Origin of the sequence: Ochrovirga pacifica (assembly GCF_000220525.1) — a bacterium.
GTDB lineage: Bacteria > Bacteroidota > Bacteroidia > Flavobacteriales > Flavobacteriaceae > Ochrovirga > Ochrovirga pacifica.
On record NZ_AFPK01000068.1, the window covers coordinates 1 to 57,671 of the forward strand.

The 57,671-nt window shown below is 32.4% G+C and carries 46 protein-coding genes and 7 tRNA genes (1 of these 53 running past the window's edge); 14 read left to right on the forward strand and 39 right to left on the reverse strand.

The genetic code is table 11. The annotated features are described in order from the left end of the window. The first annotated feature begins 341 nt into the window (after positions 1 to 341). Positions 342 to 1,073 carry a helix-turn-helix domain-containing protein gene (locus FS85_RS0112725; RefSeq protein WP_010136733.1) on the forward strand — a complete coding sequence of 244 codons (732 nt, stop codon included), beginning with the start codon at positions 342 to 344 and terminating at the stop codon, positions 1,071 to 1,073. Between the two features lie 7 nt (positions 1,074 to 1,080). Here FS85_RS0112725 and FS85_RS0112730 read toward each other — a convergent pair whose 3' ends face one another. The 4 genes from FS85_RS0112730 to pflB all read right to left on the reverse strand — a co-directional run bounded on the left by FS85_RS0112730 (position 1,081) and on the right by pflB (position 6,592). Next, complete coding sequence (locus tag FS85_RS0112730; RefSeq protein WP_010136734.1) at positions 1,081 to 2,085, reverse strand: P-loop NTPase family protein; 1,005 nt, start codon at positions 2,083 to 2,085, stop codon at positions 1,081 to 1,083. A gap of 118 nt (positions 2,086 to 2,203) precedes the next feature. Continuing rightward, entirely contained in the window at positions 2,204 to 3,460 is a 1,257-nt protein-coding gene (locus FS85_RS0112735; RefSeq protein WP_010136735.1) for an L-lactate MFS transporter, read from the reverse strand. 12 nt (positions 3,461 to 3,472) lie between these two features. Continuing rightward, on the reverse strand, positions 3,473 to 4,222 hold the full coding sequence (pflA, locus tag FS85_RS0112740) for a pyruvate formate-lyase-activating protein (RefSeq protein ID WP_010136736.1): 750 nt from the start codon (positions 4,220 to 4,222) through the stop codon (positions 3,473 to 3,475). Positions 4,223 to 4,363: 141 nt separating this feature from the next. Next, on the reverse strand, positions 4,364 to 6,592 hold the full coding sequence (gene pflB / locus FS85_RS0112745; RefSeq protein ID WP_010136738.1) for a formate C-acetyltransferase: 2,229 nt from the start codon (positions 6,590 to 6,592) through the stop codon (positions 4,364 to 4,366). Positions 6,593 to 6,767: 175 nt separating this feature from the next. On the opposite strand from pflB, the gene FS85_RS0112750 reads away from it, so the two are divergent. Continuing rightward, complete coding sequence (locus FS85_RS0112750; protein ID WP_010136739.1) at positions 6,768 to 7,283, forward strand: flavodoxin; 516 nt, start codon at positions 6,768 to 6,770, stop codon at positions 7,281 to 7,283. A gap of 67 nt (positions 7,284 to 7,350) precedes the next feature. Here FS85_RS0112750 and nspC read toward each other — a convergent pair whose 3' ends face one another. The 8 genes from nspC to FS85_RS0112790 all read right to left on the reverse strand — a co-directional run bounded on the left by nspC (position 7,351) and on the right by FS85_RS0112790 (position 15,846). Continuing rightward, positions 7,351 to 8,487, reverse strand: coding sequence for a carboxynorspermidine decarboxylase (gene nspC / locus FS85_RS0112755; RefSeq protein WP_010136740.1), 1,137 nt, complete (start codon positions 8,485 to 8,487; stop codon positions 7,351 to 7,353). A 75-nt stretch (positions 8,488 to 8,562) separates the two neighbouring features. Further along, on the reverse strand, positions 8,563 to 9,759 hold the full coding sequence (locus FS85_RS0112760) for a saccharopine dehydrogenase family protein (RefSeq protein ID WP_010136741.1): 1,197 nt from the start codon (positions 9,757 to 9,759) through the stop codon (positions 8,563 to 8,565). A gap of 111 nt (positions 9,760 to 9,870) precedes the next feature. After that, positions 9,871 to 10,755, reverse strand: coding sequence for a carbon-nitrogen hydrolase (locus FS85_RS0112765; RefSeq protein WP_010136742.1), 885 nt, complete (start codon positions 10,753 to 10,755; stop codon positions 9,871 to 9,873). A gap of 102 nt (positions 10,756 to 10,857) precedes the next feature. Continuing rightward, complete coding sequence (locus tag FS85_RS16625; RefSeq protein WP_010136743.1) at positions 10,858 to 11,889, reverse strand: agmatine deiminase family protein; 1,032 nt, start codon at positions 11,887 to 11,889, stop codon at positions 10,858 to 10,860. Between the two features lie 48 nt (positions 11,890 to 11,937). Further along, positions 11,938 to 12,660 (reverse strand): NYN domain-containing protein, encoded by a 723-nt coding sequence (locus FS85_RS16630; protein ID WP_010136744.1) that lies wholly within the window; start codon positions 12,658 to 12,660, stop codon positions 11,938 to 11,940. Positions 12,661 to 12,665: 5 nt separating this feature from the next. Continuing rightward, a complete protein-coding gene (locus FS85_RS0112780; protein ID WP_010136745.1) occupies positions 12,666 to 14,204 on the reverse strand; it encodes a hypothetical protein in 1,539 nt (512 codons plus the stop codon). A 119-nt stretch (positions 14,205 to 14,323) separates the two neighbouring features. Continuing rightward, positions 14,324 to 15,271: a thioredoxin-disulfide reductase gene (gene trxB / locus FS85_RS0112785; protein WP_010136746.1), complete on the reverse strand. Its 948-nt coding sequence runs from the start codon at positions 15,269 to 15,271 to the stop codon at positions 14,324 to 14,326. A gap of 377 nt (positions 15,272 to 15,648) precedes the next feature. Further along, on the reverse strand, positions 15,649 to 15,846 hold the full coding sequence (locus FS85_RS0112790; RefSeq protein ID WP_010136747.1) for a hypothetical protein: 198 nt from the start codon (positions 15,844 to 15,846) through the stop codon (positions 15,649 to 15,651). Positions 15,847 to 15,858: 12 nt separating this feature from the next. Here FS85_RS0112790 and FS85_RS16950 point away from each other — a divergent pair, with 12 nt between their 5' ends. The 4 genes from FS85_RS16950 (at position 15,859) to FS85_RS0112810 (ending at position 17,494) form a co-directional block, all read left to right on the forward strand. Then, the gene (locus tag FS85_RS16950) at positions 15,859 to 15,987 is read left to right on the forward strand and encodes a hypothetical protein (protein ID WP_262496234.1); all 129 of its coding nucleotides are present in this window, start codon (positions 15,859 to 15,861) and stop codon (positions 15,985 to 15,987) included. 82 nt (positions 15,988 to 16,069) lie between these two features. Continuing rightward, positions 16,070 to 16,825, forward strand: a complete 756-nt coding sequence (locus FS85_RS0112800; RefSeq protein ID WP_010136748.1) for a hypothetical protein — start codon at positions 16,070 to 16,072, stop codon at positions 16,823 to 16,825. Positions 16,826 to 16,827: 2 nt separating this feature from the next. After that, positions 16,828 to 17,274 carry a DUF5675 family protein gene (locus FS85_RS0112805; RefSeq protein WP_010136749.1) on the forward strand — a complete coding sequence of 149 codons (447 nt, stop codon included), beginning with the start codon at positions 16,828 to 16,830 and terminating at the stop codon, positions 17,272 to 17,274. Continuing rightward, positions 17,252 to 17,494, forward strand: a complete 243-nt coding sequence (locus FS85_RS0112810; protein WP_010136750.1) for a hypothetical protein — start codon at positions 17,252 to 17,254, stop codon at positions 17,492 to 17,494. Before FS85_RS0112805 ends, FS85_RS0112810 begins: the two co-directional genes overlap by 23 nt. 380 nt (positions 17,495 to 17,874) lie before the next feature. Here the strand turns inward: FS85_RS0112810 and FS85_RS0112820 are convergent, their stop codons facing one another. The 24 genes from FS85_RS0112820 to gcvT form a co-directional block, all read right to left on the reverse strand. Then, positions 17,875 to 18,759 (reverse strand): DUF5677 domain-containing protein, encoded by an 885-nt coding sequence (locus FS85_RS0112820; RefSeq protein WP_010136753.1) that lies wholly within the window; start codon positions 18,757 to 18,759, stop codon positions 17,875 to 17,877. A 542-nt stretch (positions 18,760 to 19,301) separates the two neighbouring features. Next, complete coding sequence (drt3b, locus tag FS85_RS16225) at positions 19,302 to 21,608, reverse strand: antiviral reverse transcriptase Drt3b (RefSeq protein ID WP_010136755.1); 2,307 nt, start codon at positions 21,606 to 21,608, stop codon at positions 19,302 to 19,304. Further along, positions 21,596 to 23,080 carry an antiviral reverse transcriptase Drt3a gene (gene drt3a / locus FS85_RS0112835; RefSeq protein WP_010136756.1) on the reverse strand — a complete coding sequence of 495 codons (1,485 nt, stop codon included), beginning with the start codon at positions 23,078 to 23,080 and terminating at the stop codon, positions 21,596 to 21,598. Before drt3a ends, drt3b begins: the two co-directional genes overlap by 13 nt. 244 nt (positions 23,081 to 23,324) lie before the next feature. After that, positions 23,325 to 24,275: a Wadjet anti-phage system protein JetD domain-containing protein gene (locus FS85_RS0112845; RefSeq protein WP_010136757.1), complete on the reverse strand. Its 951-nt coding sequence runs from the start codon at positions 24,273 to 24,275 to the stop codon at positions 23,325 to 23,327. Between the two features lie 9 nt (positions 24,276 to 24,284). After that, complete coding sequence (locus tag FS85_RS16230; protein ID WP_010136758.1) at positions 24,285 to 27,524, reverse strand: coiled-coil domain-containing protein; 3,240 nt, start codon at positions 27,522 to 27,524, stop codon at positions 24,285 to 24,287. Next, the gene (locus tag FS85_RS0112855) at positions 27,521 to 28,171 is read right to left on the reverse strand and encodes a condensin complex protein MksE (protein ID WP_010136759.1); all 651 of its coding nucleotides are present in this window, start codon (positions 28,169 to 28,171) and stop codon (positions 27,521 to 27,523) included. Before FS85_RS0112855 ends, FS85_RS16230 begins: the two co-directional genes overlap by 4 nt. Then, positions 28,141 to 29,487, reverse strand: coding sequence for a hypothetical protein (locus FS85_RS0112860; RefSeq protein WP_010136760.1), 1,347 nt, complete (start codon positions 29,485 to 29,487; stop codon positions 28,141 to 28,143). Before FS85_RS0112860 ends, FS85_RS0112855 begins: the two co-directional genes overlap by 31 nt. Before the next feature lie 146 nt (positions 29,488 to 29,633). Further along, a complete protein-coding gene (locus tag FS85_RS0112865; RefSeq protein WP_010136762.1) occupies positions 29,634 to 30,296 on the reverse strand; it encodes a P-loop NTPase family protein in 663 nt (220 codons plus the stop codon). After that, positions 30,293 to 30,829, reverse strand: a complete 537-nt coding sequence (locus FS85_RS0112870; protein WP_010136763.1) for a lysophospholipid acyltransferase family protein — start codon at positions 30,827 to 30,829, stop codon at positions 30,293 to 30,295. The genes FS85_RS0112865 and FS85_RS0112870 overlap by 4 nt, the downstream gene beginning before the upstream one ends. Positions 30,830 to 30,871: 42 nt before the next feature. Beyond that, a complete protein-coding gene (locus tag FS85_RS0112875) occupies positions 30,872 to 31,150 on the reverse strand; it encodes a helix-turn-helix domain-containing protein (protein WP_010136764.1) in 279 nt (92 codons plus the stop codon). A gap of 195 nt (positions 31,151 to 31,345) precedes the next feature. Beyond that, positions 31,346 to 32,188, reverse strand: a complete 843-nt coding sequence (locus tag FS85_RS0112880; RefSeq protein WP_010136765.1) for an RteC domain-containing protein — start codon at positions 32,186 to 32,188, stop codon at positions 31,346 to 31,348. A gap of 146 nt (positions 32,189 to 32,334) precedes the next feature. Further along, positions 32,335 to 33,909 carry an outer membrane beta-barrel family protein gene (locus tag FS85_RS15980; RefSeq protein ID WP_160162401.1) on the reverse strand — a complete coding sequence of 525 codons (1,575 nt, stop codon included), beginning with the start codon at positions 33,907 to 33,909 and terminating at the stop codon, positions 32,335 to 32,337. A gap of 122 nt (positions 33,910 to 34,031) precedes the next feature. Then, complete coding sequence (locus FS85_RS16550; protein ID WP_050809657.1) at positions 34,032 to 34,748, reverse strand: TonB-dependent receptor; 717 nt, start codon at positions 34,746 to 34,748, stop codon at positions 34,032 to 34,034. A gap of 71 nt (positions 34,749 to 34,819) precedes the next feature. Further along, the gene (locus FS85_RS0112890) at positions 34,820 to 36,103 is read right to left on the reverse strand and encodes a sensor histidine kinase (RefSeq protein WP_010136766.1); all 1,284 of its coding nucleotides are present in this window, start codon (positions 36,101 to 36,103) and stop codon (positions 34,820 to 34,822) included. Next, positions 36,100 to 36,786 carry a response regulator transcription factor gene (locus FS85_RS0112895; protein ID WP_010136767.1) on the reverse strand — a complete coding sequence of 229 codons (687 nt, stop codon included), beginning with the start codon at positions 36,784 to 36,786 and terminating at the stop codon, positions 36,100 to 36,102. Before FS85_RS0112895 ends, FS85_RS0112890 begins: the two co-directional genes overlap by 4 nt. A gap of 105 nt (positions 36,787 to 36,891) precedes the next feature. Beyond that, entirely contained in the window at positions 36,892 to 38,142 is a 1,251-nt protein-coding gene (locus FS85_RS15735) for a site-specific integrase (protein WP_010136768.1), read from the reverse strand. A gap of 231 nt (positions 38,143 to 38,373) precedes the next feature. Then, positions 38,374 to 38,448 (reverse strand) — tRNA-Pro (locus tag FS85_RS0112905). A gap of 50 nt (positions 38,449 to 38,498) precedes the next feature. Then, positions 38,499 to 38,571: transfer RNA gene (locus FS85_RS0112910), tRNA-Gly, on the reverse strand. A 41-nt stretch (positions 38,572 to 38,612) separates the two neighbouring features. After that, a tRNA-Gly gene (locus FS85_RS0112915) sits at positions 38,613 to 38,685 on the reverse strand. A gap of 38 nt (positions 38,686 to 38,723) precedes the next feature. Continuing rightward, positions 38,724 to 38,796, reverse strand: a tRNA-Gly gene (locus FS85_RS0112920). 27 nt (positions 38,797 to 38,823) lie between these two features. Beyond that, positions 38,824 to 38,896, reverse strand: a tRNA-Gly gene (locus tag FS85_RS0112925). 21 nt (positions 38,897 to 38,917) lie between these two features. Beyond that, positions 38,918 to 38,991, reverse strand: a tRNA-Met gene (locus FS85_RS0112930). Between the two features lie 116 nt (positions 38,992 to 39,107). Further along, entirely contained in the window at positions 39,108 to 40,541 is a 1,434-nt protein-coding gene (rmuC, locus tag FS85_RS0112935; protein WP_010136769.1) for a DNA recombination protein RmuC, read from the reverse strand. After that, complete coding sequence (gene gcvT, locus FS85_RS0112940) at positions 40,541 to 41,623, reverse strand: glycine cleavage system aminomethyltransferase GcvT (RefSeq protein ID WP_010136770.1); 1,083 nt, start codon at positions 41,621 to 41,623, stop codon at positions 40,541 to 40,543. Before gcvT ends, rmuC begins: the two co-directional genes overlap by 1 nt. Before the next feature lie 330 nt (positions 41,624 to 41,953). Between gcvT and FS85_RS0112945 the strand changes: the two genes are divergently transcribed. The 5 genes from FS85_RS0112945 to FS85_RS0112965 are packed head-to-tail and all read left to right on the forward strand — an operon-like array spanning position 41,954 to position 50,205. Then, entirely contained in the window at positions 41,954 to 43,189 is a 1,236-nt protein-coding gene (locus FS85_RS0112945; protein WP_010136771.1) for a HEAT repeat domain-containing protein, read from the forward strand. Positions 43,190 to 43,196: 7 nt separating this feature from the next. Continuing rightward, positions 43,197 to 44,609, forward strand: a complete 1,413-nt coding sequence (locus FS85_RS0112950) for a glycosyltransferase family 2 protein (protein WP_010136772.1) — start codon at positions 43,197 to 43,199, stop codon at positions 44,607 to 44,609. 13 nt (positions 44,610 to 44,622) lie between these two features. Next, positions 44,623 to 47,556 carry a tetratricopeptide repeat protein gene (locus FS85_RS0112955; RefSeq protein ID WP_010136773.1) on the forward strand — a complete coding sequence of 978 codons (2,934 nt, stop codon included), beginning with the start codon at positions 44,623 to 44,625 and terminating at the stop codon, positions 47,554 to 47,556. Positions 47,557 to 47,566: 10 nt separating this feature from the next. Next, on the forward strand, positions 47,567 to 49,663 hold the full coding sequence (locus tag FS85_RS0112960) for a DUF4838 domain-containing protein (RefSeq protein ID WP_010136774.1): 2,097 nt from the start codon (positions 47,567 to 47,569) through the stop codon (positions 49,661 to 49,663). Beyond that, entirely contained in the window at positions 49,660 to 50,205 is a 546-nt protein-coding gene (locus tag FS85_RS0112965) for a DUF1573 domain-containing protein (RefSeq protein ID WP_010136776.1), read from the forward strand. The genes FS85_RS0112960 and FS85_RS0112965 overlap by 4 nt, the downstream gene beginning before the upstream one ends. Positions 50,206 to 50,281: 76 nt before the next feature. Here FS85_RS0112965 and thrC read toward each other — a convergent pair whose 3' ends face one another. The 3 genes from thrC to thrA form a co-directional block, all read right to left on the reverse strand. Further along, positions 50,282 to 51,580 carry a threonine synthase gene (gene thrC / locus FS85_RS0112970; RefSeq protein WP_010136777.1) on the reverse strand — a complete coding sequence of 433 codons (1,299 nt, stop codon included), beginning with the start codon at positions 51,578 to 51,580 and terminating at the stop codon, positions 50,282 to 50,284. Between the two features lie 88 nt (positions 51,581 to 51,668). After that, complete coding sequence (locus FS85_RS0112975) at positions 51,669 to 52,592, reverse strand: homoserine kinase (protein WP_029489475.1); 924 nt, start codon at positions 52,590 to 52,592, stop codon at positions 51,669 to 51,671. A gap of 88 nt (positions 52,593 to 52,680) precedes the next feature. Beyond that, positions 52,681 to 55,128, reverse strand: coding sequence for a bifunctional aspartate kinase/homoserine dehydrogenase I (gene thrA / locus FS85_RS0112980; RefSeq protein ID WP_010136779.1), 2,448 nt, complete (start codon positions 55,126 to 55,128; stop codon positions 52,681 to 52,683). 313 nt (positions 55,129 to 55,441) lie between these two features. Here thrA and FS85_RS0112985 point away from each other — a divergent pair, with 313 nt between their 5' ends. The 3 genes from FS85_RS0112985 to FS85_RS0112995 all read left to right on the forward strand — a co-directional run. Continuing rightward, positions 55,442 to 56,950 carry an acyl-CoA dehydrogenase family protein gene (locus tag FS85_RS0112985; RefSeq protein ID WP_010136780.1) on the forward strand — a complete coding sequence of 503 codons (1,509 nt, stop codon included), beginning with the start codon at positions 55,442 to 55,444 and terminating at the stop codon, positions 56,948 to 56,950. 137 nt (positions 56,951 to 57,087) lie between these two features. Continuing rightward, a tRNA-Asp gene (locus FS85_RS0112990) sits at positions 57,088 to 57,161 on the forward strand. A gap of 221 nt (positions 57,162 to 57,382) precedes the next feature. Next, positions 57,383 to 57,671 carry the beginning of a site-specific integrase gene (locus FS85_RS0112995; protein ID WP_010136781.1) on the forward strand. Its footprint extends 971 nt past the window's final position, so only the first 289 of its 1,260 coding nucleotides appear in the window; the start codon lies at positions 57,383 to 57,385; its stop codon lies beyond the right edge, outside the window.

The window sequence follows — 57,671 nt, forward strand, 5'->3', positions numbered from 1 at the left end:
AGGGATTTTTTATTTGATAACATCCCGATTCTATAAACAGAATCGGGATGTTTTTGTTTGGATACCTGTTTTTATACTCTTAAAATGAAAGGCTTAAACAGAGGAACAGTTTAAAATTAGACATAAAAAAAAAGCGTTAAAACTAACACTTTTTTTAGATAGGGTCGGTTAAATCATAGCAAATCTTCCCAATTTATTTTCTTTTTTTCGAAGCATAAAATTTAGAAATTTTATACCTTTATTGTGGTAAGTAAAAGTTATTTTACCTTTTACAAATTTAAATTAGTAATAAAGAATATACAACTGTGTCTTTACGCAGTTTTTAAATAATACTCAAATTAATGGATTTAGAAAGTTTAGGTTCACACACAAAGAGTTTGGTAACCAATATACCAGTTGACCAAGAACACCCAACATATAAGCATTATAAAGAGACTTTGCCATCATTCCCTAACCAAGCAGTATACATATATTCTTTTAAAGAGAATAGAATGGTATATGCACAGGGATGGGAAGAAATTTTAGGGTATAGTGATGATGAGATTACGATGTTAACGATTGTAACAATTACAACTCCTAGATTTTTAAAATTTTCTGCTGAGTTGAATGACAAAGCAATGATGTTTTTGGCTAATCAAACAGAGAACCTAGAAGAGTATAGTTTTACATTAGAGTTAGAAAAGGTACATAAGAATGGTACAATAGTACCTTTGTTTTCTAGAGTGGGTATTCATAAAGCGGACAATGGACAAATAGAGGAGATTATAGGTTACTCTGAGGTAATAAAAACTTTAAAGTTAGGTGATGTAATGCAATACGCCGCTTACGGACCTAAGGTAAATGAATTTGAAGCTGCTTTAAACCAGGAGTTATTTCAGCATTATGCAATTTCAAGAAAAGAACGTGAAGCGTTAATTTTAGCTGCAAAAGGTTATGCTTTTAAAGAAATAGCGGAAGAGTTAGGAGTATCTCAATCTGCTATAGAAAAGAGAATTATACCTTTATACAGAAGGTTTAATGTAAAGAGTTTACCTCATTTGATTGGTTTTGCTTATCAAAATAATATATTGTAAATCTCTATTACCAAGAGAGATTTACAATACTGATTTTATCCTTGGGAACTCCAATAGCCTTAGGTAATTGTGACCATTCTTCTTTTTCGTCCTCTTTATTAACACCCAAAACCCAAATCACATTTTTATTCTTTAAAATTTCTCTATTTTTAGATTCAGATTCATTGGTTAATGCATCTACCAATTCTAAGAATTGTTCGTGTGTAATGGCATTAAAATTATCAGGATTAATATCATCAATAATAAGATATTTACAATTATCCCAAGTCCAAAGTAATTCATTGTTTATTTGTTCAGGATTGTGAAATAAAGTAAAGAGTTTGGTTGCTGTAATGTAGGTACAAGTTTGTTTTTTTAGAGCAAGTTCGTTTGCAATGGCAACTCCTAAGTTTGATTTACCTTCGTTTACACTTCCATAGATTAATAAGTGATTTCCTGTAGATTTAGGAGTATTATTAATATAACTTTCAACAATATCTTTTTCTTCTTCGTCTAAAAACTCACCTTTCCACTGAGATAATCGATATTGAAAAGGAAAGTAAGCATACTGTTGATAAATTCTAGTTGTGTACCAATAAACAAAAGGGTAAAATAAGGCTATTAATAGTAAAATTGATACCCATTTTATATTTTGATTAAGCGGATTGATAACAACACAAGAAACCATTGCTCCTAAGGCAAAATAAAGAACATCAGTAATAGTATCAAAAATAAGATGATCCCATTTGGGTTTAAAAACACGATCCTTTTTTGAAAAAAATAAAGGAAGTACCAAGTTGAAGAACTCGAAATAAGCCCACACAGAGGCAACTATAATACTGTAGTAAACAGGGGGATGTTCATTTCTATATAAAACACTTAAAACAATACTTGGAAAAAAACCTAAAGTAAAATGGCCTAGTTGATTAGCGAGCCATGCGTAGGTTAAACTGACTCCTCTTTGTGAGTCTTTTCCAAATAAATCTTTTACAAATAATTGTTTTACAAATACTTTAGGGTTGATTTTTTCCACAATTCTTTAAAATAACAGTTTTAGCATGGGCAAGTTACTTATTTTTTCAAAGCAATCAAACAAAGAAATCTATATAAAATTGTTAATATCTTGTAGTCTGATTGCTTTTAGAACACTACTAAGAAGCAGCAATGGCTACTTTTTTTGTTTTGATAGTATTTGAAATTTGTATTTTCATTAAAATTGAAAACACAAGAGCAATTATGAATAAATTTGAAAAAATAACTAGTGTGGTATCTAAAGAACCTGTTTTGGTTTTAACCACATCGTAAATGGTTGGTCCTATAACTCCAGCCAATCCCCATGCAGCCAATACCATTCCGTGAATTGCTCCTAATTGCTTAGTTCCAAACAAATCGCCTAAAAAAGCAGGCAAGGTAGAAAAACCACCTCCGTACATGGTAATTACGGTAAATAGTACAATTAAGAATGCAGTTTCTACCTGAATTTTAGGTAAAAAGTAAAAGGCAAGTATTTGAAAAGAAAAGAAGATGATAAAGGTATTTGCTCTCCCTAAATAATCGGACAATGTAGACCAAGTAATTCTTCCCAAGCCGTTAAATACACCAATGAAACCAACAACAGCAGCAGCTTGCATAGGAGTGTAGTTTAGTTTTTCTTGCATCATTGGACTAGCAGCAGAAATAATTGCAATTCCACAAGAGATGTTGATAAACATCATAATCCACATGTAATAAAACCTAGAAGTTTTTAGAGCTTCGTTGGCACTACTGTTAGACAAATCTTGTTTGATGTGTTTTTGTGCTCCTGCTTTAAAACCATTAGGAACATATCCTTCCGGAGGTCTTTCTATGTATCTGGCAGATGAAAGAATTAGTATCATATAAATAATTCCTAATATATAAAAGGCATTGGCAACCCCAACAGATTCAAATAATTTAGCCATTACAGGTCCAAAAATTAGAGCAGCAAAACCAAAACCCATAATGGCCATTCCTGTTGCCAAACCACGTTTGTCTGGAAACCATTTTACCAAGGTACTTACAGGGGTAATATACCCTAATCCAAGCCCAATACCACCTATAACACCATAACAGATATAAAATAAGGTTAACGATTCTAACTGTACTGCAAAGCCAGCACCTAAAACACCAATACCATAAAATAATCCTGCAGTTGTACCACTAATTTTAGGTCCTACTTTTTCTACCCATCTTCCTAAAAAGGCAGCAGACAATCCTAACAATAAAATGGCAATTTTAAATGCCCATTTAATCACACTACCTTCTACACCAAACACATCTTTTACAGGATTTGTCATAACTGAATATGCGTATACAGAACCAATGGAAATATGAATTCCTACTGCTGAAGCTGCAATGAGCCATCGATTTTTTATTTTTTGTGATTTCATCTATGTTCGTTTTTAATTAATTTTTACTTTCTGAAAATAGTTGCTTAAAATATGAGCTGCTTGTTGTAGTTCTTCTTCTGTATTTTCTCTTGCATTTTTCAATTCGTATTCCCACCCTAAAGCCTCCCATTTATGAATTCCTAATTTGTGGTAAGGCTGAAGTTCTATTTGCTCTATATGCTTATAATTTTTAAAATAATTACCCAAGGCATGTAAAAGTTCGGGTGTATTTGTAATTTCTGGAATTAGTACATAGCGTAACCACATTTTTTTGCCTGATGTTTCTCTGTATTTTGCAAACTGAAACGTGGTTTCTTTATTCTTTACTCCTGTTATTTTTTGATAGCCTTCTTCGGTCATATGCTTAATATCTAGCATGACCAAGTCTGCATAATTGTCTAAAAGTTCTTTGACAGGATGATTTAAAATTCTACCATTGGTATCTATATTGGTATGAATACCTTCTTCTTTTAAACGTTTGAAAAATGTAATCAGGTTTTTGGCTTGTAACATAGGTTCTCCACCAGATACAGTAACACCTCCATTTTTTCCAAAATAAGATTTCATCCGAATGGCACGTTGTACCAAATCTTCAATTTCATATTCAGAACCACCTTGAGTGTCTATGGTATCAGGGTTGTGGCAATACAAACATTTTAGTTTACAGCCTTGTAAAAAGACAACCATTCTTATACCTGGTCCGTCATGAGTTCCGAAAGATTCTATAGAATGTACGTTTAGTGTGTGGTTTGTAGTTTTCATAGCAAAGGGGATGAAATGTTAAAAAAAGGGATTCAAAAAATACCGATTGTACTTTTTATTTTTAAAAAGTGGCTCTAATACAGAGTCAGTTTTATTTTTTGAATCCCTAATAACAACTAATACTACTACTTATGGTTTAGTTTACATAGACTTATGGAAAGAACGTGTAATTACTTCTAACTGTTGTTCTTTGGTTAGCCTGATAAAATTAACAGCATATCCAGAAACACGAAGGGTTAGCTGTGGGTGGTTTTCAGGATGTTCCATTGCATCTAATAAAGTTTCTTTATCTAATACGTTTACATTTAAGTGTTGTGCTCCGTTGTTAAAATATCCGGTTAACGTAGCAACTAAATTGTCTACTCTGTCTTTTTCATTAGCTCCCAATGATTTAGGGATGATAGAGAATGTGTTAGAAATTCCATCTTGAGAATCGTTATAATCAATTTTAGCAACAGAGTTTAAAGAAGCTAATGCACCATTGGTATCACGTCCGTGCATAGGATTTGCTCCGGGTGCAAACGGAACTCCTTTTTTACGACCATCAGGTGTAGCTCCTGTTTTTTTACCGTACACTACGTTAGAGGTAATGGTTAATACAGACATAGTGGGTTCTGCATTTTTGTAAACAGGCAACTTTTTTAGTTCATTATTAAAATCTCTTACAGCATTTTTTGCAAATACATCTACACGATCATCATCATTTCCATATTTTGGAAAATCTCCTTCAATTTCAAAATCTACTGTTAAACCTTCATCATTTCTAATTGGTTTTACTTTGGCATATTTAATAGCAGATAAAGAATCTGCTACAATAGATAAACCAGCAATACCATAAGCAATGTTTACATGTGGATTGGTGTCTATCAAAGCCATTTGAGCTTTTTCATAATAGTATTTATCGTGCATATAGTGAATAATATTCATAGCATCGTTGTAAACACCAGCAACATGTCTCATGGCAATTTTAAAGTTATACATCACTTTTTCAAAATCTAGGTATTCATCAGGATCACAAGGTTCAATACCTTCTACCATTAGTGTTCCTGTATTTTCACATTTACCACCATTAATGGCCAGTAATAATGTTTTTGCTAGGTTGGTTCTTGCTCCAAAGAATTGGATTTGTTTTCCTATTTCTTGGTAAGATACACAACAAGCAATTCCATAATCGTCAGACCCTCTAGAGATACGCATCAAATCATCATTTTCAAATTGAATTGACGATGTGTCGATTGCTACTTTAGCACAGAATTTTTTAAAATTTTCTGGAAGTAAAGGAGACCATAGCACGGTAATGTTTGGTTCAGGAGAAGGGCCTAAGTTGTACAGTGTGTGTAAAAAACGGAAAGCTGTTTTGGTTACTTTGCTACGACCATCATTTAACATTCCACCAATAGCTTCTGTAACCCAAGTAGGATCCCCTGCAAAAATTTCATCATAGGCAGCCATACGTAAATGACGAACCATTCTTAATTTCATTACAAACTGATCTATATATTCTTGTGCTTCTTCTTCAGTAATCAATCCATCATTTAAGTCTTTTTCAATAAAAATGTCTAAAAATGTAGATACATTTCCTAAAGACATAGCTGCACCATCTTGTTCTTTTACAGCTGCTAAATAAGCCATGTATGTCCATTGTACAGCTTCTCTTGCATTTTGTGCAGGACGAGTTAAGTCTAAACTGTAATGGTTTCCCATTAAAACCATATCTTTTAAAGCTTTTATTTGTTCTGCTACTTCTTCTCTTAAACGGATGGTAGCATCGCACATAGGCCCTGTAATATTTTCTAAATCTGCTTTTTTGTCGGCAATCAATTTATCTATTCCAAATAAAGCAACTCTTCTATAATCTCCAATAACTCTACCACGAGCATAATTATCAGGTAAACCAGTTAAAAATCCAAGGGATCTGTATTTTTTTATTTCTGCATTGTAAGCATCAAAAACACCATCGTTATGGGTTTTAACATATTTAGTAAATAAATTTTGTATGTCTCTACTGGGCTCTAATCCGTGTTCTTGTAGTGCTTTTACTACTACTTTATAACCCCCAAAAGGTTTCATTGCTCTTTTAAGCAACTCATCGGTTTGTAGCCCTACAATAGTTTCATTTTCTTTATCAATATAACCTGCTTTAAAATTGGCTATACCCGAAATGGTTTTTGTATCAATAGCACGGATTCCGTTATTTTGTCTTTCCTCTTGCATGGCTTTTTTACAAATATCCCAAAGCTTTTGTGTCTTGCTACTAGGACCTACTAAAAAACTATAATCTCCGTGGTATGGCTGAATATTTTTGTATACAAATTCTTTTACACTGACGACAGTATTGTCTAATTCTGGTTGATGGTCGATGGTTTTCATAAGATTAAATTTTAGATGTTTTATGCTATTGTTTCTATAAAGTAAAATAAATACTATTTAGTCTTTATTTATATGATTTTTATCACATTTATAAAACTAGAAATATTTATTTTTATTTATTAAGAATAAATAAAAATAAATTAACTTTGTGATAACAATTATAATTAAGTAAAAGATGGAACATACAGTCGGTTTATTTTTTGGATCAGATACTGGAATTACAGAAGAACTAACGCACGATATTGTGGAGGGTTTTAAGGAAGTAGCCGTAAAAGAAGTGTCTGAAGCCAAAGCAGAAGATTTTGAATCTTATGATTTAATTTTATTGGGACTGTCTACCTGGTACGATGGTGATTTGCAAAGTGATTGGGAAGATTTTTTTGAAGAGTTTAAAACAATTGATTTTACAGGAAAAAAAGTCGCAATTTATGGTTTAGGAGATCAAATAGGTTACGCAGAATATTTTATTGATGGAGTAGGAATTTTAGCAGAAGTTGTAATAGAAAATGGAGGAGAAGTAGTGGGTAAATGGTCTGTTGAGGGTTATAAACATACCGAATCTAAGGCAATTATACCTAATGATACAGCTTATTTTTATGGTTTGGCTTTAGATAATGATAATGAATCTGAATTGAATGAAGAGCGAATTAATCAATGGATAGAGCAAGTTAAAAAAGAATTTAACCTATAGCATATTACATTTTCGTTTTGTTTGTTTTTGTAAAAACACCTATTGCCAATGGCAATAGGTGTTTTGTTTAGGACAATCTAGACTTGTAGTCATGGTAGGTAAATTTGCGAATTGTTTTAAGGCGGTTTTCTTTTGTCCAGATACAAATGTCTGGATGTTTAACTCCATTAAACATAGTGGTTTTTACCATGGTATAGTGAATCATGTCTTTAAAAACCAGTTGGTCGCCTATTTGTAATTCTTTTTCAAACGCATAAGGTTCCATAAAATCACCCGCTAAGCAACTAGTACCTCCCAATCTATATACAAATTTGCTATGGCTATCAGGATTGCATGCCCCTACAATTTTGGGTCTGTAAGGCATTTCTAAAGTATCGGGCATATGGGCTGTAAAAGAAACATCTAGCATGGCTGTTTTCACTCCTCTGCTTTGTACAATATCCAACACAGTAGTTGTTAATACGCCTGTTTCCCAAGCAAATGCACTTCCTGGTTCTAAAATAATTTGCACATTGTACTTTTTTTTAAAAGCTTTTAGAAGTTGAATCAAATGTTGCGTATCATAACCTTTACGAGTCATTAAGTGTCCGCCTCCCATATTAATCCATTTGATTTGATGTAAATAATCACCAAAGCGTTGTTCTAAAGCAATCAATGTTTTTTCCAATGCATAGGAATCCGATTCGCACAATACATGAAAATGCAACCCTTCAATTCCTTCAGGCAATTTTTCGGGCATAAAATCTTTAAGAACTCCTAGTCTAGATTTTGGGGAACTCGGGTTGTATAAATCGACTTCTACATCACTTTGTTCTGGGTTGATGCGTAATCCACAAGAAATTTTATGTTTTGCCGTTAAAGTTTGTTTGTAGTAGTGATTGAATTGAGCCACGGAGTTGAATACAATATGAGAGCTATAGCTCATTAATTCTTCAAACTCATCAGGAACATAAGCAGCAGCATACACATGTGCTTTGGTTTTCATTTCTTCAAAACACAAACGAGCTTCGTACAAAGAGCTAGCGGTTGCTCCTTTAATATATTCTTGAACAATAGGAAAAGCTCCCCACATTGCAAAACCTTTAAAAGCTAAAATGATTTCTATTTCTGCTTGGTCTTGTACATTTTTTATTAATGATAGGTTGTTGCGTAGCAATTGTTCGTCTAACACAAAAGCTGTGTTGGGTATTTTAGTGTAATCCATGTATTAGTAAAAAAATAGCAAGTACTTCTAAAAAAGAAATACTTGCTATTGGTGTATTATTAATTTTTTTTAAAATTAGTTTACTTCCAAGTCACCGTTGATTTCTTCTTGCCAAGGCAAACCGTATTTTCCAATCAATTCCATAAATGGATCTGGGTTAAATTCTTCTACATTAAACACCCCAGGTTTTCTCCATTTACCAGTTAAAAACAACATAGCCCCTAACATAGCTGGTACCCCTGTAGTGTATGATACTCCTTGAGAAGAAGTATCTTCGTATGCATCTTGGTGTTTACAGTTGTTCCAAACGTAATAGGTTTTTTCTTTTCCATCTTTAATTCCTTTAATTCTACATCCTATAGAAGTTTCACCAGTATAACCATCTGCCAATTGCTCTGGTTTTGGCAAGGTTTCTTTAAGGAACTGTAGCGGAACAATTTCTACTCCTTTGTATAGAATAGGTTTAATACTAGCCATTCCAATGTTTTGAATTACACGTAGGTGTGTTAAATATTCATCACCAAAAGTCATCCAGAAACGAGCTCGTTTTAGGGTTGGAAAGTTCTTCACCAAAGATTCTAACTCTTCATGATATATAACATAAGAGTTACGAGGTCCAATATTAGGGTAATTTAATGCTTGTTTAATTTCATGTGGTTCGGTTTCCACCCATTGTCCATTTTCCCAATAACGTCCTTTTTGAATCACCTCACGGATGTTAATCTCTGGGTTAAAGTTGGTAGCAAATGCTTTTCCGTGGTCTCCTGCATTACAGTCAACAATGTCTAAATAGTGAATCTCATCAAAATGATGTTTGGCCGCATGAGCAGTATAAATACTAGTTACTCCAGGATCAAAACCACAACCTAAAATAGCGGTCAATCCTTTTTCTTTAAACTTATCTTGATAAGCCCATTGCCAACTGTACTCAAATTTAGCCTCATCTTTAGGTTCGTAGTTTGCAGTATCTAAATAGTTAACGCCTGTTTCTAAACAAGCATCCATAATGGTTAAATCCTGATAAGGCAATGCAACGTTGATTACCAATTCAGGTTGAAACTCATTGAACAACGCTACCAATTCTGGCACGCTATCCGCATCCACTTGTGCGGTTTGAATTTTTCTATCCGTAATTAAAGCTGCAATTGCATCACATTTAGATTTTGTTCTGCTTGCCAACATAATTTCAGAAAAAACTTCAGGAGCAGCAGCACACTTTTGTGCAACAACGCTACCAACTCCACCAGCACCAATGATTAAAACTTTAGACATTTTAAATGTTGTTAAATAGATTTATAATTTTTGGTAAAAGTAATTTTTTTTTGACCTGACCATCAAAAATAATTATTTTTTTAACGATTGTAAAATATTGTTTATCAGTGGTTAATCTATATATCTTTTGGTCAAATTACCATAGCCATCAATTCGCCTATCCCTAAAGAAAGGCCAAATTCTTCTTACGTCTTCTGTTCTTTGTTTATCTATAGTAATTACTTGATTGATTGCTTCTTTTTGAGTTCCTTGCCATAAAATTTCTCCTTGAGGACCTGTTACAAAACTAGTTCCCCAAAATTCAATTCCGTTAGTAACGTTGGTCCAGTCTTTTTCAAAACCTACTCTGTTTACAGCTATAACAGGCAATCCATTGGCAACTGCATGGGCACGTTGTGATATTTGCCAAGCATCACGTTGTCTGGCTTTCTCTGTTTCAGAATCGGTGCTTTCGTAACCAATAGCGGTAGGATAAATTAAAACTTCTGCACCAGCTAAGGCCATCAATCTAGCAGCTTCAGGATACCATTGATCCCAACAAACCAAAACACCTAACTTTCCTACGGATGTTTGTATAGGTTGAAATCCTAAATCGCCAGGAGTAAAGTAGAATTTTTCGTAGTAAGCAGGATCATCAGGAATGTGCATTTTTCTATATTTTCCGGCTTCGGTTCCATCTTTTTCAAAAACTACTGCGGTGTTGTGGTATAAGCCAGGAGCTCTTTTTTCGAACAAAGAAGTTACCAGAACAATGTTTAGTTCTTTGGCAATGGCCGCAAATTGATGGTAAGAAGGACCAGGAATGGTTTCGGCCCAATTAAACATGGTAACTTCTTCTGCTTGACAAAAGTAAATACCTGTATGTAGTTCTTGCAACACAACTAGTTCTGCACCTTCTTTGGCACATTGTCTAATTCCTGCAATAGATTTATTGATGTTATCTTGTTTGTCTGTAGTGCAAGATTGTTGCACAATACCTACTTTTAATAAATTCATTTTAGAATGATGAAATGATGTAAAATACGATTTTTTGTATTTGGATTGTTTTGTTTCTTAAAGAAACATCCAACCTTTTAAAGATACAATAGTTGTTAGAGATTATAAAATATTTAATTCAACTTGTTGGGGATACTGCATACTTATGCAATGCAAAGATCCGTGTTGATCAATTAACGGTTTACAGTCCAAACCAATAATTTTTCTGTCAGGAAAAATGGTTTGTAATATTTCCAAAGCTAGCGGGTCTTGTGGCACCTTATAAACAGGAACCAAAACTGCTTTATTAGTAATTAAAAAATTGGCATAGGTAGCAGGAATTCGTTCTCCATTTGCATCAAAACATGCATCTGGCCAAGGCAAAGCCACTAAATTATACGGTTGCTGGTTTACGTTGGTAAATGTTTTTAGTTGTGCTTCCATGTTTTGTAAAGCCTCATAATGCTCATCACGCTTATCATCACACTTTACGTAAGCAATGGTCTTGTTGTTGCAAAATCTAGCCAAGGTGTCTATATGAGAATCTGTATCATCACCAGCCAAATATCCATAATCTAACCACAATATTTTTTTAACTCCTAGTTGCTTTTTTAAATAGGTTTCAATTTGATGTTTATCTAAAGTTGGATTTCTAAATATAGACAACAGACACTGGCTAGTTGTTAGCAGTGTTCCATTTCCGTCAGATTCTATGGCTCCTCCTTCTAAAACAAAATCTAACTTAGTGCTAGGAACGTTTTTTAACACCGTATTTTTTAAATTTTGGGTGATTTGATTGTCTAAATCTGCCTTAAACTTTTGCCCCCAACCATTAAATATAAAATCTAACAAAATTGGTGTTTCATTTTCTAAAACAGTAATAGCAGCATGATCTCTTGCCCAAGTATCATTTGATGGAACCTGAACAAAATAAATTGGATACGGGCTAATGTTTGTAAAATAAGATTGAACCTTATGTACGTCGTAACAGCCTACCAACACAGGAACATAATTTGCCGTTGTGTGAATAATGTTTACAAAGCAATTAACTACTTCTTTGTACATATACGCCCAATCGCTTTCTGGAGTGGGAAAGGTAAATTGCACAAAACTTTGAGGTTCCCATTCTGCAGGAAACCGTCTATCTTTTAACATGATTTTAAAGGAATATAACCGAGCAAATGTAGTTGTTTTTTGGTTTGCTTATTTATTTTTTACGTAAATTAATTTGTGTCTGCTTTTACTGTTTTCTCGTTGTTCAATATCAAACAAACCAATAGATTTTATCATGGGAGTCAATTTGTCAAAACCATAGTTTCTAGAGTCAAAACTGGGCCTTTTTTTCTGAATCAAACTACCTACATCTCCTAAAAAAGCCCATCCGTCATCATCAGACATATCCGAAATACTGGACTGAATTAGTCGGATTACTTTGGGAGTAATGTCGTCATTTTTATCATTGTCATTATTTTTAACTGGGGCACTTTGTTTTTGCTTTTTTCGTAAGACTTCAATAAAAATAAAACGATCGCAAGCTACAATAAAAGGAGTGGGGGTTTTCTTTTCTCCAATTCCTAAAACTTGCATGCCAGCCTCTCTTAACCTAGTGGCTAATTTGGTAAAATCACTATCGCTAGAAACCAAACAAAATCCATCTACTTTGTCCGTGTACAGAATGTCCATAGCATCAATAATCATGGCAGAATCTGTTGCGTTTTTTCCTGTAGTGTATGCGTATTGTTGTATGGGAGTTATGGCATTTTCTAGTAAAACATCTTTCCATTTTGCCAAATGTGGGCGAGTCCAATCTCCATAAATTCGTTTAATGGTAGGATTTCCATATTTGGCAATTTCTTCCATCATTTCTTTTACAGGGGTTGCAGGGATGTTGTCTGCATCTATCAGTACGGCTAAGTTGGTATTCATAAAAGTTAGTTGTCTAGTTCTTTAGGATTTATTAAGTCAGGTAATATAATGGATTGAAAGCCGCTTTTTAAGGCAAACCACCAGCTGTGATACATGGATCTATTTTTTGGGCGAACATAATAAATAGTACCAGTTTGATGATCTTCGCTTTTGGGTGTGTTGTTGTTGTTTATTAGTAATTGATTGATTAAAAAAGAGGGCAACGCCTTTATATCATATACTCGGGTATCTTCTAACAACCCCATTTTTATATTTTGATAATCCATAGCCACCCATCCTTGAGCAATGTCGTTGTTTCCAAATATTTTAAAATCAAGTTTATCACAGGCTCCAGAAACAATTCTTATTTTTCTATTTAGATGCAAAAAAGGATTGAAAATCTTATAATCAAAAGGTGCTACACTTCCTTTTATTTCGTAAGGAAATAGTGGAGCTTGGGTATGAAATAATATTTCTAATTTCATATTTGTTTTTCCTAAAACAGCGGTAGAAAGCTGGGTGCGGATGGTGTGGTTTTTTTTATTCTGTATGTTATATAGAGTAGCTTGAATGCTGTCAAAATAAATTGTACTGAATTTTTGAGTTGCTTTGCTTTTTACCTCAATATCAATTCTGTTATTGTTTAACGTAATTTCATTAATTTTTAAAGGAAACGGACAAGACATTAAAAGCTCATTTAGCAAGGGTTTGTAAGCAGTAGGGTTAGCCTCTTTATTCTCATCTACTTCGACTTTTAAGAGTGTGTTCATCAACAAAATTTTATCTAACTCTATTACTCTTTTGGGTTGTAAAAGCTTGTCTAAGTGAATGTTTTGTAATACTACTTTAGGAACGGTTAGCTCTGTTCTTGGTTTTTTATATTTAAATTTGGTTTCCCATTCTTGTGTGGTAAAGCTAGGGAGTAGTTGTAAATCACTTAAAATTGTTTTGTCTTTACTAGCTTGTATTTTGGTAAGTTGAATGCTATACGCTCCTCCTTTTTTTTGATATGTAATTTGATTGGCATCTACCATAAAATCACTAAAACTAAAATTACCATTGTTATAATGTAGATTTTTAAGTTGAGCTTGGGTTAGCGATGCTTGAATTTTTTTAGATGGGTGTTGAATATGAAAAACAAAATCTACCAGTTCTAGTTGATGAGTTCCCAAAGTGTAACCAAATTCTTTTGTTTTTGTTTGCTTTTTGGAGGTAGATATAGTTTGATGTGATGAAATATTTCCATGCTGAACTAAAACGTCATCAAATTGAATTTTTTTAGAAAAGAGTAAAGAAAACCAATGTAAGTTATGCACCTTTATTTGATTAACTTCTATTTGTAATTGTTCTTTTTTTTGATAGTTTATACCATATATATTTACATCTTGTAAATGCCAAGCAATGTCTACCTCTTTAATACTAAGTCCATCAACTTTTTGTAGTTTGTCTTTTATAATAGAGCTCAATAAAATAGAGCCAATCCATAAAATAGAACAGAGAATTAGAAGAAAAATACCAAAGTATTTTAAGAAAGAAATAGGAGGAAAATAAAAACGTTGTTTCATTGCAATTAAGTCTAGCACTAAAGTTAAAGAATTAGCTGCACAAAGTGCAACAAATCAAAAAGAAGAAATAAAAAAGACCACTTGTAGAGTGGTCTTTATGTATTATTGGTAAAGGTAACTTAGTCTAAGCTACCTAAATAACGTTCTGCATCCAAAGCAGCCATACAACCTGTACCTGCAGCAGTAACGGCTTGTCTGTACTCATGGTCTTGCACATCACCCGCAGCAAATACCCCAGGTTTGTTGGTTTTGGTAGATTTTCCTTTGGTGATTAAATATCCGGTCTCATCCATGTCCAATTGACCTTTAAAAATTTCTGTATTTGGTTTGTGACCAATAGCAATAAAAACTCCAGTTACAGGAATTTCATGTTTGTCTCCTGTTTTATTGTTAACAACTCTAACTCCTTCGACTACATTATCACCTAAAACTTCATCTAGTTCAGTATTGAACAATACTTCTATATTTTCAGTTTTGTTAACTCTGTGTTCCATTGCTTTAGAGGCTCTAAAATAATCTTTTCTAACCAACATTGTTACTTTGTTACAAATGTTAGCTAGGTAAGTGGCTTCCTCTGCTGCTGTATCACCAGCTCCCACTACAACTACATCTTGTTTTCTGTAAAAAAAACCGTCACAAGTAGCACAAGCCGAAACACCACCACCTTTTAATTTCTCTTCACTTTCTAACCCTAGATATTTAGCGGTAGCTCCTGTGGTAATAATTACGGTTTCTGCTTCAATTTGTTTAGAACCGTCAATAGTTACTTTGTGAATTCCTCCCACTTCATTACTAAAATCAACAGCAGTAGCCAAACCAAAACGAACTTCAGTTCCAAAACGTTCAGCCTGTTTTTTTAAATCCTCCATCATTGCTGTACCATCGGTTCCGTTTGGGTATCCAGGAAAGTTATCTACTTCTGTAGTAGTGGTTAACTGTCCTCCCATTTGCATTCCTGTATACATTACTGGGTTTAAGTCTGCTCTAGAAGCATATATAGCAGCAGTATAACCTGCAGGACCTGATCCGATAATCAAGCATTTTATTCTTTCAATAGTATTTGACATTTTTCTACGTTTTTAGAATTTATCCGTCGCTAAATTAATTTTTTTTATACAGTTAGATATAGCATTTGGCATAACTTTTTATGATGGAGCGATTGGAAGTGTTTATAAAGTAAAAAGGAGGTGCTATTTTTTGAAGGTGACCTAAAATAAAAAAGCCAAAACTTAAGAAAGTTTTGGCTTTTTGTCGGGGTGGCAGGATGACACCCAAACTGCCACTATGCAGTAAAATCAATACTTTCAGAAGTAGACTAAAACAGTGTGAACCGAAATGTAGACCTATCTGTTAGTTTGAAATAGTATTTTTTATCTGAACGTCTTACTACAAATTTACAATTTTAACTCCATTAAAACCAGTCAATTTACATCAAATATTATGATTAATCTATTAAATATTTGTTGACAATTTCCTCTTCTATTCCGCTGTATTCAACAAATTCTTTGATTGTAATAAATTGATATGACTCCTTTCCAAAGTAGTTTCTAATATCGTTTAAAAGCTTACGCCCATAACGTTCACTACGTCCTGTAATACGCTGAATATCTTTTGGGTATATGCAAGCTCTTTTTGGGGTCATAATACTTTATCTATGCTTTATCCGTACATCATCCATGCTTTATTGTTTTATGATTATGGTGATGATGATGCGTTGTTAAAATGTTGGAAACCCGAATGGGTTTTCAATATTTTAATGACGTTTTTGGTTGTATCGGAATGAATGACCGAAAACGGAATTACTTTTTTAACAACGTGCTATAAAATTACGTGATTTGGTTTCATTAATCAAAAAACGAATTATTATGGCAAAACAAACTGGAATTATTAAACTGAAAGGAACTATCGGTGGTATTTCCTTTTACAAAACGACTGACGGACATCTTGCACGCGAGAAAGGCGGTGTTGATGGCAATCGCATCGCAAATGATCCTGCGTTTCAGAGAACGCGTGAAAATGGCTCTGAATTTGGACGAGCAGGTAAAGGCGGTAAGCTCTTACGAAATGCTATTCGTATTCTTTTGCAAAATGCAAAGGACAAACGTGTGGTGTCTCGTTTGACGAAAACTTTGGTTGCGGTTACCAAAACCGACACAACCAATGAAAGAGGTTTAAGAACCTTACAGGATGGTGATTTAAGCTTATTAAACAGCTTTGAATTCAATTTGAATGGAAAGTTAGGTACAACACTTTTTGCTCCGTTCTCGAATGCTTTTGACCGTGTTTCTGGTGATGCTACGGTTAACCTTGATGCATTTTCTCCAACTGTTAGAATTGCAGCTCCTTCGGGAACCACGCATTTTAAAGTAGTAATGGGTGCTTCTGAATTGGATTTTGAGAACGAGACCTCGACATTTGAAAATGATGAGACTGCTATTCTACCATATACCGCTGCTGATACAGCTGCTATTGCCTTGACAGCTTCTTTGACCGCTAACTCAACTTTGTCTGTTGTTCAGGTGTTGGGAATTGAGTTTTACCAAGAGGTAAATGGGCAAATGTACGAGCTTAAGAACGGTGCTTACAACGCTTTAGCAATTGTTATTGTAGATACTCCTTAAGTATGGAATTAGTACTGCATAGAGCCTATTTTGAAGAGGGCACCAATGGTGCTCTCTTTACTTCTGGTAAATCTTTCGACTCCGCTCAAGACAGGTTTCTTTGTCATACTATTGAATTGCCCTGGAACGATAACAAACGAAATATTTCCTGTATTCCTGAAGGTGTTTATGAAGTTGAACCTCATTTTTCTAAACGGTTTAAACATCATTTGATTTTGAAGGGTGTCAAAGGTAGAAGTTTTATACTATTTCATCCTGCGAATGATGCGTTGAAAGAACTTCAAGGTTGTATTGCTCCAGTAACTTATTTGAATGGTCCCGGCAAAGGTATTTACTCTAAAAATGCCATGCAGAAACTCTTGTCTTTGGTGTATCAGGCTAAAGACCGAAAAGAACCAATTTTATTAACTATTAAATCTCAGAATTATGAACATTGTAGAACGCTATAAAAAACCAACTCCCAAATTCTTTAAAACTTTACGAAATATTGGAATTGCTCTTGCTACAGCTGGCGGTGCGATTATAGCTGCACCAATTAGCATGCCTGCCATTGTGGTAACTATTGCTACTTATATGACCGTTGCCGGAACTGTAGCCACCACAGTAAGTCAAGCAGTTGTTACTGATGATGAAAACACTGAAACAGATGAGAATGACGATGGACTATAACACCAAATCTGCCATTATTGGTGGTACTTTCTTTTCATCAATTTTGAATATTGGTGTTGAGGATTTGATTACTACCATTGTTTTGGCTATTGTTGGTGCAATCGTGAGTTTCTTTGTTTCTCTAATACTTAAAAAACTGATCACTTTTCTTGGGGCAAAGTGTCGTAGGTGGAAGTGATTATTGATGTGGCGCGGTGGAAAATATAAATAAAGGGCATTTGAAAAATGCTCTTTTTTTATGCGCGGTGTTGAGGTGGATGCCCCCTAACCCCCAAAGGGGGAATAGTGGGGCATTTACCGCAGACACAAGGCAAAACATTAATAATTGCTGTAACCTACACCGTTGAAATGGGTGGTGGGGAAAAGTGGTTCAACATAGCTTAATGTTCTTCTTTTATACTTTTACTAATACCACTAATAAAGTCTTTGATTTCAACAGGTAGCAACTCAAATTTCTTTTTAGACTCATTAGAAATAAAACAAATATCATGTATCATTAAGGATGTTAAGTATATTGCTAATCGGACTAATGGATCTGTAAATTCTTTTGTTATTACTTTACCCCTAAAACCCTTAAAATATTCAAGTGAAGGATAGTTAGAATGCAAGTGAATAGAAGAATCTTTATATACATTAACAAATGCTCTTTGTTTGCAAGTATGTTTTACTAATTCAATTATTTTTAATGGCCTGACTTTATTTTCTACTACTAAAAATCTCCAAGAAATTCTTTTCTTGGACAAGTTATAAATTTTCAATAGCTCACTATCTGATAAGGTGTTTTTATAATTTGAGGTTTCAATTTCATTAATTGTTTTACTTATTTCAAGTTTATAACTATCTAAAATTTCTTTTGCACCTTCAAAATCATCTTCGTATATCTCTAATTTTTGTTTTTGAAAAAGACCATCTAATTTCCACAATAAAAATCTAAATTTTTTTTCATCTGAAGTTTTAGGCTCAACAAAGATGTGATTAAAGGCAGAATAAGTTTCAATTATGGCTCTTATAGTTGAGTTTACTGTAAATAAATCATAACCTCGTTGCTTAATAACTTCTCCGGACTTTTTCCTTTCTATAATGCCTTTTGATAAATGAAAAAAAGATGAAGAATGTATAGCGAATTTATCAATTAAAAGATTTGAATATTCTTGCCAGACAGGTATTTCTTCACTGCTTAATGGATAATAGGTCATGGTTAATGGACCTAAAAGTAAGTATTCATAAAATTCTAACGGATTATCATATAAAACTTGCTCATTCATAAATTTTTACTTCTTAAAAATGATAAATATAGTATTAATAAAAACGTAAGTTGATTGTAAAGCACTGATTTCAGTACGGTAAAGTGGTTATTTTACATAATGGCGTTATAACTACAGCTTTGGAGATGCGGTGGGTGTAGCGGCTGCTATTATAACTACCCGTTATGTAAACATAGCTTTGGGTAGTTTTTTGGTGTGCGCTTTGGGAACAGCTCTTTGCTTTTTTGTTTAACCTATTTTCTACAAATAATTCCTTTAAACAAAACAAGCAATGTGCTGTGTGAGGGTTGGCAGCCAAAAACTACAAGAGCGTTGGCAAGCGGAACAAACCAAAAGACAGAGGATTTTGAGGAACGAAAAAACTGGGTTTTGGGTTTGTGGGGAAATCAATAAATGTAAAAAAATAGGGTGAAGACTCTACCTTCACCCCTAAAAACTCTAAAAGTTTTGTTGGGGCTTGTGTGTGATAGTTACCAGAATAAACTACAAATTATGGCTTTCAAGAGTGTACTCAATTTCTTGAGTACGTTGCCCCAAATATTTTAATAAACACTATGACCTCTTTTTGTGTTTAGTTCTTTCCCTAAATCATTTTCCTTCCAGCTGTAAAACCAATCTGAAGCATAGCTCGCAATTTTTTCAATGATGTCATTTTTATCTGCAATGCTTGTGCCCGCATCAAAAAACTTAATTTTGTCTAAAACTTGTCGTCTAAAATCTCTTATTTCTGCATCAGTAGTACCAACATATGGACAAGTAAGTACATCTATCAATAAGAAAATATCTTCAGCATTATTCTTTTCAAAGTTATTAAACTTTTCGATAATTATTTTCTGAATATCAGCTCTTATTACAGTGTATTTTTGATTAGAATCAACATTTATATAATTTAACAAAGAAATAATTGTGAAATAATTCATACTACTGTTAAGAATTTTGACATTTTGATTATCTATATGAAAAACTCGAAAGTGTTTATTTATTAATTCTTCTTCAAAACGATAATTTTCTCCTAACTCATTAATTATAGGTAATAAATACAAAGTTTCTACTTCTGCATATTCAGACGAAAGACTTTTTTGAAATACTAATGAAATACCATCATATATTCTTTTGAAAATATTATGTTTTTTATCAAAATCAAATGCTATGTATTTTAATTCTTCAGTACTCGCATTTGGGACTTTAACCAAATAGCTTTGTTTTGTACGCTCCTGATTTTTAATAAAATCAATAATTCTAAATAATATATGGCAAACTTTAATTGAATAGGTTACCCTTGGAAGAACAGAATAAATAAAAAATGTTAATTCAATTATTTCATTAATATTTTTAAATAATTGATTATGGTATGACTTTAATTCTTTCTCTTGTTCTTTTATTTCTTCAAAAATTTCATCTAATTTTTCTTGATGTTTGGGTTTTTCATTTTCTTCAACATCATCTAATTTTGTTTCTGTATCACGTTTCTGAACATACAAGTGAAGTACCGCTTCCTGTTCTTCTTGTATCTTTTTTATTAAACTTTTGAGCTTGTTGAAAATAATTGCCAAAAAGTAATTTTGTAGATCTTTGTAACTTGTTTCAGTTTTGGCCAAAATGGCTTTATAGTTAGTAATAATATCTTTGGCTGAATAATATTTTAAACCAATTTGTTTTTTCATTTCCGAATCATAAAACTGAAAAATCATTGAATGTTCAATCAATTTTCTGATTTCCTCTTTGGCAATCGTAATATTTGTTATGATTGGTTTAGGAAGAATTTTAGTTTTAGAGTCATTAAAAAACAGATTGTATTCTTGTAGCTTGATTTTGTATAAGCTTAAAATTTCCGATTTAATTTTATCATCGTTGTAAAAAACAAAAAAATCATCTACATATCTATAAATATCATAATCCTCCTTATACTTATAACCTTTACTATATAATTCTTTTTCAACATTTTTATCAATTCTTTGCAAAATAAGTTCAGCAAATATTCTTGAAAACTCTGGACCAATTACAATACCATTTGTTTCATTGTAGTTCATTTGCTGCATTACTCTATCAAACTTACCACCAAAGGAATCTTTATTGGTAAATAAATTATCCTTTACAATTTTCTTATTAGATAATGCCCAGGAAAGAGTATGTGTATAAATACTATCAAAACATCTTGAAATATCAAATTTCATCAAATTATCAAAACGTTTTTCTGCTCTTTGATACTCGTATGATTCATAAAACTCATAAATATTGCTATATTTCTGATAGGAAAAGAATGTTTTCAAACTTGTATATTCTTTATCTGTCGTTTCAATTATTTCAATATCTTGATTTTTAGATTTCTTTTTTTTATTGGTATTATCTTTATAGTATTTTAATGATGAGACTTTACTCGGTTTTCTCAATGAAAATCTACTCAACTTTGTATTGTATAGAATTGTATTTTTATACTTATCATAAAATCCTACCAGGTAAAGTTGGTTTATTGGATGAATTACGGTTAATTCCCTGTAATCATTGTCTTTATGAGTTATTTTGAATTTAAAAGGGATTGTTAAAAAAACCTTTTCAAAAGCTGTTTCGTTAAATTTGAAATAATCAAAATTTGTGTCATTTATAAAATTTACATTATTAGGAATTCCAAAAAGAGTTTGAATCAATCTCTTTAATACTCCGGAATGGTCTTTGCTAAACTGAATAGCTCTATTGCTTTCATCAATAACTACTTTATTTTTGACTAAAAAATTGTAAAAATGCCTATTTGAAAAAAATGGCGGAACCTCATAAGGCAATATATCAGAAAGAACAACTCTTTCTTTCTTATATCCTATATTATGTCCTGATTTTCTTCTCATCTTTTCCATATTGAATTGATTTCAGCAATGCCGAATTGTAATATCCCTTCGTTATTCTGATTATTTACATCATTTCGTTTTCTGTTATGACTTTTATACTTTTTGTTTTTTAATGGTAATACTTGAAATGTTTTCTTCTTAAATCCTTCTGCAAAAGAATATTTAAGGATTGTTTCCTTTTCATCAGTTGTTAATCCAGCTCTATTGATATGCCATTTAAGTCTTGTTTGAAGTTTTTGAAGAGATACATCATTGTTCAAAAATGGATTAGAATAATATATTCCAACAAAAACTTTATCCTTGTTATTTCTTAATTTTGTATTTGAAGTGAGATAATTGATCCGAGCTGATAATAATTTAAAAGCGTTCTTTCTATTGTGTTTCTTTTTCTTTTCGAAATGCTGAAATGATAATTTGATTTTTTTGAAATATTTGTCGATTTTAGTTTTTGAAAGCCTAACACTTAAATCTTTACTTTTTATACTGCCGTTAGTTTTATATGTAATTACACTTCCTATATCATAACCTAAATATTGAATTGTTTTGCTAACGAAATTAGGATTATTGTCATTAAATCTTAAATCAAAAACTCCTTCTAAAAGGTTATACTCTTCTGTTTTTTTAACATTCAAAACAAGTTCTTCACTTGTTATTAAATTTGTTAGTTTAGCTTTATAATCAGTTAATTGAGCTGGCTCAATATTTTTAGATTTAGGAACGAAAATAGCAACTATATCATCTACATATCTTGCGTAGTAAACTAAATCATCAAGTTCCCTAATTTTGTTATCTACACTTCTCATAAAGAGTTCAGATAAATAGGCACTTATACCAACACCTCGTGGAACACCTTTGGCTATTTCAGGATTAGTCTGACCGGTTAAACTATTATAGCTCGTAAAAATTTGATGGATAAACTTTTTTGTTTTGATACTCAGCAAATAATCGCTATCAATTTTGTTCAATAATTTCTTTTGAGGAATTGATTCGTAAAAACTTTTAATATCTGTACGGATAACATATTTAGGAAAGTTGTCTTCTAATAGATTTAATAACTCACTTAATATCGCATATCTTGAAGACTGTTTTACGTTATAAGTCTTGTTTATATTGTCTTGAATTTTTTTAGAGATAAAAAAATTATGGACATTTTTTTCAAATACATAACTCTGGCCTCCATAATTACCTCCTAATTCTAAATTAATAGTATGGGAATTAATTTCATCAGCAACCGTATCTAAAACACCAGAAACAAGTACATCCCTTTCTTTTTTTAATTTATTCTTTTCAGTATAAAGTAGTCTTTTTGCATCAAACTCTGTTTCTTGTTGTATTTGTTTCCCAATATTTTTTAATTCCCCAACTTTAGCTAAAGAATCTACAAAATCTTCTTTGAATTTTTTCTCGACATTAATTCCTTTTCGATTTTCTTTATCGAATATTTCCTGAAACGATTTAGATGAAAATGATTGGTCTAACATTTTTTAATCAAAACTTGAATAAATAAAAGAGCCAATGAAATTTCATTAGCTCTTAATATTATATAATATACTTTGAGACTATTTGGCAGCCTAAATATACAAATTATGTGTTTGGTTTCTTATGGTTTACCATAATTTACATTTTCATCTCCTTTTATCTTCATGTTTCTTGTAGAACCAATCAAATTGAAACTACCACTATCTTCTATCTGAAATGCTTTTGCCATTCATAGCACCTTTATTCTTATAATTCACTTTTTAATTCCAACAACTCTATCAAATCCATAGATTCTTCTTCTACCCATTCATCATTTGAGATAAGCTGTTTAATTATATCTGTTTGAAATCTTGTAAAATCATCTTTCTTCAGTTTAGAAAAATCTTCCCTTTTCCATTTACTGTTATGGTTAGGTGAATTGACAGGAAGCGCATGACATAGGTCTTTCGGTTCTAACAAATTCACATCAACTCCTTTTAAATTAAAGATTTCCTTTATTCTTGAAAAGATAGTTAAACCGTGATAATCCCAATCACAAAAATAAAATATTGGATGTGAGATTTTTTCAAGTGATAAGTCTAATAAAGGTTTCGTATTATTACCTCCAACATACCATAACTCTACACCACGCTTTTTATATACAGTAGGCACTTTCAAACAAGCAATATTTTCACAAATAACAATGACTTGAGGGTTTATACAATCTACTACGATACGCCAAAAATTATTTTTAGGGTCTTTTTCCGGAAACTCATCTATGTCTAAAAGTTTTAAAACATCTTTTTTTAATCCTGGTTTACCCGATAAGTATTTCGCTCCTTTTCTTTTAAAAACCCTACTTGAAAATGTGTATTCTGTTGTTAAGGTTTCTTTTAGTTTTTCCTTATTATTAAATATGAATATTAATGATTCGAGGTCTGACTTATCATACCTTTTATGAGCATTATTATCTATTCCTGATTTTTCGAAGAAGCTATTATAGTATTCAAAAGTTTCTTTGAAATGTTGCTCATAAAAAAGGCTAAATCTTGGTGTAGACTCTAAGAAATTATGATTGCCTGTCTTATATTTTATCAACTTCTTTTGGTTGTATATAACCTGGTTAATAAAATCATCATTCAACATCTTTAACCGTGTCTTTCCAGCTATGTACAATTCATTTAATCCTTTAAGGTATTTCCATTCTATATCTTTCAAAATTGTATTCTATTTAGAGTCTATAAAAACCGGTATTGGTGGATAATTCACTTTTTTATCTTCTTCTAAGTTGTTTTGAAGTAAATAAATGTTTTGACTTTCTTTATTTACCTTATTTGGCGAGATGGAAAGTGATAATAATTGATAGTGGTTATCCTTTGCAATTTCGTAGAGCATATCAAAATTACTGCCTAATCCTTCTGCTTCGTCTATAGGCATAAAACGCACTCCTGACTTAATTTTACTATTATTTTCAATTAAAGATAATCTTGCTATACAGAGTAAAGCTATGGCCGAATATGTTTGACTTGTACTACCTGCATTTTTTCCTTTATTCGATTCAATTGTAAACTTTAAATCATAATATGATTTAGGGCTTAGTAATTGTTTATAGGTTGGATGCGTATTTTTTGGACCACCACATCTATGAAAAGCTTCAATCATTTTCTCTTCTAACGAGGCAAACTTTTCTAATCCTTTGCTAAATACTTTTAAATCATCTAAAAGATTGTTGGCTAAACCTAAAGAAGATTCTTCATTGATTTTTTCAATAAAATCTTGCATCCAATCTCTAGGATAAGATTTGTTAATATCCTGTCTTAAATAGGCTTTATGATTACCTGTGATAAGTTTATTGTCATCAATTAAAAAATTCTTTACTCTTCTAACATAATCCAATTGATTACTAACTTCTGCATTTACCTCATCAATAATAGTATTTAGTCTTTGAAGCTTTCTTCCATTAAGTTCTTGATTTTTTTGATTAATGTCTTTTAGTCTTTTATCAATATTCTCAATAATTTCTCTGTCTAAAGTTTCTCCATCTTTAAAAATCTCTGGTGGTAATATTTCTTGACAAAGACCCGTAAAATCCCCTGTATTTTCATAACGCAAATAATTATTTTCCATATAACTTCTCGCAATTGAATTATATGCTCCTATATATGCGGTATTACTTTTATTATGTTTGACTTCAAGAGTATTTACAGAGAATTCTGTTAACTCAATTTCAGGGTGTTTTTCATTTAGTATATCATTTTCAAAGTTTGATTTATACTTATCTGAAAGTTCTTTTAATTCGTTTTCAAAACTTAATGATTTTTCATCTAATTGGATAAGTAACTCAGCTGGATTAATGTACTTTTTCTGAACAAGTAAAAAATCTTGAAACGTTTGATAATAATTTTCAGAATTGGATAATGAATCCAATATCAAACTGCTATCATTTGTTGTTTTATGTTGGTATTCGTATTTCTTTTCAAACTCATTAAGATTCTTGAGGTATTCAACCTTAGGAAAATCTTGTAATGATGTTTTAAGGTTAGTTTGTAGTGTTTTCAGCTTACTTCTTTTTGTATCTACTTCAACGTACTTTTTCTTCGCCAGAGAATAGTTATTGGATAATTCCGTTGCTTTTACAAATAATGAAGTATACTCATTAATTTCCTTTAAATCAAGTTTATAAAAATCGTAAGTTTTAGTATCATTTATGGCATCTTTTGAATTCCAAGCCGTAATATATTCTTTTGGGTTTTCTAGGTCACCAAAAGTATCTTGTAACACATTCAATTTACTTTCTTTTTCCTTTAGCTTTTCTATTTCCTCACCTAATGTTATACTTTGTTTTTTGAAAATATTCTTGATTTCACCTTTGTCTAAAGTATTAAATATAGGTTCTTGAATAAATGGAATAAACTCCTTAATGCCGTTAAGGTCTAGCCAAAATCCATCAGCATTCTTTTTATAAATTGAAAAATTTTCAAATAGCTCTTTGGGTGCTGGAATATATTTTTCTTTAATGTCTACAGGCTCATCTACAATGATAAAGTCTTGGTACTTGTTTAGAATACTTTCTTCTTCTACAGAAAGCTCTCGATTCAAATTCAAAGCCCAATATGCAAGTGATTTTTCATTTTCTATATCATTGATGCTATTAAGTCTTTCTTTATTCTCAATATCCTTTAAGATAGTAGCTCTCTCAGCTTGTAATTTGATTAGAATATCGTTATCCCAAGTTCTGCTTTGAAAGAAATATAGTAGCTTTTTATCTGATAGTTTTTGTTTAAGAATATTGATTTTATCTATTATTGTTTTTGATTTATGATACTTTTCGTACTTCTTTAAAATATCATCTTTACTACAATTTAATAGCTTCATCCAGCTATGAAATTTTTCTACAGCTTTATTCTTTTCCTCCAAATCCTTTTGGGCAGCAAAAGCACTATTGAACTCATCCTCAATTTCGTTTAATTCCGAGATGATTTTATCTACTTTACTTTGAGCTATTGTTTCTAAAAAAGAAAGATTATACTCACTTCTGTAAAAATTATTGAGTGTATCAATAACCTCTTTATGAGTAGCTATTGACTGTTTTTTTGTAAAAACATATTTGGCTAATAAAAACTCCTTTAGAGTGGCTTCTTCTTCATCCTTTTTATTTAGTAAATCCACTAAATCATTATGCTTGTTTTTGAGTTTTTCTATTTCGGCAGAATTATCCTTAAATTTTTCAACATCAGAGCTTAGTTCTTTTACGGCTTCATTAAATTGTTTTTCAAACTTCTTTTCGGACTCATCACCAAATAAAAACTCTTTTAATTTATCACTTTTAGAAGTGTCCAAGGATTCTCTAGAAAAGGCCTGAATAATTTTAGAGTAGTTTTTTAATACCTTATCGTTTTTTGAAATATTTACCGGAATGATATTATTTTCATCATTACATAGTATTTTATGATACTTATTTGGGGTTGACCAAGAAGCACAAGTGAAACCTAAAGAACCAAAAACATGATCCTTAAATTGTTCAATAGGAAGTATCTTTTTATTATCAATAAAATGGGAAACACCTATTGGCCTGTTAAAAGGAACTAATTTGGTTTCTTCAGAAAAGTCATTTCCATTCTGAATAATGAACATATGAGAAGCTCCTGTACTTTCTAGATAAATACCAATCACAATGAATTTATTTTCTTCAACTTCTATATTAAGAAAAGCATATCCAAAATCAGTCCCTCTACCATCGGTTTTTAATACCATTGTTTTTGGCAACCTATCATCTGTACTTTTTGTGGGAGAATGAAATGCTCCAGTTCCCACAAAAATTAATTGTAGTAAGTCTGAAATTAAACTTTTGCCAGAACCACCTTCTCCTACAAAATCTGTTCGAAAAGAATTAAACTCATAATCGAACTCTTGATGATGTATAATATTGAGCGTTGATAGTCTTTTGATTTTAGGATATTTTATCATTTCAATTCTTTAAATATTTCATCACGACTTAGGATTTCCTTTTCATAAAAATTTATAAACCTATCAAATGCAGGAAGTAATTCGAACTCATCTTCATTTATTTTTACCCAACCAATTTTCTGAAATTCTACCAAGGCAGATTTGATTTCCCTATCGATGGCTTCATCATTTAATTTACTAGGGTTTTTATTCTTAGACTTACCTATCAATCTATAAATACCTGGTTTAATGTCTTCATAATCAATTCGCATTTTTCTCTTTAATTCAGATATTGAGTTTAGATCTATTTCTTTTTGAATGTATATTATTTCATAAATAATGAACCCAATAATAACGTGTTCATTTTTAAGATAATGTCTATGGTCTCTTCTGATATTACCTCTATTGTGCGGATCATTGAAATTGAGGTAGTAATATTTGTCCGGATATTCTCCGCCAGATGATAAGTCTACTTTAAAAAGCTCCTTATAATAAAGTTTTAAACTTTCTTCATTTTCAACAATATAGTTATACAAGTCTATTTGCCTTCCCTCTTGCTGAATATGAACACCATCCTTTAATTTATAATCAATTTCAGCAAACAATTCTTTTGTTTCACTATTCTGTAAAAAACTTTCTATAGTGGTTTTTGAACTTCCATTTTCCATAAACTAATGTTTTTAAAATTGTTATTTTTCTCTAATTCTTCTTTCAATTTCACCTCTATTTTTTCTTGATTTCGTAATCTTTTTATAACATTAAACAAAGCTGATATTGCCACCTGATTATCATTTTCAGCTTCAAGTATTTCAAAAAACAACTGACTTAAATTAACTTTTTGTCCAAGTTCGATTCTCGACAGAATTAGATTTTCCCAATCCATTATCTTCTTTTGTTGGGATATTTTCTTTTCTACTTTCTCCTGGTTTTCCTTCATCAAGCTTTTGTTTTGTTTATAGCTTTGAATTGTTCTAGGTTTGGATGGAAAAAGCTCTATATCTTTTCTTAAGATTGTAAAATTTGGTGTATCTATATGTATTTTAGGTGTACTTAGTTGATTTGGAAAAATTATCTCCTTTTTACCATCAATAATTTCGATACTACTGTTTTCTAGAAGATACCGTATAAAATTTTGGATTTTAGAGTTAAATCGAGGTCTATTAAGTGCAGAAAACAGCTGTCTTATTCTAGGTTGAATTCGTTCTAGCTTTTTATCAATTGTGTTTAATCTCCTGTTTGTATAACTTATGAAAGAGTTTACCTCAGATATTAAATCATTAATATAAGAATCGTCAATATTTCTTTTCTCTAAAAGAGCTCTGATAATTTTTGTTTGCTCATAAGCAGACCTCAACTCTTTATTTTGTTCTTTTGCATTATCTAGGCTTCCTTCAACACCTCTTAAAACATCAACAAATTTCTGTTCCGAAAAATTAATATCTTCTTTAAGTTGTTCAATTGAATTTGCAATTTGTTTTTCAAGAAAATCTATCTGTTCCCTCAATTTAGGTTCAAATCCTTTATAATGAATTTCTAACCACTCCTTTAATTTTTCAGTTTCTTCATCTTTGATTTCCTTTAGTAACGAAGTGATGTCCGTACATAGAACTTTAATTTTTGTAGGATTAAAAGCTCCTAGAAGAGTAGTTTTGGCATGTTCGCAAAATCTGTATGCATAGTCTTTAAAAACATACTTTTGGGTTTCTTGATTGTAGTCTAAAAAATATTCTTGCAATTCATAAATATATCCACTGTAATCTTCGGTTTGTTGTCTATGCTGAGGTTGGAATATTTTAACAAAAGCTTTATGTATATCTCTTTCAGTAAATTCTTTGTTTACTATATCACCTTTATCCATTTGCTCATACAAATAGATAATAGCCAGCCCTACTTTTCGTTTAGGAAATAACTGAGCGTACGTTTTACTTTGCTTTATTTCATCAAAGAAATTGAATTCAATTTTGTTGTTTTTTTTCAAATTCATTGAAACTTAAATAAATAAAAAAGCCAATGAAATATCATTAGCTATTAAAAACTTTGAGTGCTTAGAGATTTTTTAATACACTAAATATACAAATTATGTAGTTGATTTATTACGGTTTACCTTATTTTGTTAAAATTTGTTTACAGTTAAATTCTTTTATCCTTACTTTCCTTATCAAAAGCAATCAAATTAAAGAGCTGTCGCATTCTGGAACGCACTCTATTGCCGTATCTTTCTTCTAATTCTTGAGCATTGAGGTTTGTAGTTGCGTGAGTTCTAATTTTTCGCTGAAGAAATAAATCGTAACGAGATAAGAGGATTTCGCCCATGACATTGCAGTCTTTTCCGAAATGTCTTCCGGTTGTTTCTACTCCTAAATCATCAAAACAATAGAAGTTGCTGTTGCCATATTCTTGGATAGTTTTGTAGCCTATGTTATTAAAAGCAAACGTGATGTTTCTTGCAGGTATCAATTCGTACGATTTTTGGTGTGGTACAATGTGCCTCAAAAGTTTCATTAAACTAGTTTTACCACAACCCACAGGACCAGATAACAGAATACCTTTATTTGGGTCGATATTTAATTTTGCACAAGCTTCAAAATCGCGAATGAAATAAATACATAGTTTGTAGAGCACAACCTCATCTTCTTCATAAATCTTGAAGTTTTTGCCAAATAGCAACTTTCCTTTTGCATCGAGGTAAATGAGTATTCTTTTGAAATCATAATAGATATGATTGTCTTTTAACTCTCCAAGTTTGTATTGCACTCCTTTTTCGATAATGATATGTGGTTGCTCATTTTTCATAAAGGTTCATTGTAGTTTTTATTTTTAGTAGTCTTTAGGTTGTCCATATTTGGGACACTGCTATTTTGTTTTAAATCATTTTCAGAATCATTAAAATCTGAATTTTTAAAATTTTTCTGTTTATTACTGTTTATGTTTTCTATAGTTTGTATATGTTTATATATAGGTACCAGTGCTTGTCCACTGCTTGTCTCAATTTGAGTAGAGTTGTGTCCTACTACTTGTCCAGTACTTGTCCCAAATTTGAACATCTTAATTTTACTCCCTCTATACGGATTGTGGGATGGGAAATACACGATATATTTCCAATGATTTAATTCCTTGATGCATCTGTGATAAGTAGATTTAGAGCCTATTTTAGATAACTGCATAACCTCATCACGGTTTATAAAAAACTCTTCTAAAAACCGGTTTAAATTCCACAACTGAAATAAAGCAACATATAAGCTTATATGTGTGGGGTTTAATCGACTATCTTTCGAGAATTGGTTGAAAACTGCGTTGAGATGCTTGATGTAATTTACTTCTTCCATATAAGTGAGATTGCCACGTCGCTATTGCTCCTCGCAATGACACTAAAACTTATTATGGATGCGGTTTTCTTCCATTACCTTTAGAATTTCTTCGTAATCGTAATAGATAACACCACCAACTTTTGTGTAGGGTAGTGTGCCATTAATACGAAGATTTTGTAATGTTCCTGGTGAGATACTTAAGAGGTCGCGAACCTCTGGTGATTTGAGCCACTTTTTGGTATTAAAGCCTGATTGGTGGTTAATGATTGCTTTGATGTCTTCCAGTAATTCTTCTTTGAATTCTCGAAGATCTTCGGTAGTGATAATTGTTGCTGCCATAATAAAGTTTTAAATTAAATAGCTACCGCATTGAACTTACATTCGCAGCAGTAGCTATTAATGTGATTTAGTTCACGAACTTTATTATTTTAATAAATATGTGTTCGTGAATCTGTCGATTTGACTTTCGTTTGGCAAATATGAAGTGAATTGACAATCTTTATTCACAACGGGGATTGTATTGTGAACGATTTTTTAATAATCGGTATCATCCATCCGTTTTATTAATTTTTCTTTCAGCGAATTAATGAATTTTGTTCTTTCTGATTTGCGTACTCGAATCTCTAAAAAGGCACGTCTATATTGCCCTAAATTGACATCAAAAATATGCTCAAAATAAGAAGCAACATCTTTTAAATCTATACTACCATTATTGAACACTCCTTCTGAGTGTAGCGCATAAATAAGTTCAATAAGTGCTACTTTTGAGCTGGTCCAAGTGAGTTTCATGTTGGGTTTGTGTTGTGATTTTTCGCCATTGCTTTTATTATCAATCATAATTAATTGATTCTCTATATACAATTGAATTAAATCATTGGCCAATATTTTGGCTACCTTAAAATCGTGTGAGGTAGAAAAGCTTGTATCTGCTTCAAAATAGTAGCTATCTAAAGACATTTTTATATCAAAACTACTTCGCAAAAAATATTTATGGTCTAAATAGGTGCTGCCTGAGCGATAGTATTTATAAAACTCCAGTTCGTTATCGAAAAATGCCTTTAACTTCACCAATTCATTGTTGTAATACTTTTTTACTATTCTACTACCACCATTTGGTCTTTTCATTTCAATTTTGAAAAGCGTATTATAGTAAATTAGTTTAGAGGTAAACTGCGGCTTTATTTCTTTAAAGAATTTAATTTCTTCTGCATCAGTTTTAAACTTTGTTTTTGACAGAAGAGTCCTTAATGAGTTTATTGTTTTTAAAATCACTTCTAAAGCCTTTTCACAACGAAGAGACTGGTTATCTATTTCTAAATCTATAAAGCTTAATTGATCGTTAAGTTTGGTAAGTAGGTTTGTGATTTTTTGAGTCAATTGTACTTTATTTGATTAGTCATAATACAACAGGTGTTCCTTTTTTAAAAGATAAAAGCGACTGAACATATTAAATTTCAAGTCGCTTTTAACAGATGGCTCCTTTTCAAACAGGATCTATATAAATAAAACAATGATAGGTTTAACTAAAATTTATATTTCATCCCCAAAGTAATAACCTGTGTCTCATAATAGTTTGTTGATGTTAAATTAAAACCGTCGCCAATTATTGATTTTTTTATTCCAAAAGTGTTTAATAAATCTGTGGCTGATAATTTAATTTCTCCTTTGTCCTTTAGAACGTTTTTCTTTAGTCCAAAATCCACTGAATAGCGTTCTTTTACTTTTCCTTGTGGAATAATATTGGGCGCATAATAGACAGCCGATAATTGAAAGTCCATTTTATAAGGCAATGTTATATTGTTATTCAACTTAAAATTCCAAGTATTGCTTTTGCTTTCGTCAAAATAAAAAGGTTGTGGAGATGGGTAAATACTTGTTCCCGAAAAAGCATTTATTTTATTTGTGTACCAGTTAAAACTTCCATTGACATCCCAATTATTTGTAACAGTTTGTTCCAATGTTATCTCAAATCCTAAATTAGAACCTTTACCCAAATTTTGAGGAATTGAATTAATAATGGTATTAGGTGTTGTATTATCATTTGTAAAAATACGCTCAAAAATATCTTTTATTGAACGGTAAAATCCAGCGAGATAAACAGAACCCCCTTTCCATTTAGTTTTATAGGCCAACTCAAAAGTTTGAGTGAATTGAGGTCTTAAATACGGGTTGCCAGTTTTTAAAATTTCAGGGTCGTCATATTTTGGGAATGGTCGCAATTCAAATTCTCCAGGGCGATCAATTCTACGATTATAAAAAGCTGAGATTTTATTGTTTTTATCTGCTTTTAAGGTTAGCCTAACATTTGGGAAAAACTTAAAATAATTATAAGCATCATTTTTGGTGTAATAAATGTTTGCAGGGTCAATATCATAATTTATGGTAGTTTGTTCCACTCTAAGACCGCCTTCAATATCTAGCTTTTCTCCTTCATGTATTAAGTTGGCATATAAGGCATAAACATCTTGGTTATATTCTGACCATTCTCCTAAATTTGGGTCTAAAACCGAATTTGTTCCAGGGTTTATTTTATAAGAAATAGGGATTTTTCGAATTTCTACCTTTGATCCCAATTCTATTCTACCAGACCTTAACGGTTTAACATAATCTACATTTAAGTCTGTAACAATTTCATCAACCAACAAATGTGTTTCGTCTGTTGAATTTCCTGTATCACTTGTATCTGTAAATGGAAATAATTCATCTTCACCTCCTTTGGTATACAAAAACCCAACATCTAAAGTGTGACCTACTTGTTTAAAATTATGAGTGAAATTTCCAGCGTAATTTATAAAGCGTGTATTTTCATCTTCCGCCCATGACCACAAACGTTTTCTACTACCATCTGAAATAAAATCATAAGGAACATCACCTCTATCAATATGATATTCATCTTGAAATAGTGAGTACAGTGTTAATTTATTGCTATCATCTATAAACCAATCAAGACCTGCTTTTATATTGTACAACTCTTGCGTTCTGTTTTCTAAAAACTGAGAATTGATATTAGGGTTTCCGTTTGAATAAATACGTGTTGTAAATTCATTACTGTTAACTCTTTTTCTAACAATACCATCTGTTTGTAAAAATAAATTCACACTTTTTGAGCGGTAGTTTATGTTAAAAGATGGGTTTGTTTTTGGAGTAAACGCATATTTATCCATGATGTTGGGAAGATTCGCTTTTCTAACATTTAATTCCCCTACACCAAAGTTCAATCCTACATTTCCGTTAAACCCTTTTTTATTTCTTTTTTATAAATAATATTCACAATTCCTGCCAAACCTCTAGAATCATATTTTGCAGATGGGTTGTTAATAATTTCAATTCTTTCGATATTAGAAGCAGGAATATTTTCCAGCCCTTTTTGGTTACCAAAACCAGTAAGACTGGATTGTTTACCGTCTATAAGTACCGTTACTTTATCACTTCCCCTAAGCAAGATTTTACCTTCATTATCAACAGTAACTCCTGGAAGATTTCTCATAGCATCCATAGCAGAGCCTCCTGCCTGTGAAATATTGTTTTCAATGTTGAAACTTTTTTTGTCCAGACTAGAACTTACTATGTCTTTTTTTGCTGTAATTACAACCTCGCTAAGGTTTTCTGAAAATTCCTGTAATTCAATTTTACCAAGGTCAAAAGCATTATTTAAACTACCTACCAAAACAGGGATTTCTTTTTCTTTATAGCCAATAAATGATATTTTGACTTTATAATTCCCTTCTTTTAAACCTTTTATAGAAAACCTACCGTTTTCATCTGTTATTGAACCCGTTACCGTAGCATCGCTATCGTTGGTTATAAGAATGTTAGCAAAAGGAATCGGATTTTTGGTTGACAACTCTATTACTCGCCCTGATATAGTGGCATTGCCTTGAGCATAAGATTGAATGGTAAAGATTAGCGTAAAAGCAAGTGTAAAATAAAATTTCATTATTGATTGTTTTGAATTGAACACCTGCAAACATAAATCTCAATTCTGAAAACATTTAGAACACTCCCTTTTTAGAATAAAACAGTAAAGGTATGTTTATTGGGAAAGATAAATTGATAGGATATTTTATACCCCAAAGTATCACAAATCTGTTTTACAATTGCCAATCCCAGCCCAACACTTTCTATTTGTTGGGATTGTTTGTAAAAGCGCTCAAATACCCTATCTTTTTGCAAAGAAACATTTATACCCGTATTTGTAAAACTAAGCGAACTATCTTTTAGAACTATTTTTATTGTACCTCCCTCAATATTATATTTTATAGCATTTCCCATTAAGTTAATAATGAGCGATTGTATCAATTGTTTATTTGATACTATAGGCTTTATATTGGAAATTTCAGAAACAACATGAATCTTTTTTAAATCAATATGTTCTTTAAACATATCATGAATTTCATCAATAATATCTGATACTATTACGGAATCTTTTTTAGCAAATTGATTGTTCTCAATTTTAGAGAGCATCAGTAAATTCCTGTTCAACTTTGTTAAAAGATTGACATGTTTACTAATTTTATTGATTATTTCAGACTGATTTTTACTTATTTGTTTATCCTGTACCAATAAATCTACTTGATTCTTTATGACCGCCAAAGGGGTCTGCGTTTCGTGGGCCGCATTTTCGGTAAACTCTTTTTGTGCCCTAAAAATCTGAATATTATTTTCTGTCAGCTTTTGAACGGAATGGTTTAACGTATTAAATTCTTCTATATCTGAAGATACAGTTTCTATAGGTTGTTCGCTATCAATCTTGTAAGATTGCAATTTTGAAATAATAAAATAAAATGGCTTCCATGTTTTTTTTGAGAAATAACTATTCAACAATAACATTCCTGTTAAGAATATTAGAAAAAGAACGATTTGTACAAAAACAATGCCTTGGATTAAATCTTCGCTTTCAACCAAATCTTTTCTAATTATAATTTTATACCAATTATTGTTCGCCTCAACTATCGATTTCAACTCTCTATAAGGTTCCACATGCTGCCTTGAAATTTCATAAAAATTATTATAATAAATGGAGTCCTTTGCTAGATGGTTCCCTGAAATTTGAGTGATGGAAATACCGGCATCTGTTTTTGATAAGGCTTCAGAAAATTGAACGATGGATATACTGTCCATATCTTTTTCTTCAATTCCGTTAATGATATTTTCTTTTTGATAAATTAAAGTATCATCAACATCTGAAATCCATAAGTCTTGTACTAGAAAGTAAAATACTGGAACACTTATTAGAAAAATAATGATTGAAAAAACTAGATATAATTTTAAGGTTTTACGCAAGAGCTTCATGACTGTTGTATTTCAAATTTATAGCCCATCCCGTAAATTGTTTTGATGTAACCCATACACCCAGCTTCTTTCAGTTTTTTCTTCAAATTTTTAATATGTGCATAAATAACGTCGAAATTATCAAACATATCGGCATGGTCTCCCATTAAATGTTCTGCAATAGTACTTTTGGTTAAAACCCTTTTGGGTGCCGACATAAAAAACAGAAGAAGTTCATATTCTTTAGGAGACAATCTTTCAACGGGTTTTTGATTGAAAAAAACAGTTTTTTCTATAAGATTAACACTAATATCCCCCAAATTAAGTAGATTATTTCCGTTAAATTTTCGCCTGCGAACAACTGCCATAATTCGCATTGACAGTTCTGCCAAATGAAATGGTTTAACCAGATAATCATCCGCTCCAATTACAAGACCTTTCAATCTATCATCTAGAGAATCTTTAGCAGAAATAATAATTACTCCATCTTGCTTATGGTTCTTTTTTAATGATTCTAAAATGGTAAAACCATTACCATCTGGGAGAGATATATCTAATAATATACAGTCATATTCATAAAGCTCTATCTTCTCAATTGCTTTTTCTACGGTATTTGCAGTTTCGCAAATATAGCCTTCGGCAGAAAGATATTTTTCAATACTTTCAGCTAAATCATAATTATCTTCAATTAAGAGAATTTTCATTTGAAAAATGATGTTAATTTAAACAACTGCACTTTTTTCTAAAATTTTATTATCTTCAAAGTTAATGGATTTCTTACTAAAAAACAGGACTAACAAGATTGACCCTCAAGAAACTTCTTGGTTTCCATTATTTTTTGCTACATAAATTTTCTTTTTGAGCAATTGCATATCCTCACTCACTTTACGTTCAATTACCCTAGCATATATTTGGGTAGTTGCAATTTTTGAATGTCCAAGTAATTTTGACACTGTTTCTATTGGGACACCATTACTTAAAGTTATTGTAGTTGCGAAAGTGTGACGAGCTATGTGGAAAGTTAGATTCTTTTTGATTTTGCATAAATCCGCAATTTCTTTTAAATATGAGTTGAGCTTTTGATTTGAAATATTAGGGAATAAGGTTTTTGTTTTCTTGGTTTTAATATGCTCTTTGTATTTCTGAATTAATTCTTCAGCAATTGGAAGTAACGGAATTTTTACTTTGTTATGAGTTTTTTGTCTATTGGTGATTATCCATTTGCCACCATCAATACCAATCGTAATATTATCTTCGTTGAGGTTCATAACATCAATATACGATAAGCCTGTATAGCAACTAAAAACAAATAAATCTTTAACGAGCTCCAGTCTTTCAATTTCAAACTCTTTTTCAATAATGGTTTGCAGTTCATCTTCACTTAAAAACTCACGCTCATTCTTGATATACGAAGGCTTGAATTTTATAAAAGGATCTTTATCTATCCACTCCATTTTATAGGCTAATGTTACCATTTTACGAAGTCGTTGGATATGCTTCATAACTGTGTTGTTTTCCATTTGCTTTTGATGGTCCTCCGGAACATAGGAACGTAAGAACTTTTCAAAATCAACCAGAAAACGAAACGTCAATTGTGATAAATAGATGTCTTGTATTTTCTTTTTGGTTAGAAAAAGCTTGATGTACTTTTGGGTAGTGAAGTAGTTCTTTAAAGTACCATAACTCAAAGATTCGCTCATTTGGGTGTTGTGATAATCAACCAATGTTAACAAAGAATATTCTTCATTATCTTCTCCAAGAAAACGAGCTTTGATTGATTGAGCGCATACAAACGCTTTTTCTTTTACAAGTTCATCATGAGCCTCATAGATTCTATTTTTAACCTGGTCTAAATATCTGTTGAGTAATCGAGACTCTTGTTTGTTGCCTCTTGCTTTTCCTTTGTTTGATTCCCATTCAGATATAATTACTTTTCGTTGCAAACTGATATTTGCACGTTTACCGTTTACTGTTATTCGAGCAAAAACAGAAACTTCATTATTAATCTTACGTGAAGCACTTACCCAAAATGATAAGCTAAAGGTGGTTTGTGATTGCATAGTTGTCGTCTTTTTGTTAAACATTCATCGAGACGAAAGTCAAATCAACTATTTCAATTACAGTATTTTAAGTATCTATTCGGTTAACACTTTTTTACTTTGTTAACTGTTAACCGAATTGTTAACCGAATTAAACTATATTAATTCAATTCTTATGATAGTCTAAAAACCATAAAACCTTGTAAATCATACAATTTACAAGGTTTTAGTTTCTATTGGCATTAATTTTTGTCGGGGTGGCAGGATTCGAACCTGCGACCTCCGCGTCCCAAACGCGGCGCGATAACCGGGCTACGCTACACCCCGATAGATGGTTATCATTAAAAAAAGCTCCATAAAAAATAAGGAGCTCATAGAGCGGGAGACCGGGTTCGAACCGGCGACATTCAGCTTGGAAGGCTGACGCTCTACCAACTGAGCTACTCCCGCGGTAGAATTGTTTTGAAGTTGTAAAATCACATTAAAAATAGAGCGGGAGACCGGGTTCGAACCGGCGACATTCAGCTTGGAAGGCTGACGCTCTACCAACTGAGCTACTCCCGCGGTAGATTTTACAAAATCAAAATAGTTTAAAAATTTAGAGCGGGAGACCGGGTTCGAACCGGCGACATTCAGCTTGGAAGGCTGACGCTCTACCAACTGAGCTACTCCCGCGAAAATTTTTAATAATTCATCTTATAGAGCGAAAAACCGGGTTCGAACCGGCGACCTCGACCTTGGCAAGGTCGCGCTCTACCAGCTGAGCTATTTTCGCTTTTCTTTGAAAGAACTTTTGTAGCGAGAACGAGAGTTGAACTCGTGACCTCCGGGTTATGAATCCGACGCTCTAACCAACTGAGCTACCTCGCCATTGCGGATGCAAATATATGTCAAATCTGTTTTATGACAAAAGAAAAAAATAACTTTTTTTTATAACGTACAATGGCTCTTGTTAATCAGAAAGTTATATGCTATAAGGCTTGTGTTTAACTATCCTCTTGGGCTCTTTCTAATAGTTTTTGATTGAATTCTTTACTGTTGGTTTTTATTCCTAATTCTTTTAACTTTTCAACTTTTACAATTAGATTGCCTCTTCCTGTTAATTTTTTCATAGTAGTATCATAGGTACCTTGTACGGTGTTCAGTTGTTTTCCTAGTTTTATTAATTCTTCGGTTAGGGCTACAAACTGTTCGTATAAACGAGTGGCATGAGTTGCGATATCTAGTGCATTTTTTTGTTGTTTCTCATTCTTCCACATGCTTTCGATGGTTCTAAGTGTAGCTAACAATGTACTTGGAGTAACGATGACAATATTTTTAGAAAAGGCTTTGTTATACAGTTCTCCATCTTGTTCTAAGGCCAAAGCAAAAGCAGGTTCTATTGGGATAAACAAAAGCACAAAGTCAGGAGATTCTATTTGGTACAATTCAGAATATTTTTTACTGCTTAGTTGATCGATATGCCTGTACAAAGAAAGTAAGTGTTCTTTAGTAGCCTGAATTTTGTCGTTTTCTTGAGTTGCAGCTACAATTTTTTCGTAAGCAGTTAAACTTACTTTAGAATCTACAATCATCTTGCGATTGTCGGGTAGATTGATAATTACATCGGGACGTAATCGTGTTTTGTTTTCTAGGTCTGTATCAAAACTTTTTTCCAGCTCATATTCTCTTCCTTTTTCTAAACCTGATTTCTCTAGAACTCTTTCAAGAATCATTTCCCCCCAATTACCTTGAGTTTTACTATCGCCTTTAAGAGCTTTGGTTAAATTTTCAGCATCTTTACTCATTTGCTGATTCAGCTCTTTTAACCCAGATATTTGTTGACGCAAAGCAGCATTTCTATCAATATTTTCTTTATTGGTATCTTCTACTTTTTTTTCGAAAGATTGAATTTTTTCTTGCAGTGGCTGTAATATTTGACTGATGTTTTTCTGATTTTGATCAGAAAATGTTTTGGACTTTTCTTCAAGAATTTTATTAGCAAGATTTTCAAACTCTTTGGTAAATTTTTCTTGAAGTTTTTCTATTTCATTTTTGTTTTCACTTAAGTCTACAGTAAGTTCTTCTATTTTTGCATTGGCTCTTTCTAAAAGGATTACAGCGTTTTCCTTATCATTATGTAAAAGTTTAAGATCGTGATCTTTTTGTTTGCGAAGTTGCTCTAGCTCTTGTTTGGCTTTTTCGGAAGTTGCCCATAGCAAGTCTTTGCTTTCTTTTAATGCCAACTCCATTTTACGCAGTACTTCATCAGCATTTGCTTTTTGTAGTTCTAATTCTTTTTCTTTTAGTTTGATGCTTTCTTGTAAAGAAGCTTCTTGTTGAGAGGCTTGTAAAAGGGCAATTTTTTTCCCTATTAAAAATCCAACTAAGATTCCAATAAGTAAACTCATCAATACATAAATCATTTCCATACTGTGCATTATTTTTTATAAAAAGGAAGTTTTACAACTTTTGCTTTAAGATTTTTATTTCTTACCTGAATAAAAATTTCAGATCCTAAACTACTATATTCTGTAGCAACATATCCCAAGCCAATAGCTTTGTTTAAGGTTGGAGACATGGTGCCAGAAGTAACCATTCCTATAGGGTTAGATGCATTGTTTACAATTAAATAATCTTTTCTGGGAACTCCTTTATCAACCAATTCGAAACCAATTAATTTTTTTGAAACTCCATTTTGTTTTTGATATTCAAGCTCTTTTTTGTGAATAAAGTCTTTGTTAAATTTCGTTACCCAACCCAAACCAGCTTCAATAGGCGAGGTAGTGTCATCAATATCATTTCCGTACAAACAATATCCCATTTCTAACCTTAAGGTATCTCTAGCAGCAAGTCCAATAGGTTGAATACCGTAGTCTTTACCTGCTTCTAAAACACGATTCCAAATTTGTTCAGCTTCCGAGTTTTTACAATAAATTTCAAAACCACCTGCTCCAGTGTATCCTGTTGCAGAAATAATTACGTTGTCTATACCTGCAAAATCTCCTATTTTAAATTTATAAAATGGAATCGCAGCCAAATTTACAGATGTAAGTTCTTGCAAGGCTTCTGTAGTTTTAGGACCTTGAATGGCTAATAGCGAATAGTTGTCGGATACATTTCTTAGCAATGCATTTGTGTCGTTTTGTTGATTGATCCAATCCCAGTCTTTTTGAATATTAGCTGCGTTTACTACCAGTAAAAAGGTGTTTTCTTTAATTCTGTAAATCAATAAATCATCAACAATTCCTCCTTTGTTGTTTGGAAGGTAAGAATATTGAGCATCTCCTATGTTCAGTTTATTAGCATCATTGGCACTAACTTTTTGTATTAACGCTAGTGCATCGGAACCTTCAATTAAGAACTCTCCCATGTGCGAAACATCAAAAATTCCTAAAGCTTCTCTTACTGTTTTGTGTTCTATTTTAACTCCTTGGTATTGTACAGGCATTTGGTAACCAGCAAAGGGTACTAGTTTGGCATGTAAACTTTTATGAATAGAGTGTAGGCTTGTTTTTTTCATGTTTCTAAATTGTAAAAAAGCAAAATTAAGGTTTTATGTAAAAAAGTTATGTATTCGTGTTATATTTTATATCTTGTATAGAGCGGATTTATGCTGATTATCATACTAGTTTTGTGGGGCATAGCTGAAGCAGGTTAACAAAGGTTTATAGATGCTTGTTATTATCCTGTATTACGTATTTTATACGTATTTATTAAGGCATGTTGGCTGTAATTCTTCTGAATGCGTTATATTTGTCTTTCGATGTGTTTGCAATGAAAAATGAAAATTAAATAGAAAGCTGCCCCTACTAAAACTAAAACTAAAAACTATTAACGTTTAAGCTAAACTATGGAATTTATCAATTGGTTGTACTCATTACAATTCAAAATGAAAGCATATCCCTTAGTTATTCAGATTTCTATTGCTTTTATTTTTATGAGTCTCTTTATGTCACTGTTCTTTTTGGTGTATTTAACACTATTAAGAAGGGTATATGCTATTAGAGAACGACTAGAGGACAAGGTAGCACCTAAAATTCATGAACTTTTCGAGAAAATTTTGTTTGAAGATTATTTAGATACCGAAGACGAAGTTAGAAAAGAATTTGAAAAAACGGTGAACAAAGGGAAAAGAAAAAAGAAAGTAGTAGGGAAGAAAAAACAAGTAAGTAACTCTTATGAGATGGACTTGGCAATTGATACGCTGATCCGAATCAAATCCAATTCTTTTGAAGAATCTAAAAGGTATCCATTAATATTTAACGCTTTACAATTAGAAAAGTACTTGAATTCTAAATTCAACTTTACCTCTTCAGGAACCAAAAAGAAAGCAATTGAATACTTTTCAGATTTGGGGATGTCTAACTCAGATGCTACCATTCTAACGTACACTTATAGTAGTAACGAAGAGGTACAAACCGAAGCTAGACTATCTTACTTGAACTTAAGTAAGAACGACCCGTATCGATTTTTTGACGAATTAAAAGGAGATATGACCAAATGGAGTCAGGTAAAATTGATGAACCTTTTAATTGAACAATCTAATACAGTTGGTTTGCCCAACTTTGGTAAGTGGATTGGATATTCTAACAATGACTCTTTGGTAATTTTCTTGTTAAAAGCAGCAGCCTACTTTAACCAAAGAAAAGCTATAGAAGTAATTAGAACCAAAATTAAAGACGAAAATCACGAATTAAGAGCCGAAGCAATTTTAGCTTTAGGAAAATTAGGAGATTTAGAGTTCGAAGACGAATTAAAGAGGATATACTTTAACGAACCAGATATTTGTCAGGAAGCAATTATCAAAGCAATTGGTTTCCTAGCTTCAGGAAAATCAGTAACGTTTTTAAAATCTTGTTTTGATGAAAATAAAGACCTAGATGCTCAGAAAAATATTGCATTGGTAATTTATGACTATGGAGAAGAAGGTAAAAAAATCTTTATGGAGATGAAACGTGAAATGCAAGAAGAATACGAAAAAGAGAAAAAAGAAAGTAAAGAAAATAATGAGTTTATGGATGTTGGAATAATCTACAAAGATTTGTTGTTTAAACATGCCGAAAATGATTTAATCTTATACAAATAAAAAGCATATGTTAGAAAGTATCACAGAATTTTATGAGACGTTTGTGTTTTATTACGCTTCCTCTATGATATTCAGTTATTTGGTGCTGGCTACTTTTTCATCCATCAACTTGATGAGATATAAAAGTTACAACTCAGACAAAGACGATGAGGTGTTGATGAAATCTCCACTTACGCCAGGAGTTTCCATTGTTGCACCTGCATATAACGAAGAAAAAACAATTATTGTAAACGTAAATTCCCTACTAACTTTAGAATATCCTCTTTTTGAGGTGGTAATTGTAAACGATGGTAGTAAAGACAAAACTTTAGAAAAACTAATATCTGAGTTTGATTTGGTAGAGGTAGATTTCTTGTACATCGAAAAAATTAAGACCAAACCTTTTAAAAGGGTATTCAAATCTACCAATCCAAAATACTCCATCTTAACCGTTGTAGATAAAGAGAATGGTGGAACCAAAGCCGATGCCTCCAATGCAGGAATCAATGCCTCTGTATTTCCCTATTATTTAAGTACCGATGTAGATTGTGTATTGAATAGAAAGACTTTGTTGAAAATGATTAAACCATTCTTGAACTCTAAAAAAAGGGTGGTAGGAGTAGGTTCTACTTTACGAATGTTAAATGGTTGCGAAGTAAAAGATGGGGTGGTAACAAGAGTAAGTCCACCAAAAAGATTGATTCCCTGTTTTCAAGAGCTAGAATATATCCGAGCTTATTTATTGGGGAAAATGGGATGGTCTTTTATCAACTCAGTACCCAACATTTCTGGAGGTTTAGGACTTTTTGATAAAGAAATTGCTATTAAGGCAGGAGGATATTCGGGAGATTCACATGCCGAAGATATGGACATGGCAACCAAGCTAGCAAGATATATGATGAACAACAACATGAAATATAGATTGGTATACATTCCTATTTCTTGTTGTTGGACAGAAGGACCTGATAACGTTCAGGTATTAAACAGACAAAGAACTCGATGGAGTTCTGGATTGGCACAGATTTTTAGAGTGTATAGAGAAGTGCTGTTTAATAGAAAATACAAACGTTTAGGACTTGTGGCTTTTCCATATACATTTATATATGAGTTCTTGGCTCCTATTATTGAAGGTGTTGGAATTTTGTTCTTTATTTATCTAATCCTAGTAAATAAAGTAAACTGGGACATGTTCTTTATCATTTTCCTATATTCCTATACGTTTGCTATATTTATAACAACATTGGTAGTTATTCAGGATCATATTGTGTTTAAGCATTACAAAAAGATTACCGAAGTACTCCGATTGATTTTAATGGGATTTTTAGAACCTATTTTATACCATCCTCTAATTGTATTTTTTGCCTTAAAAGGGTATTTTAACTTTTATGTAGGAAAGGAATTAAAATGGGGAACGATGACAAGAAAAGGTGTCAATACTTAAATTGCTCTTAACAATGAAAATCAATATAAAAAACAATATATTACTGGTATTCTTACTTACAATTTCTTCTGTTTTTGCACAAGAAATAGAAGTGCAAAATGAGTATTTGGATGCAGGAATGGAAGCAGATAAAAATGGAGAATACAGAAAAGCTGCCGATATCTGTTTAGAAGGACTTAGAAAAACGCCCTATGATATTGACTTAAAACAATTGTTAGGGAAGAGTTACATGAATATGAAAATGATGGATAGTGCTCGTTATTTTCTTCAAAAAGTAATTTTACAAGACGACAACAATGTAACTTCTAGACATTATTTGGTCAATATAGAGTATCAAACTAAAAGATATTCAAGTGCAATTTGTTATGTAAACGAATTGTTAGAAAAAACACCGTATTGGAAAGGGTTGTGGTTAAAGAAAATTGCTATTTACAACGACCTAGAAAACTACGGAGAAGTAAAAAGAGCCGTAACTAGATTACGTCAAATATTTCCAAATGACTCTGTTGTAGAAGCCAACTATAGTTATATCATGACTCAAGAAGGACTTAGAAATGCCAAGTCAGGAAATTTAGCACAAGCCAAACAAACCTATTTGGATGTACTGAAAGAAAAGCCAGATGACAAAGTAGCTTTCTTAAGATTGATTAACATAGAAAATTCTGCAGGTAGAACAGCAAGTGCATTAGAGTATGCCGAAAGAGGGCTGGCTTATTATCCTAATGATTTAGAGTTGATTCAGAAAAAAATAGGATGTTTAGAATTGTTAGAACGATATGATGCAGCAATCAGTTATTTAAAAGCCAAAAGAACAGAAGTTCCTGCACAGTTTTTTAACCAAACACATAGGTATTTAGTACATCAAGCAGCTATCTTCTTCGAAAATACAGATCCTTATGTATTGCATTTAAAATCCTATGATTTGGATGGAAATAGAGATTCTTATAATTATTTGCTGGGAAATTCAATCGATAAAGGGCATTATACAGAATCTTTGCGATTAATTTCTGAAGGTTTGTTAAGAAATCCATCCGATAAAAAATTGTTGATTCAACAAATGTTGGTATATAAAAAACTGAACGATACTCCTAGGTATAGAAAAGCTGTTTTTGCTTTGCATGAAAAGTTTCCAGGAGATTACGACATCAACCAAGAATATGCAATGGTTTTGCTAGAAGAAGCCAAAGAATATACCTTGCAAAAACAATATCAAGCTGCTTTAGATAACTATTTTATCTTAAAAAAGTTTCCAGATTACAACGCGATTGCAGATAGTAACATATTTGCACTGTACGCATTACAGAACAATACTTCTGATGCTTTAAGCCAAATTGATGCTATGGTAGAAGCTTCTCCAAACGAAAAAATCAACTTGGTAAAAAAAGCACAATTGTTGGCTGATATCAAAAATTTTGAAGCTTCTTTAGAAATTATAGAAGCGTTAATGAATGAGTTTCCAGAAGAAGAACAGTACAAAAAGCAATACGTTTATTATTCAGAATTGTATTTAAAAGAACTGTTGTTAGATATGCAATACAAAAAGGCGTTCCCTGTTGCTGATAAAAGTTTAGAAGTAAACAGAAAAACAAAACTTTCGTACACTTATGCAATCAACGCAGCAGCTGCACTTAAAGATTATCAAAAAATGTTAATTTATGCAGATAGTGCGGTTTACAACCATCCTGATGAAGTAGATTTTAAAATCAAAAAAATAGCCGCTTTGTCAGGTATGAAAGAACATGATAAAGCAACAGCTTTGTTAGAAGAGTTGAATGATGCAGATCCCAAAGATGTAGTAGTTGCAGGAATTTTGTCAGAAGAACGTTTTAAATTAGCAACCATTGCCGAAGAAGAAGGAGATACACTAAAGGCCAATTTATTGTACAACTCCGTATTGGTTTTAGATTCTTTAAACATTCCTACATACCAAAGATTGGTGAACTTATCTATCAATCAAAAAGATACGACCAATGCTATGATATACGTAAATCGTGCCTTAGAAATAGAACCCAATCCCGAAAGTCGTTTTTTTATGTATAAAAAAGGAGTGATTTTTGAAATGATGGACGAGTTTGAGTATGCTTACTACTATCAAAAAATGAGTCAAGCTCCCAAAGAGGTAGATCTAACCGATCATTTAGATTATTTAACGTACGATCCTTTAATAAATCATATTGGAGTTAGTTATTTAAGAGTGTATTCCGGACAAGAAAGTTTTACTTCTGCGGTTGCAAGTATTTATTATCTTAGAAAATTGGAGAAAAATGAGTACGGGCTTGCAATGCATTATGCCACCAAACCCACTGGGGTAGGTTTACAGTTACAAGGAACCTGGGTACATAAATTCAACAAAAAACTGTATGCTCAAGCTGATGCTTACTACGGTTCTATGTTTTTTCCTAGGATAAAATTATCGGTTGCTGCCTACAAAGCTCTTAATGAAGGATGGTCGGTAAATGCTGGCTTAGGATTTACACGTTTACAGAACAGAAGAAACTTTTTTAACGTACAAGGAGGGGTTACCAAAGAATTAGGTGATTTTATTGTAACCGCTAGGTTGAATATTTTGTACGGAGATGAATTTGAATACGATGTAAACGGAGCTATTACGGAAGAAAACAAAAGGCTATACAACAATATTTTTGCACAAGGAACGTATAATATAAACGATAATGGAGATACATTTATGGCCATGGCATCTGCGGGGAATGCACCTCAGGATGACTTTTCTACCAATTTCCAAATTAATACGTTTACAACCTATACCAATTCTATGGTAGGTGCAGGTTACAGGTGGCATAGAAAACACAAGTATACCTATGGAATACAAGGAAATTGGTACAGTTTTCAAGTTATTCAGGATGTAATACAAGACAATCAGTTGTTAAATACAATAAGTAGGGTAGATCAGTATCATGTGTTTTTTGTAATTCAAACCAAATTCTAATTTTGGCCGTATGAGAAAAATAGGAGTTGCTTTTTTTATGTTGCTAACAATCTTAGTCCGAGGACAAGGAAAGGATTTGTATGTTTATCAAAAAGGAGTACATACGCCAATAATATATATGCCTAAGTTTAGCAGTATGCTAACCAATCCAATCAGTCATTTTCAAAAAGAGATCAAGGAAAAAACGGGCTTACTTATTTCTTTCTCCCCATCAAAAAGAAAAAATGATATCAACTTTCACTTTAAAATCGTTAAAGTATTAAGCAGCTATAATGTAGTGTTGGATGGAAGTGATTTGGTAATTAGCGCATCGGATGAAAGCGGTTTTATAGAGGCAGTAGATTATTTGGTAAACGATTACTTGGTGTTTACCAAAGATCAAGAAATTAAAATACCCACCAAAATACAACCCAAACCAACCCATAATTCGAGGTTAAAATATAGAGAAGTGTATTTTTCTCAAAATTTTCAGCCACAGACAAGGTCTTTTTATAAGAATCAATACTTAGAAACAGAATGGGGCTTGTGGGGACACAATATTCGTAAATGGGTAAAAAAAGAACAACCATCGGAGTTGATTTATGCATTGCATAACGGAGAAAGAAATTCAGATCAACTGTGTTTTTCTAGTGTTGAACTAGAGCAAATTATTGAAAAAAATATAGCATACTTTAAGGAAAATGAGCCGTCGTTAAAAAGATTTATGATTGCACCAGACGACAATTCCATTGTTTGCCAATGCAATTTGTGCAAGGCTAAAGGAAATACCAAAAAAAATGCAAGTCCTGCGGTCTACAGCTTACTGGCTCAATTAGCAAAAAGGCATACAGACCTAAGTTTTTGGTCTTTGGGTTATGTAACAACCAAAACACCACCAACATTTCAATTACCTAAAAATGTAGGGGTGTTGTTAAGTACCATTGATTGTCAAGAGGCCTTGCCCTTAAAGGAAACCCCTAAAGGGAAAACATTTCTTAACCATATAGCAACTTGGAATTCGAAAATTCAGAATATTTTTATATGGGATTATGTTGTTAATTTTGATAATTACATGGATTTTTATCCCATTTACAAATCCACACAAAAAAACTTAAAATCGTACATAGAACATGGAGTTACTGGTGTTTTTTTGCATGGTAGTGGTTACGAATATTCAGTAGCCGAAGAAGTAAAATACCATGTGCTTTCTCGTTTAATGCTAGATCCTAATGCAGACGTAAATCAACTAATAAAAGAGGGGGTTGTTAAGTATTATCCAGAACTTTCGGCTATCTTAACCCCTTACCTTATCAACATAGAAAACAAAGCGGTTAATTCTCAAAAAAAACAACACATTTATAGCGGAATTAAATTAGCTAATAAACGTTATTTGGCATTGGAGGAATTGGAAAGTTTGTTAAAGGAATTAAAGTCTTTTAATTCAGAAAAAACAAGTAAATTAAAATTAGCTTTGTTGTATTTGCAGTTAGAACTGATGCATGTAAACGGACTTAAGAATGAAGGAATGGGAACGCTGAATGATAATAATATTCAGCTAACAAGAGATGTATCTGGAAAACTGTCTGAGTTAGAGAGATTGATGCAAAGTACTGGGTTGAATCAAATTAACGAAAAAAAAGATACCTTTTCTAATTATGTTCATCAGTGGAAAGAATTTTTAAAACGAATTAAAAACAATCCTTCCTTTTTCAACACAAGCATTAGAACTTTTTCTACTTTAGATGAAGATTACAATCAGATAAAAGTGTTGAATGACGGAGCTTTTGGATTTAATAATTATAATGACAACTGGTTGATTTTTAGCGGAAAGGAATTGTTAATTAACGTTAACAATGCTAAGTTTGTAGATAAAAAAGTAACCAAACTAGAAATAGGTTTTCTGTCAGATGTAAAACACAAAATATATTTGCCAAGTTTGATACAGGTTTATGATAAATCGAATAATCTAGTGAAAGAAATTCCTATGTTTACAAAAAAAATAAATGGTTCTCATGTAGAAATTCTAGAGATTTTGTTACCTTATACAGAAGGAAATTTTTCTTACAACTTGCGATTTGTTAATGATCACAAATCTATAGCAATTGATGAAATAAGATTTTTAAGATGATAAAAAATATACTCATTACGTTACTAAGCTTTTTGGCTCTTTCTTGTGGACAATACGCAAGAGAGCAAGCCTTAAACTCCCTTGAAAAAACGTCGATGGTTGTAGAAGATACCTTAAGACATTACTACCCTATAGTAAGGGGGAGCGTACTAAATACTTCATTTAAATTTACTAATACAGGAGAAAAGCCTTTGGTGATTAAAGATGTTATTCCTTCTTGTGGATGCATTGTTGTAGATTATCCAGAATCTGTTATACTTCCTGATGGTATAGGTTTTATCAATGTAGCATATAACAGTAGAAAAAACATTGGTTTTGTAGAAGCTTATATTGATATATATGCCAATCTAGATTCTGTAATGAAACAAACGGTGGTTTTTGATGTAAATGTTGTTACCCACGCAGACTATACTAGGGATTATGAGGAAATGTACAACAAGTACTTAGAAGAAGAAAAATCCAATGCTTTAGAAAAAGGAGTAGAGGGAGACCCTACTCAACAAGGATATTTTGTAGAGCTTGGAGGGGAAATGAAATTCTAAAATTACCTTTTTTAATAAACATAAAAAAAGCTTCTGTATAATTGTACTGAAGCTTTTTTTCTAAGAAAAGTTTTATCTAAGACTTTAAGAAATCTGTTAGCCCTTTGTAATCAGAAATTTTAATAGCTGTTTTAGGTTGATCTATAACTGCTTTTATTTGTTTTGGTAATTCAATTGTTTCTGCTACACCAGGATACAATACATCTAAAAACTTTACAGGATGTGCTGTTTCTAAGAAGATACCTTGCGTGTTTTCTGCTGTTTTTAAGTAATTTTTTAAGGCCAAATAGCCAATAGCTCCATGAGGTTCAGCTACATACTGGTGTTTTTTATGCAAATGTCCCATAGCTGCGGTAGCTTCTTCATCAGTATAAGAAAATCCTTTTAGGTTGCTACGTAACTTTTCGATATCAAAGTCGTGTAATTTCTCTATTCTAATAAAGTTGCTCGGAGCTCCAACGTCCATAGCGTTAGAAATAGTAGCTATGGTCGGCTTAGGTTCGTATATTCCAGATTCTAAGTAAGCAGGAACCACTCTATTTACATTGGTACCTGTAACAAACTCTTTGATGGGTAAGCCTAATTTTTGTGCAATCATTCCTGCACAAATATTACCAAAATTACCACTAGGTACAGAAAAAACGAGCTCTTTAGAGGTGTCTTTTAGTTGTTTATAAGCAAAGAAAAAGTAAAATGCCTGTGGTAACCAACGAGCTATATTGATAGAGTTGGCAGATGTTAAGGTTCTGTATTCTTTTAGAGATGGGTCTAAGAAAGCTGTTTTTACCATGTCTTGACAATCGTCAAAAGCACCGTCAACCTCCAAAGCCGTTATGTTTTGTCCTAAGGTGGTCAGTTGCTTTTCTTGTACTTCAGACACCTTTCCACTAGGATATAAAATTACTACATTTACCCCGTCAACTCCTAAAAAACCACTGGCTACTGCACCTCCAGTATCTCCAGATGTTGCAACCAATACGGTAACGTCTTTGTCGTTTTTTTCTTGTTGGTTAAAATATCCCAAACAACGAGCCATAAAACGGGCTCCTACATCTTTAAAAGCCATTGTAGGACCATGAAACAATTCCAAAGAACCAATGTTTTCTTCAATAGGCACGACAGGGAAATCAAAACACAATACGTCTTTTACAATGGTTCTAAGTTCTTGTTCAGGAATTTCATCACCTACGAATTGTTGTATAATTTCGTAAGCAATTTCATCATTGCTGTATTTGTCTAAGTTGTTGATGAAATCTTGAGATAAAGGAGTAATGCTTTCTGGAAAATACAAGCCTCTATCGGGTGCAATTCCGTTGACTACTGCATCTCTAAAAGATACATCAGGAGCTTTTTCGTTTAAACTAAAATATTTCATTGTTCGTAGCTTTAAGCTGTTTTTTTGTGTTTATATGTGGGATTGATGCTATGCTTTTGTTTAGCAAATTACTTAAATGAATGGTGTGCTATAGAATCTTAATCCCTTGATCGTTTACTTTAGAAATGTGAATATCGTATTGTACCCCTACTTTATTGTATACAGCTTTCATGGCTTCTGCAACTTTTTGGGCTGTTTGTTCGCCTTTACTTAAAGCAAAAATAGAAGGTCCAGATCCTGAAATTCCAGAACCCAAAGCTCCTGCTTCTTTACAAGCTTCTTTTACAAGGTCAAAAGCGGGAATTAAAATAGAACGGATAGGTTCTACAATCTCATCATGTAGTGAACGAGAAAGCAAATCGTAATCTTCCGTGTACAAAGCACTCACCAAAGCTCCAATATTTCCCCATTGGGTAATGGCTGTTTTTAAACGTAGTTTGCTTTTTAGAATTTCTCTTGCATCGGCAGTTTTTACCTCTATTTGTGGGTGTATTACTGTAGCGTACAGTTCCGAAGGTGTGTGTAGTTTAATAACATCCAAAGGTTGGGTAGCTCTTACCAAGGTAAAACCCCCTAGCAAGGCCGGAGCAACATTGTCTGCATGTGGAACTCCGCTAGCTAGTTCCTCACCTTTCATAGCAAAAGCAATAAGCTCGTGCTGACTAAAAGGTTGTCCAAGTAATTGATTTACTCCGTAGACAGCCCCTGTGCTACTAGCAGCAGAACTACCAATTCCACTACCAGGTTTTATGTTTTTATAGATTTCTATTTCAAAACCATCTGTGGTATTGTTCAATTTCTTTAGCATGGCCAATACAGCAACTCCTGCTACATTTTTTTCAGCTTCTAAAGGCAGATCCTGACCTATTATTTTAGTGATTTTAACACCTGGTTCTTCGACTTTACGAATCACCATTTGATCACCTGTGGTATCTAAACAAAGTCCTAATACATCAAAACCACAGGAAACGTTGGCGATAGTAGCTGGACAAAATATTTTTATTTCTTTCATTTTTTTCTTTTTAGTATTAAGTAATAAGTACAAAGCAATAAGTTTTTTACAATACTTTTTTTTGCTTTGTACCATATACTAATTACTACTAACCACGTCCTATTCTAATAATATCAGCAAAAATTCCTGAAGCTGTAACATCAGCACCAGCACCAGCACCTTTTACTATTAAAGGGAACTCTGGGTATCTTTCGGTAAAAAACAGGACAATATTATCACTTCCTTGTAGGTTGTAAAATGGATGTTGTGCATCTACCTCTTGCAAAGATACATTAGCTTTTCCTTCTTTGTATTCTGCTACGTATTTTAACTGCGTGTTGTTGGCAGCAGCTGTATCTTTTATTTTATTAAAATGAGCTTCCTCTGCAATTAATGTCTTTTTAAAGTCTTCTACACTAGCAGCTTCTAAACTAGATGTTGGCAAAAAAGAAATATTCTCAATATCTTCTAAATTCATTTTTGCACCGCTTTCACGTGCTAGAATTAATATTTTTCTGGCAACATCAACACCGCTTAAATCAATTCTAGGATCTGGTTCTGTGTATCCTAATGCTCCTGCTTGATCCACGATTTCAGCAAAATTAGCATCTCCTACAAAAGAGTTAAAAATAAAGTTTAGAGAACCAGATGCTACTGCTTGAATTTTTTTGATTCGGTCTCCTGATTGCACCAAATTATTTAAAGTGTTGATAATTGGAAGTCCCGCACCCACGTTGGTTTCAAACAAGTAGGGAGCATTGTATTCTTGAGATATTTTTTTTAACCTTGCATAAATACTGTATTCCGAAGATGCTGCAATTTTGTTACACGTAACTACAGCAATACTTTCTTTTAAATAATCAGCATACAAACCAGCAATAGTAGCATTGGCAGTATTGTCTACAAATACGCTGTTGATGAGGTTCATTTCTTTTACATGCTCCAAGAACAAATCAAGGTTTAGCTCTTCTCCACAATCGATTAGATGTTGTTTCCAGTCAGAAGTTAAATCCAAACCTTCGGCATCAAAAATCATTTTTTTAGAGTTGGCCATACCAACTACCTGTATGTTTAGCTGTAGCGTGTCTAGTAAATAATCTTTTTGTTGTTCTATTTGCTCAATCAATTTACCTCCTACATTTCCTACACCTACTATAAATAGATTTAGTTTGGTAATGTGTTCTTCAAAAAACTCTTCATGTAGGCTATTTAATGCTTTGGTTACGTTTTTACTATCAATAACTGTAGAAATGTTTCTTTCTGAAGCTCCCTGTGCAATTGCGTGTATGTTTACGTTGTCTTTTCCTAAGGCACTAAACATTTTACCACTAATCCCTTGATGACTTTTCATTTCTTCACCTACAATAGCTACAATGGCCATTTTGGTTTCTATGTGCAAAGGATCAATTTTTCCTAGACTTAATTCGTATGCAAACTCATCCTGAATAGCCAATTCTGCTTTTTCAACATCGTCCATATCAATTGCAATACAAATAGAATGTTCAGATGAAGCTTGGGTAATTAAAATAACATTGACTTCTTTTTCAGACAAGGCACTAAACAATCGTTTAGAAACTCCAGGGATTCCAATCAAACCATTTCCTTCGACAGTAGCAAGAGCAATGTTGTCTATATGGCTAATTCCTTTTACAAGAGCATCACCTTGTGTATTTTGATCATTTATAAAAGACCCCGGATCTTCTGGAGAAAAGGTGTTTTTTATATACAATGGTATGTTTTTGTGCATTACAGGTTGTACCGTTGGAGGATACAATACTGAAGCTCCAAAGTGAGATAGTTCCATCGCTTCGCTGTACGATAATTTTTCTATCGGTTTTGCCTGTTTTACCAATTTGGGATTTGCAGTATACATACCGCTAACATCGGTCCATATTTCTAATTGCTCTACTTCTAAAGCGGCAGCAATAATTGCAGCAGTATAGTCAGAACCACCACGTCCTAGTGTAGTTTTTTCACCCGCAGGGTTGCAAGCAATAAATCCTGGCAATACAGTAATGTTATGCGAGTTGTTTGAAAAGTATTCTTTAATATTATTTTCAGTAAGATCCTGAATCACACTAGCGTTTCCAAAATTACTGTTCGATATAATCAATTCGCCAGAATTTTTGTAAATAGCATCCAACTCTCTACATTGTAGTGCTTTGGTAATGATAAATGTAGATAAAAACTCTCCGTAACTAACAATGGTATCTTTTGTTTTGGCAGAAAGTTCTTGAAGCAAAGAAACCCCTTCTAAAATGTTCTCTAGTTCGTTGATTCGTTTTTTAACACCGCTTAAAACACTTCCTTGACTGTTTACTGGAATTAATTCTCGTACAATATCAAAATGATTTTGTTCTAGCATAGCCAAATCTTGGGTATACGTATCGTCTTGTTGTTGTGCTTTATTTGCCATTGCAATCAGTGCGTCTGTAGTTTTGTTGATGGCAGAAAACACTACAGCAATTTGCTGAGAATTGTTTTTAAGGATATCAATTACGCGTTCAATATTCTGAGCTGAGGCAATAGAAGTACCTCCAAATTTTAATATTTTCATAGATGTAGAAAAAGGATTGAGAAAAAAAATAGTACTTGATTTTTAATGGATAACATGTCAATTAAATTTCAAGATTTTGCGGTTTATACATATAAATAGTGAAGATACCCCCAAGGGGTTGTAGTAACAAAAGTGATAACTGTATATGTAGTTTTACTATTTTTCACGGCTCAAAATTAAGAAAATAATTAAAAAAAGAGGTTTAATTGTGTATAAAATCATACCAAATAAACAGGAAAGCCTGTGAATCAGATGAATTTACTTATAAGAATTGTATATTTGCACCACTAAATTTAAAAAGACAAATACGCATATGTCCTTAAAAGAGATACAAAATATTTCTTTCGATAGTTTCTTAAAAGATTTTAAAGAAACTTTAAAAAGCGTTTTTTACGAGAAAGATGATATTCAGAAATTTAGCCAGGTTAGAGGTTTTCCTTCTTTGGTCTTTAGAGATATCATGGCAAAAAAGCCGTTGTCGGTTGCTATTCCCGAAGAACATGGAGGTAGAGGTGTAAAGGTAAAAGAATGTTTGGGAGTGCTTGAGGCTGCTTCGTACGAATCGTTGCCTTTATCGTTAACGTTTGGAATTAACATTGCTCTTTTTTTAGAGCCTGTAGCAAAGTACGCAAAAGAAGAAGTAAAAGCCCCTATTTTTAATCGCTTTCTAGAAGAAAGAAACATGGGAGGGCTTATGATTACAGAACCTAGTTTTGGATCGGATGCATTAAGCATGGAAACATCAAACACCTATGCCGATGGGAAATACCACATACAAGGTTACAAACACTGGCAAGGATTAACAGGTTTGGCCGATTATTGGTTGATCACCTCAAGAAAAAAAGGAGCAGATGGAAAATTAGCAAGAGATATAGACTTCTTTATTGCCGATAATCAAGATCCAGAACAAAGAGTTATTGTAGAAGAGTACTACAACAACGCTGGATTGTATGCCATCCCTTATGGAAACAATAGACTGGATTTAAAAGTTCCAGAAAATCAAAAGTTAGAAGGAGGAAGCACAGGAATAAAGTTGATGTTAGATTTATTGCACCGCTCTAGAATGCAATTTCCAGGAATGGCTATGGGATTCATCAAAAGAATGATGGACGAAGCAATAGAACATTGTCACAATAGAATTGTAGGTGGAAAAAACTTGTTGGCTTTAGATAAAGTAAAAGAACAAATTGCCAACATCCAATCTGCATTTACAGTATGTTCTGCAATGTGTGCTAGAAGTTCTGAAACAAGTGGTATTGATAAAGAACTGGCAACTTGTCAAGTGGAAGCAAATAGTATGAAGTCTGTAATTACAGATATGATGCAAGCAGCAGCACAAACATTGGTACAACTTTCAGGGTCTTCTGGTTACAAAGAAGAGAATATAGGAGCACGTGGGATTATGGATAGTAGAGCTTTTATGATTTTTGAAGGATCAAATGAAATGCTATACACACAGATTTCAGAAGCTGTGATGAAGTTGATGAAACGTAAGAAAATGACCAATTTGTTTGAGTTTTTAAATCAATATGATTTAACGGCTAAGTCTTCTGACTTTTTTAAAGAAACCTTAAGTTTTAACTTAAACATGGATTTACCACAGCGTAAGATGGTAGATCTAGGAAAGATTATTGGTAGGGTAGTTTCGGCCAACTTTGTAATAGATTTAGGTTTTAAAGGATTTCGATCAGATTTAGTGTCTGAATGTATTACAAGTCTTAAACATGAAATTACAGCAAGTGTTAGTTCTCTAACATTTCAAGAAAGCACAACTTTAATTACCGACTATAGACAGGGGAGTTCTTGGTTAGAGTTTTCTTAACTATTTGATTTAAAACAAGCTAAAAAAGTGATGTGAAAAACATCACTTTTTTTGTGAAAAAACTTTACTTTTTTGTTGTTGCAATGTAATAAAGTTGTATATTTGCAACCGCTAACACGATATGTATCGTACGCAACGGTCTGGTAGTTCAGCTGGTTAGAATACCTGCCTGTCACGCAGGGGGTCGCGGGTTCGAGTCCCGTCCAGACCGCAAAAGAAACATCAAACTCTTACAAAACCTTATAAACGCTATGTTTATAAGGTTTTTTTATTTGTAATGATTTGAATGAAAACCAAAATATTTCATATATTAGGTCAGTAATTCGGTTAGTACAATTCAAATCTTAAAAATACTAACCTCTTTACCTTGAAAAGATACTATTAGTTTGATTTGACTTTCGTCTAAATGTTTCATCACTAAAGACGATTACTATGGTATCATCAAACACTTATTCATTACTTACCTGGTTATATACTCAAAAAGTAGAACCTGGTTTTGCAACTATTTATTTTAGAATTACTATAAATTCTAAACGAGCCAATATTAGTTTAAACAAGAAAGTTAAAATTGATTCATGGGATAATTCCAAGTCAAAATTTAAGGGAAATTCAAATGAAGCGAGAATTTTAAATCAATATTTAAAAGAGGAAGAGTCTAAAATTGCAAAAGCTTATAGAGAATTAGAACTTGAAGGAAAGCTAATAACTGCTCAATTAGTAA

Bases quoted from the DNA above. Each gene is read 5' to 3' on its own strand.
- FS85_RS0112725 (WP_010136733.1), top strand. From the start codon at position 342: ATGGATTTAGAAAGTTTAGGTTCACACACAAAGAGTTTGGTAACCAAT.
- FS85_RS0112735 (WP_010136735.1), bottom strand. From the start codon at position 3,460: ATGAAATCACAAAAAATAAAAAATCGATGGCTCATTGCAGCTTCAGCA.
- pflA (WP_010136736.1), bottom strand. From the start codon at position 4,222: ATGAAAACTACAAACCACACACTAAACGTACATTCTATAGAATCTTTC.
- pflB (WP_010136738.1), bottom strand. From the start codon at position 6,592: ATGAAAACCATCGACCATCAACCAGAATTAGACAATACTGTCGTCAGT.
- FS85_RS0112750 (WP_010136739.1), top strand. From the start codon at position 6,768: ATGGAACATACAGTCGGTTTATTTTTTGGATCAGATACTGGAATTACA.
- nspC (WP_010136740.1), bottom strand. From the start codon at position 8,487: ATGGATTACACTAAAATACCCAACACAGCTTTTGTGTTAGACGAACAA.
- FS85_RS0112760 (WP_010136741.1), bottom strand. From the start codon at position 9,759: ATGTCTAAAGTTTTAATCATTGGTGCTGGTGGAGTTGGTAGCGTTGTT.
- FS85_RS0112765 (WP_010136742.1), bottom strand. From the start codon at position 10,755: ATGAATTTATTAAAAGTAGGTATTGTGCAACAATCTTGCACTACAGAC.
- FS85_RS16625 (WP_010136743.1), bottom strand. From the start codon at position 11,889: ATGTTAAAAGATAGACGGTTTCCTGCAGAATGGGAACCTCAAAGTTTT.
- FS85_RS16630 (WP_010136744.1), bottom strand. From the start codon at position 12,660: ATGAATACCAACTTAGCCGTACTGATAGATGCAGACAACATCCCTGCA.
- FS85_RS0112780 (WP_010136745.1), bottom strand. From the start codon at position 14,204: ATGAAACAACGTTTTTATTTTCCTCCTATTTCTTTCTTAAAATACTTT.
- trxB (WP_010136746.1), bottom strand. From the start codon at position 15,271: ATGTCAAATACTATTGAAAGAATAAAATGCTTGATTATCGGATCAGGT.
- FS85_RS0112790 (WP_010136747.1), bottom strand. From the start codon at position 15,846: ATGACCCCAAAAAGAGCTTGCATATACCCAAAAGATATTCAGCGTATT.
- FS85_RS16950 (WP_262496234.1), top strand. From the start codon at position 15,859: ATGCTTTATCCGTACATCATCCATGCTTTATTGTTTTATGATTATGGT.
- FS85_RS0112800 (WP_010136748.1), top strand. From the start codon at position 16,070: ATGGCAAAACAAACTGGAATTATTAAACTGAAAGGAACTATCGGTGGT.
- FS85_RS0112805 (WP_010136749.1), top strand. From the start codon at position 16,828: ATGGAATTAGTACTGCATAGAGCCTATTTTGAAGAGGGCACCAATGGT.
- FS85_RS0112810 (WP_010136750.1), top strand. From the start codon at position 17,252: ATGAACATTGTAGAACGCTATAAAAAACCAACTCCCAAATTCTTTAAA.
- FS85_RS0112820 (WP_010136753.1), bottom strand. From the start codon at position 18,759: ATGAATGAGCAAGTTTTATATGATAATCCGTTAGAATTTTATGAATAC.
- drt3b (WP_010136755.1), bottom strand. From the start codon at position 21,608: ATGGAAAAGATGAGAAGAAAATCAGGACATAATATAGGATATAAGAAA.
- drt3a (WP_010136756.1), bottom strand. From the start codon at position 23,080: ATGTTAGACCAATCATTTTCATCTAAATCGTTTCAGGAAATATTCGAT.
- FS85_RS16230 (WP_010136758.1), bottom strand. From the start codon at position 27,524: ATGATAAAATATCCTAAAATCAAAAGACTATCAACGCTCAATATTATA.
- FS85_RS0112855 (WP_010136759.1), bottom strand. From the start codon at position 28,171: ATGGAAAATGGAAGTTCAAAAACCACTATAGAAAGTTTTTTACAGAAT.
- FS85_RS0112860 (WP_010136760.1), bottom strand. From the start codon at position 29,487: ATGAATTTGAAAAAAAACAACAAAATTGAATTCAATTTCTTTGATGAA.
- FS85_RS0112865 (WP_010136762.1), bottom strand. From the start codon at position 30,296: ATGAAAAATGAGCAACCACATATCATTATCGAAAAAGGAGTGCAATAC.
- FS85_RS0112870 (WP_010136763.1), bottom strand. From the start codon at position 30,829: ATGGAAGAAGTAAATTACATCAAGCATCTCAACGCAGTTTTCAACCAA.
- FS85_RS0112875 (WP_010136764.1), bottom strand. From the start codon at position 31,150: ATGGCAGCAACAATTATCACTACCGAAGATCTTCGAGAATTCAAAGAA.
- FS85_RS16550 (WP_050809657.1), bottom strand. From the start codon at position 34,748: ATGAAATTTTATTTTACACTTGCTTTTACGCTAATCTTTACCATTCAA.
- FS85_RS0112890 (WP_010136766.1), bottom strand. From the start codon at position 36,103: ATGAAGCTCTTGCGTAAAACCTTAAAATTATATCTAGTTTTTTCAATC.
- FS85_RS0112895 (WP_010136767.1), bottom strand. From the start codon at position 36,786: ATGAAAATTCTCTTAATTGAAGATAATTATGATTTAGCTGAAAGTATT.
- FS85_RS15735 (WP_010136768.1), bottom strand. From the start codon at position 38,142: ATGCAATCACAAACCACCTTTAGCTTATCATTTTGGGTAAGTGCTTCA.
- rmuC (WP_010136769.1), bottom strand. From the start codon at position 40,541: ATGCACAGTATGGAAATGATTTATGTATTGATGAGTTTACTTATTGGA.
- gcvT (WP_010136770.1), bottom strand. From the start codon at position 41,623: ATGAAAAAAACAAGCCTACACTCTATTCATAAAAGTTTACATGCCAAA.
- FS85_RS0112945 (WP_010136771.1), top strand. From the start codon at position 41,954: ATGGAATTTATCAATTGGTTGTACTCATTACAATTCAAAATGAAAGCA.
- FS85_RS0112950 (WP_010136772.1), top strand. From the start codon at position 43,197: ATGTTAGAAAGTATCACAGAATTTTATGAGACGTTTGTGTTTTATTAC.
- FS85_RS0112955 (WP_010136773.1), top strand. From the start codon at position 44,623: ATGAAAATCAATATAAAAAACAATATATTACTGGTATTCTTACTTACA.
- FS85_RS0112960 (WP_010136774.1), top strand. From the start codon at position 47,567: ATGAGAAAAATAGGAGTTGCTTTTTTTATGTTGCTAACAATCTTAGTC.
- FS85_RS0112965 (WP_010136776.1), top strand. From the start codon at position 49,660: ATGATAAAAAATATACTCATTACGTTACTAAGCTTTTTGGCTCTTTCT.
- thrC (WP_010136777.1), bottom strand. From the start codon at position 51,580: ATGAAATATTTTAGTTTAAACGAAAAAGCTCCTGATGTATCTTTTAGA.
- FS85_RS0112975 (WP_029489475.1), bottom strand. From the start codon at position 52,592: ATGAAAGAAATAAAAATATTTTGTCCAGCTACTATCGCCAACGTTTCC.
- thrA (WP_010136779.1), bottom strand. From the start codon at position 55,128: ATGAAAATATTAAAATTTGGAGGTACTTCTATTGCCTCAGCTCAGAAT.
- FS85_RS0112985 (WP_010136780.1), top strand. From the start codon at position 55,442: ATGTCCTTAAAAGAGATACAAAATATTTCTTTCGATAGTTTCTTAAAA.